This is a genomic window from uncultured Massilia sp. (genome assembly GCF_913773735.1).
Taxonomy (GTDB): domain Bacteria; phylum Pseudomonadota; class Gammaproteobacteria; order Burkholderiales; family Burkholderiaceae_D; genus Telluria.
The window spans coordinates 1-57,671 of sequence record NZ_CAJYEB010000008.1; the positions used below are offsets into that span (position 1 = coordinate 1).

General features: G+C 69.2%; 45 protein-coding genes, 1 tRNA gene and 1 pseudogene (1 of these 47 running past the window's edge). 25 read left to right on the plus strand and 22 right to left on the minus strand.

The annotated features are described in order from the left end of the window. Positions 1-32 precede the first annotated feature (32 nt). The 5 genes from QZ749_RS02840 to QZ749_RS02860 form a co-directional block, all read right to left on the minus strand. Positions 33-122 (minus strand) — tRNA-Ser (locus QZ749_RS02840). A gap of 98 nt (positions 123-220) precedes the next feature. Further along, a complete protein-coding gene (gene serS / locus QZ749_RS02845; protein WP_296943049.1) occupies positions 221-1,516 on the minus strand; it encodes a serine--tRNA ligase in 1,296 nt (431 codons plus the stop codon). Between the two features lie 87 nt (positions 1,517-1,603). Further along, positions 1,604-2,920, minus strand: a complete 1,317-nt coding sequence (locus tag QZ749_RS02850; protein WP_296943051.1) for a replication-associated recombination protein A — start codon at positions 2,918-2,920, stop codon at positions 1,604-1,606. A 107-nt stretch (positions 2,921-3,027) separates the two neighbouring features. Then, on the minus strand, positions 3,028-3,660 hold the full coding sequence (gene lolA, locus QZ749_RS02855) for an outer membrane lipoprotein chaperone LolA (protein ID WP_373896771.1): 633 nt from the start codon (positions 3,658-3,660) through the stop codon (positions 3,028-3,030). A 108-nt stretch (positions 3,661-3,768) separates the two neighbouring features. Next, a complete protein-coding gene (locus QZ749_RS02860; RefSeq protein ID WP_296943053.1) occupies positions 3,769-6,423 on the minus strand; it encodes a DNA translocase FtsK in 2,655 nt (884 codons plus the stop codon). 189 nt (positions 6,424-6,612) lie between these two features. On the opposite strand from QZ749_RS02860, the gene trxB reads away from it, so the two are divergent. From trxB to QZ749_RS02880, 4 genes are all read left to right on the plus strand, one after another. Beyond that, entirely contained in the window at positions 6,613-7,566 is a 954-nt protein-coding gene (trxB, locus tag QZ749_RS02865) for a thioredoxin-disulfide reductase (protein WP_296943055.1), read from the plus strand. Between the two features lie 58 nt (positions 7,567-7,624). Next, a complete protein-coding gene (locus QZ749_RS02870) occupies positions 7,625-8,293 on the plus strand; it encodes a Smr/MutS family protein (protein ID WP_307726646.1) in 669 nt (222 codons plus the stop codon). A gap of 177 nt (positions 8,294-8,470) precedes the next feature. Further along, complete coding sequence (locus QZ749_RS02875; protein ID WP_296943059.1) at positions 8,471-10,684, plus strand: ATP-binding protein; 2,214 nt, start codon at positions 8,471-8,473, stop codon at positions 10,682-10,684. Between the two features lie 85 nt (positions 10,685-10,769). Then, positions 10,770-11,375, plus strand: coding sequence for a trimeric intracellular cation channel family protein (locus QZ749_RS02880; RefSeq protein ID WP_296943061.1), 606 nt, complete (start codon positions 10,770-10,772; stop codon positions 11,373-11,375). 118 nt (positions 11,376-11,493) lie between these two features. Here QZ749_RS02880 and QZ749_RS02885 read toward each other — a convergent pair whose 3' ends face one another. Together QZ749_RS02885 and QZ749_RS02890 are read right to left on the minus strand one after the other, a co-directional pair. After that, entirely contained in the window at positions 11,494-11,832 is a 339-nt protein-coding gene (locus tag QZ749_RS02885; RefSeq protein ID WP_296943063.1) for a P-II family nitrogen regulator, read from the minus strand. Positions 11,833-11,861: 29 nt separating this feature from the next. Further along, complete coding sequence (locus QZ749_RS02890; RefSeq protein WP_296943065.1) at positions 11,862-13,928, minus strand: NAD(+) synthase; 2,067 nt, start codon at positions 13,926-13,928, stop codon at positions 11,862-11,864. A 77-nt stretch (positions 13,929-14,005) separates the two neighbouring features. Between QZ749_RS02890 and QZ749_RS02895 the strand changes: the two genes are divergently transcribed. After that, on the plus strand, positions 14,006-15,154 hold the full coding sequence (locus QZ749_RS02895; protein ID WP_296943067.1) for a GNAT family N-acetyltransferase: 1,149 nt from the start codon (positions 14,006-14,008) through the stop codon (positions 15,152-15,154). 58 nt (positions 15,155-15,212) lie between these two features. Here the strand turns inward: QZ749_RS02895 and QZ749_RS02900 are convergent, their stop codons facing one another. Next, positions 15,213-16,124 (minus strand): LysR family transcriptional regulator, encoded by a 912-nt coding sequence (locus QZ749_RS02900; RefSeq protein ID WP_296943069.1) that lies wholly within the window; start codon positions 16,122-16,124, stop codon positions 15,213-15,215. Between the two features lie 324 nt (positions 16,125-16,448). Between QZ749_RS02900 and QZ749_RS02905 the strand changes: the two genes are divergently transcribed. From QZ749_RS02905 to QZ749_RS02950, 10 genes are all read left to right on the plus strand, one after another. Beyond that, positions 16,449-18,743 carry a TonB-dependent receptor gene (locus tag QZ749_RS02905; RefSeq protein WP_296943071.1) on the plus strand — a complete coding sequence of 765 codons (2,295 nt, stop codon included), beginning with the start codon at positions 16,449-16,451 and terminating at the stop codon, positions 18,741-18,743. A gap of 95 nt (positions 18,744-18,838) precedes the next feature. Further along, complete coding sequence (locus QZ749_RS02910; protein ID WP_296943073.1) at positions 18,839-19,735, plus strand: alpha/beta fold hydrolase; 897 nt, start codon at positions 18,839-18,841, stop codon at positions 19,733-19,735. Positions 19,736-19,783: 48 nt separating this feature from the next. Further along, on the plus strand, positions 19,784-20,977 hold the full coding sequence (locus QZ749_RS02915) for a substrate-binding domain-containing protein (protein WP_296943075.1): 1,194 nt from the start codon (positions 19,784-19,786) through the stop codon (positions 20,975-20,977). A gap of 7 nt (positions 20,978-20,984) precedes the next feature. Further along, positions 20,985-21,770, plus strand: coding sequence for an ABC transporter ATP-binding protein (locus tag QZ749_RS02920; RefSeq protein ID WP_296943077.1), 786 nt, complete (start codon positions 20,985-20,987; stop codon positions 21,768-21,770). Next, positions 21,763-22,488 carry an ABC transporter ATP-binding protein gene (locus QZ749_RS02925; RefSeq protein ID WP_296943078.1) on the plus strand — a complete coding sequence of 242 codons (726 nt, stop codon included), beginning with the start codon at positions 21,763-21,765 and terminating at the stop codon, positions 22,486-22,488. The genes QZ749_RS02920 and QZ749_RS02925 overlap by 8 nt, the downstream gene beginning before the upstream one ends. Before the next feature lie 142 nt (positions 22,489-22,630). Beyond that, the gene (locus tag QZ749_RS02930) at positions 22,631-23,650 is read left to right on the plus strand and encodes a branched-chain amino acid ABC transporter permease (protein WP_296943080.1); all 1,020 of its coding nucleotides are present in this window, start codon (positions 22,631-22,633) and stop codon (positions 23,648-23,650) included. Between the two features lies 1 nt (position 23,651). After that, positions 23,652-24,725 carry a branched-chain amino acid ABC transporter permease gene (locus tag QZ749_RS02935; RefSeq protein WP_296943082.1) on the plus strand — a complete coding sequence of 358 codons (1,074 nt, stop codon included), beginning with the start codon at positions 23,652-23,654 and terminating at the stop codon, positions 24,723-24,725. 280 nt (positions 24,726-25,005) lie between these two features. Then, entirely contained in the window at positions 25,006-25,665 is a 660-nt protein-coding gene (locus QZ749_RS02940) for a choice-of-anchor J family PEP-CTERM protein (RefSeq protein WP_296943084.1), read from the plus strand. A 17-nt stretch (positions 25,666-25,682) separates the two neighbouring features. Continuing rightward, complete coding sequence (locus QZ749_RS02945) at positions 25,683-26,132, plus strand: post-PEP-CTERM-1 domain-containing protein (protein ID WP_296943086.1); 450 nt, start codon at positions 25,683-25,685, stop codon at positions 26,130-26,132. Further along, positions 26,119-27,579, plus strand: coding sequence for a PA domain-containing protein (locus QZ749_RS02950; protein ID WP_296943087.1), 1,461 nt, complete (start codon positions 26,119-26,121; stop codon positions 27,577-27,579). Before QZ749_RS02945 ends, QZ749_RS02950 begins: the two co-directional genes overlap by 14 nt. Before the next feature lie 272 nt (positions 27,580-27,851). Here QZ749_RS02950 and ppa read toward each other — a convergent pair whose 3' ends face one another. Beyond that, positions 27,852-28,388 (minus strand): inorganic diphosphatase, encoded by a 537-nt coding sequence (gene ppa, locus QZ749_RS02955; RefSeq protein WP_296943089.1) that lies wholly within the window; start codon positions 28,386-28,388, stop codon positions 27,852-27,854. Between the two features lie 172 nt (positions 28,389-28,560). Then, a complete protein-coding gene (locus QZ749_RS02960; protein WP_296943091.1) occupies positions 28,561-28,794 on the minus strand; it encodes a hypothetical protein in 234 nt (77 codons plus the stop codon). A gap of 143 nt (positions 28,795-28,937) precedes the next feature. On the opposite strand from QZ749_RS02960, the gene QZ749_RS02965 reads away from it, so the two are divergent. Beyond that, entirely contained in the window at positions 28,938-30,335 is a 1,398-nt protein-coding gene (locus QZ749_RS02965; protein ID WP_296943093.1) for a PLP-dependent aminotransferase family protein, read from the plus strand. Positions 30,336-30,478: 143 nt separating this feature from the next. Here QZ749_RS02965 and QZ749_RS02970 read toward each other — a convergent pair whose 3' ends face one another. The 6 genes from QZ749_RS02970 to hemC form a co-directional block, all read right to left on the minus strand. Continuing rightward, the gene (locus tag QZ749_RS02970; protein WP_296943095.1) at positions 30,479-31,522 is read right to left on the minus strand and encodes a S41 family peptidase; all 1,044 of its coding nucleotides are present in this window, start codon (positions 31,520-31,522) and stop codon (positions 30,479-30,481) included. 30 nt (positions 31,523-31,552) lie between these two features. Further along, positions 31,553-32,641: a S41 family peptidase gene (locus QZ749_RS02975; RefSeq protein ID WP_296943096.1), complete on the minus strand. Its 1,089-nt coding sequence runs from the start codon at positions 32,639-32,641 to the stop codon at positions 31,553-31,555. Positions 32,642-32,913: 272 nt separating this feature from the next. Then, positions 32,914-34,110 (minus strand): heme biosynthesis protein HemY, encoded by a 1,197-nt coding sequence (locus QZ749_RS02980; RefSeq protein WP_296943097.1) that lies wholly within the window; start codon positions 34,108-34,110, stop codon positions 32,914-32,916. A 4-nt stretch (positions 34,111-34,114) separates the two neighbouring features. Beyond that, positions 34,115-35,278, minus strand: coding sequence for a uroporphyrinogen-III C-methyltransferase (locus tag QZ749_RS02985; protein ID WP_296943099.1), 1,164 nt, complete (start codon positions 35,276-35,278; stop codon positions 34,115-34,117). After that, a complete protein-coding gene (locus QZ749_RS02990) occupies positions 35,275-36,045 on the minus strand; it encodes a uroporphyrinogen-III synthase (protein ID WP_296943101.1) in 771 nt (256 codons plus the stop codon). The genes QZ749_RS02985 and QZ749_RS02990 overlap by 4 nt, the downstream gene beginning before the upstream one ends. Continuing rightward, a complete protein-coding gene (gene hemC / locus QZ749_RS02995; RefSeq protein WP_296943102.1) occupies positions 36,038-37,051 on the minus strand; it encodes a hydroxymethylbilane synthase in 1,014 nt (337 codons plus the stop codon). Before hemC ends, QZ749_RS02990 begins: the two co-directional genes overlap by 8 nt. 222 nt (positions 37,052-37,273) lie before the next feature. On the opposite strand from hemC, the gene ppc reads away from it, so the two are divergent. Continuing rightward, the gene (gene ppc / locus QZ749_RS03000; RefSeq protein ID WP_296943105.1) at positions 37,274-40,114 is read left to right on the plus strand and encodes a phosphoenolpyruvate carboxylase; all 2,841 of its coding nucleotides are present in this window, start codon (positions 37,274-37,276) and stop codon (positions 40,112-40,114) included. A 136-nt stretch (positions 40,115-40,250) separates the two neighbouring features. Here ppc and QZ749_RS03005 read toward each other — a convergent pair whose 3' ends face one another. From QZ749_RS03005 to QZ749_RS03030, 6 genes and pseudogenes are all read right to left on the minus strand, one after another. Then, positions 40,251-41,051 carry a transporter gene (locus QZ749_RS03005; protein ID WP_296943107.1) on the minus strand — a complete coding sequence of 267 codons (801 nt, stop codon included), beginning with the start codon at positions 41,049-41,051 and terminating at the stop codon, positions 40,251-40,253. A gap of 49 nt (positions 41,052-41,100) precedes the next feature. Continuing rightward, complete coding sequence (locus tag QZ749_RS03010) at positions 41,101-42,945, minus strand: methyl-accepting chemotaxis protein (protein ID WP_296943119.1); 1,845 nt, start codon at positions 42,943-42,945, stop codon at positions 41,101-41,103. A gap of 368 nt (positions 42,946-43,313) precedes the next feature. Continuing rightward, positions 43,314-44,684: a c-type cytochrome gene (locus QZ749_RS03015; protein ID WP_373896773.1), complete on the minus strand. Its 1,371-nt coding sequence runs from the start codon at positions 44,682-44,684 to the stop codon at positions 43,314-43,316. Positions 44,685-44,697: 13 nt separating this feature from the next. Beyond that, on the minus strand, positions 44,698-46,473 hold the full coding sequence (locus tag QZ749_RS03020) for a GMC family oxidoreductase (protein WP_296943111.1): 1,776 nt from the start codon (positions 46,471-46,473) through the stop codon (positions 44,698-44,700). A 5-nt stretch (positions 46,474-46,478) separates the two neighbouring features. Then, positions 46,479-47,207 carry a gluconate 2-dehydrogenase subunit 3 family protein gene (locus QZ749_RS03025; RefSeq protein ID WP_296943113.1) on the minus strand — a complete coding sequence of 243 codons (729 nt, stop codon included), beginning with the start codon at positions 47,205-47,207 and terminating at the stop codon, positions 46,479-46,481. Between the two features lie 223 nt (positions 47,208-47,430). Next, a pseudogene (locus QZ749_RS03030) lies at positions 47,431-47,964 on the minus strand (IS1595 family transposase); the annotation flags it as partial. Positions 47,965-48,041: 77 nt separating this feature from the next. On the opposite strand from QZ749_RS03030, the gene kdpE reads away from it, so the two are divergent. The 8 genes from kdpE to QZ749_RS03070 form a co-directional block, all read left to right on the plus strand. Beyond that, positions 48,042-48,737, plus strand: a complete 696-nt coding sequence (gene kdpE / locus QZ749_RS03035) for a two-component system response regulator KdpE (protein WP_295968576.1) — start codon at positions 48,042-48,044, stop codon at positions 48,735-48,737. Positions 48,738-48,980: 243 nt separating this feature from the next. After that, positions 48,981-50,240 carry an ABC transporter substrate-binding protein gene (locus QZ749_RS03040; RefSeq protein ID WP_295968579.1) on the plus strand — a complete coding sequence of 420 codons (1,260 nt, stop codon included), beginning with the start codon at positions 48,981-48,983 and terminating at the stop codon, positions 50,238-50,240. Positions 50,241-50,251: 11 nt separating this feature from the next. Next, positions 50,252-51,151 carry a carbohydrate ABC transporter permease gene (locus QZ749_RS03045; protein ID WP_373896772.1) on the plus strand — a complete coding sequence of 300 codons (900 nt, stop codon included), beginning with the start codon at positions 50,252-50,254 and terminating at the stop codon, positions 51,149-51,151. After that, positions 51,148-52,104: a carbohydrate ABC transporter permease gene (locus tag QZ749_RS03050; protein ID WP_295968585.1), complete on the plus strand. Its 957-nt coding sequence runs from the start codon at positions 51,148-51,150 to the stop codon at positions 52,102-52,104. The genes QZ749_RS03045 and QZ749_RS03050 overlap by 4 nt, the downstream gene beginning before the upstream one ends. Positions 52,105-52,109: 5 nt before the next feature. After that, positions 52,110-53,213, plus strand: a complete 1,104-nt coding sequence (locus tag QZ749_RS03055) for an ABC transporter ATP-binding protein (RefSeq protein WP_295968588.1) — start codon at positions 52,110-52,112, stop codon at positions 53,211-53,213. Positions 53,214-53,303: 90 nt separating this feature from the next. Beyond that, a complete protein-coding gene (locus QZ749_RS03060; RefSeq protein WP_295968590.1) occupies positions 53,304-54,332 on the plus strand; it encodes a LacI family DNA-binding transcriptional regulator in 1,029 nt (342 codons plus the stop codon). Between the two features lie 116 nt (positions 54,333-54,448). Beyond that, positions 54,449-55,831, plus strand: coding sequence for a GH1 family beta-glucosidase (locus tag QZ749_RS03065; protein ID WP_295968593.1), 1,383 nt, complete (start codon positions 54,449-54,451; stop codon positions 55,829-55,831). Positions 55,832-55,947: 116 nt separating this feature from the next. After that, a protein-coding gene (locus QZ749_RS03070) for a glycoside hydrolase family 3 protein (protein ID WP_295968595.1) crosses the window boundary here: on the plus strand, positions 55,948-57,671 show its 5' portion. It continues 874 nt past the right edge of the window; the window shows 1,724 of its 2,598 coding nt (coding positions 1-1,724); its start codon is at positions 55,948-55,950; the stop codon falls past the right edge of the window.

The following is a 57,671-nucleotide window of genomic DNA, read 5'->3' on the forward strand; positions in this document are numbered from 1 at the left end:
AAGGCTCCCGATGGGAGCCTGTTTTTATTACTTGGCGGAGAGGGTGGGATTCGAACCCACGGTACGGTCACCCGTACGCCTGATTTCGAGTCAGGTACATTCGACCACTCTGCCACCTCTCCGTGTCGCTGGTCGTTTCGTGCGAGGCCGAATTATAGACGGCCTCGCGGAAAAACGGAAGAGCTGATTTATATCAAATCGATACTCTTCCTTTTCTGTTTCAAACAGCCGGGACCAGGCGCTCCAGCCCGCCCATGTACGGACGCAGCACGTCCGGCACGATCACGCTGCCATCAAGCTGCTGGTAGTTCTCCAGCACGGCGACCAGGGTGCGACCCACGGCCAGGCCCGAGCCGTTCAGCGTGTGCAGCAGTTCCGGCTTGCCCTGGGCGTTGCGGAAGCGCGCCTGCATGCGGCGGGCCTGGAAGGCTTCCATGTTCGACAGCGACGAGATCTCGCGGTAAGTGTTCTGCGCCGGCAGCCACACTTCCAGGTCGAAGGTCTTGGCGGCGCCGAACCCCATGTCGCCCGTGCACAGCGCCATCACGCGGTATGGCAGGCCCAGGTTCTTGAGGATCGTCTCGGCCTGGCCGACCATCTCGTCCAGCGCGGCATACGACTGGTCCGGCTGCACGATCTGCACGAGCTCGACCTTGTCGAACTGGTGCTGGCGGATCATCCCGCGGGTGTCGCGGCCGTAGCTGCCCGCTTCCGAGCGGAAGCACGGGGTGTGGGCCGTGATCTTGATCGGCAGGCTGTCCAGCGGCACGATCTCGTCGCGCACCGTGTTGGTCAGCGTCACTTCCGACGTCGGGATCAGGTAGAAGTTCTCGCCCTCGCCTTCGATGCCGCCCTTCTTGACGGCGAACAGGTCTTCGCCGAACTTCGGCAGCTGGCCGGTGCCGTACAGCGAATCGGCATTGACCATGTACGGGGTGTAGCACTCCGTGTAGCCGTGCTGGTCGGTGTGGGTGTCCAGCATGTACTGGGCCAGCGCGCGGTGCAGGCGGGCGATGGGCCCCTTCATGACGGAGAAGCGCGAACCGGTCAGCTTGGTGGCCGTGTCGAAGTCCAGGCCCAGCGGGGCGCCGACGTCAACGTGGTCCTTGACCTCGAAGTCGAACTGGCGCGGCGTGCCGACCTTGCGCACCTCGACGTTGCCCGACTCGTCGGTGCCGACGGGAACCGACTCGTGCGGCAGGTTCGGGATCACCTGCATGAACGCGGCCATCTTGTCCTGGACGGCCGCCAGCGCGGCCTCGTTGGCCTTGAGCTCGTCGCCGATGCCGGCCACTTCCGCCATCACGGCGCTCGTGTCTTCACCCTTGCCCTTGAGCATGCCGATCTGCTTGGACAGCGAATTGCGCTTGCCCTGCAGCTCCTCGGTGCGGGTCTGGATCTGCTTGCGCTCGGCTTCGAGGGCGTTGAAACCGGCCACGTCGAGCTGGTACTTGCGGCCGGCGAGGCGCGCTGCGACGGTGTCGATGTCCTTGCGGAGGAGTTGGATGTCTATCATTGTCGGGCCAGTGCCATGTTATGGATATCGAAAGCGCAATTGTACCAAGCCGACAGCGGTTTTCGGGCATTCGCCCCGCCCGTCGCTTCACTCCCCGGCGCCGCCTTCGCCCGCCTCCGCATCCAGGCTGCGCAGCCATGCCAGCTTCTCGGCGATCTTGCTTTCCACGCCGCGCGGCACCGGCTGGTACCAGCGCGGCTCCGGCATCCCGTCCGGCAGGTAGGTCTCGCCGGCCGCATACGCGTTCGGCTCGTCGTGCGCATAGCGGTAGGCGTGGCCGTAGCCCAGTTCCTTCATCAGCTTGGTCGGCGCATTGCGCAGGTGGACCGGCACCTCGCGCGACTTGTCCTTGCGCACGAAGGCCATGGCCGCGTTGAAGGCGTTGTAGCCCGCATTGCTCTTGGCCGCGATGGCCAGGTAGATGACGGCCTGGCCCAGCGCCAGCTCGCCTTCCGGCGAACCGAGACGCTCGTAGGTCGCGACGGCGTCGTTCGCCACCGTCAGCGCGCGCGGGTCGGCCAGGCCGATGTCTTCCCAGGCCATGCGCACGATGCGCCGGCCCAGGTACTTCGGATCGGCGCCGCCGTCGAGCATGCGGCAGAACCAGTACAGCGCGGCGTCCGGATGCGAGCCGCGCACCGACTTGTGCAGGGCCGAGATCTGGTCGTAGAAATTGTCGCCGCCCTTGTCGAAGCGGCGCGCGTTCAGCGTCAGCGCGTTCTCGACGAATTCGCCGGTGATGCGCGTCACGCCCGCGGTATCGGCCGAGGTCTTGGTCTGTTCCAGCAGGTTGAGGAAGCGGCGCGCGTCGCCGTCGGCATAGCCGACCAGCGTCTGCACCGCGACCTCGTCGAACTGCAGGTGCTGCAGCACGCGCCCGCGCGCGCGCTCGAGCAGCTGGCGCATCTCGTCGTCGTCCAGCGCCTTGAGCACGTAGACCTGGGAACGCGACAGCAGCGCCGAATTGACCTCGAACGACGGGTTCTCGGTGGTCGCGCCGATCAGCGTGACGAGGCCCGACTCGACGAAGGGCAGCAGGGCGTCCTGCTGCGACTTGTTGAAGCGGTGGATCTCGTCGATGAACAGGATCGTGTGCTTGCCGCCGGCCAGGTAGTGCTCGGCCTGCTCGATGGCGGCGCGGATGTCCTTCACGCCGGACAGCACGGCGGACAGCGCGATGAACTCGCAGTCGAAGGCGTTCGCCGTCAGGCGCGCCAGCGTGGTCTTGCCCACGCCCGGCGGGCCCCACAGGATCATCGAATGGGGCCGCCCGGACTTGAAGACCAGGTTCAGCGGCTTGCCCTCGCCCAGCAGGTGGCTCTGGCCGATCACCTCGCCGATGGTCTTCGGGCGCAGCGCCTCGGCCAGCGGGGCGGCGGGTTCGGTCTTGAACAGGTCATCCACGGGCGGCTCCGTGATCGCGGGGGATCGTGTCGTTCTTCATCTGGCTCATATGGCGCCCTTGCGTCGAAAGCGCAAGTGTAGCCGATGAGCGCGCGCCGCCGCGTGGCTTACTGCGCGACGACCTCGGCGCCCTTGGGCACCTCGAACCTGAACTGCTGCGCGCCCAGCGACGGATTGCGCTGGAAGCTGGTGAACTTCAGCACCGTGGTCTGGCCGAAGTTGTCCTTCAGCTCCATCGCCTGCGGCACGCCGTCCTTCAGGCCGATGGCGATCTGCTCGAAGGTCGTGTCCTTCGCCTTCGGCGTGGCGTTCAGCCATTCGAGGCCGTCGCGCGCGCCCGCCTCGGACAGCGTGAAGTTCTTTTCCAGGTCGTTGGAGCCGAACAGGATCGCGGCCGGCGAGCTGCCCAGCGCATTGCCCAGCTTGCGCGAGGTGACCTGGTTCAGGTCCTTGTCGTAGATGTACATCGTCTCGCCGTCGGCCTGGAGCAGCTGCTCGAACGGTTTCTGGTAGGTCCAGATGAACTTGCCCGGACGAGCGAACACGAAGGTGCCGCTCGAGATCGCGGTGGCCTTGGCCGTGTTGGACTTGCGGATCTGCGTCTGGGTGAATTCGCCGCGGGCGGACTTGGTGCCGGCGACGAAGGCCTTGAACTGGTCGAGGGCGGCGGCGGACGCGCTGCCGCACAGGGCCAGGGTGGATGCGGCGATCAGGGTGGCGAATGCAAACTTCATCTTCATCGATCATTTCCTTGTAGGGTGGACGGCTTTGCCGTCCACGCGTTCAACACACGGCGCCGTTCGCGTGCGCGACGGATCCACCGGCGCGTATCGCCTGCCGTGCGGGCGTCACTCGGCGCTCGCGGTCGGCACGAGGATGTCGCGGTTGCCGTTCGACTGCATCGGCGACACCAGGCCACTCTGTTCCATCTGCTCGATCAGGCGCGCCGCGCGGTTGTAGCCGATGCGCAGGTGGCGCTGCACCAGCGAGATCGAGGCCTTGCGGTTCTTGAGCACGACCTGCACCGCCTGGTCGTACATGGCGTCGGACTCGCCGCCGCCCTCGCCCGCCGCGGCCGCGCCGTCGGCGCCGCCCTCCTCGGCCACGCCGCCTTCGAGGATGCCCTCAATATAATTCGGCTCGCCGGTTTCCTGCAGGTGTTTTACAACCCGATGCACTTCGTCGTCCGACACGAACGCGCCGTGCACGCGCACCGGCAGGCCGGTGCCCGGCGGCATGTACAGCATGTCGCCCATGCCCAGCAGGGTTTCCGCGCCCATCTGGTCGAGGATGGTGCGCGAGTCGATCTTGCTCGACACCTGGAACGCGATGCGGGTCGGGATGTTGGCCTTGATCAGGCCCGTGATCACGTCCACGGACGGGCGCTGCGTCGCCAGGATCAGGTGGATGCCGGCCGCGCGCGCCTTCTGCGCGATGCGGGCGATCAGTTCCTCGACCTTCTTGCCGACCACCATCATCAGGTCGGCCAGCTCGTCGATGATGATGACGATCGTCGGCAGCTTTTCCAGCGGCTCGGGGTTGTCCGGCACGATCGAGAAGGGATTCGGGATGTGCTCCTCGCGCTTGGCCGCCTCCGCGATCTTGCCGTTGTAGCCGGCCAGGTTGCGCACGCCCAGCTTCGACATCAGCTTGTAGCGGCGCTCCATCTCGTTCACCGCCCAGTTCAGCGCGTGGCCGGCCTGGCGCATGTCGGTGACCACCGGCGCCAGCAGGTGCGGGATGCCCTCGTACACCGACATCTCCAGCATCTTCGGGTCGATCAGGATCAGGCGCACGTCGGCCGGGTCGGCCTTGTACAGCAGCGACAGGATGGTGGCGTTGATGCCCACCGATTTACCGGAACCGGTGGTGCCCGCGACCAGCAGGTGCGGCATCTTGGCCAGGTCGGCCACCACCGGCTTGCCGGCGATGTCCTTGCCCAGCGCGACCGTCAGGCTCGACGCGCTGTCGGCATACACCTTCGAGCCGACGATCTCGGTCAGGCGCACGATCTGGCGCTTCGGGTTGGGCAGCTCCAGCGCCATGTAGTTCTTGCCCGGGATGGTCTCGACCACCCGGATCGACGTCAGCGACAGCGAACGGGCCAGGTCGCGCGCCAGGTTGACGATCTGGCTGCCCTTCACGCCCGTCGCCGGCTCGATCTCGTAGCGGGTGACCACCGGGCCCGGGTACGCGGCCACGACCTTGGCTTCGACGCCGAAGTCGGACAGCTTCTTCTCGATCAGGCGGCTGGTGAATTCGAGCGTGTCGATGGCCACCGACTCCTGGACCGGCGGCGCGTCGTCCAGCAGCCCCAGCGGCGGCAGCGTGGAATCGCCGTGCACCTCGAACAGGTGCGACTGGCGCTCCTTCTCGGCGCGCTCGGAGCGCGGCACGCTGACCATCTGCGGTTCGATCTTGATCGCGGGCGGCGCCGTGGCGGCCGCGGACGCCGGCGGCCTGGCCGCGGGTGCCGTCTGCGCCATCGTGGCGACGCCGGCCGGCAGGTCGTCGTCCTCGTCCGGCACCGGGGCCGACGCGAACGCCGGCGCGTCGGCGCCGGACGCCGGCTCCAGGCGCGGCGCCTCGTCCTTCGGCTCGGCCTTGCCCTTGACCCTGGCCTTCACCTTGGCCAGGAAACCGGCCCGGGCGGGTTGCGGTTCCGCGAAGGCGTCGCCGCCGTCCTCGTCCCCGGCCATGCGCGGCTCGTGCTTGAGGATCGGGGCCGTGCCGTGCTTTTCCACGTACTTGGCGCGCTCGTGCACGACCACCTCGTCGCGCTGGTGCGCGGCAGCCTCGCCCTGGCGGCGGTCCTCGCGGTCCTCGTAGCGCAGGCGGAACCAGCCGGCGGTCGTCTCGACCGATTCGCCGATGCGCTCGGCCACGGCCAGCCAGGACACCTGGAAGTACCAGGAAAAGCCCAGGCCGAACAGCAGCAGCAGCAACAGGGTGGCGCCGGTGAAGCCGAAGGCGGTGTGGGCCGAATGGCCGATCAGCTGGCCCAGCACCCCGCCGGCCGAGCGCGGCAACTCGACCTTCAGCGACCACATGCGCAGGAATTCGAGGCCGACGCTACCGGCCAGCATCAGGGCGAAGCCGATCCAGCGGATCACGATCTCTCCCTCGTGCTCCGGTTCCTGGACGGGCTCCTCGCCCTTCATGAAGCGGCTGTGCAGGCGCCGGTACCCCTTCCAGACGGCGCGCGAGAAGCACACGCACAGCCACCAGGCGGAAAAGCCGAAGATGAACAGCAGCAGGTCGGCCAGCCAGGCGCCGGCGCGGCCGCCCAGGTTGGCGACGTGCGCCACGGCGTTCTCGTGCGACCAGCCCGGATCGGCCTTGTTATAGCTGAGCAGGATGAGGACGAAATACAACAATGCGACGGCCGTGACCAGCCAGCGCGCCTCCGACAACAGGCGCACGAGCCGGTTCGGCATCGGCTGGCGCGGCGGACGCGGCTTGTGGGTATAGGTCGAACCGGTCGTTGAACTATTCTTGCTCATTGCGGATTGAAACACGTACTGCCGGGGTGGGATCCCCCAAAGATGCCCATTCTAAGCGATATACGGCCGGGGCGGCCCACGATTCATGCTTGGCTGCATCATCGACTATAATCCTCCGTTCGTCTCCCCTTGATTCCCGTGCTGCCCGGCCCCACTTTCCGGGCATCATTCCATAGAAGAAGTGCATACATGACTACTCGCAAACACGCCAAAGTCCTGATCCTCGGCTCGGGCCCCGCCGGCTACAGCGCCGCCGTCTACGCCGCGCGCGCCAATCTCCAGCCGATGCTGGTGACCGGCGTCGAACAGGGCGGCCAGCTGATGACCACGACCGACGTCGAGAACTGGCCGGGCGACCCGCTGGGCGTCCAGGGTCCGGAGCTGATGCAGCGCCTGCTGCAGCACGCCGAGCGTTTCAATACCGAGATCGTGTTCGACCACATCCACACCACCTACCTGAACGAAAAGCCGATCCGCCTGGTGGGCGATTCGCACGAATTCACCTGCGACGCCCTGATCATCGCCACCGGCGCCTCGGCCCAGTACCTGGGCCTGCCGACCGAGCAGGAGTTCATGGGCCGTGGCGTGTCGGCCTGCGCGACCTGCGACGGCTTCTTCTACCGCAACCAGGAAGTGGCGGTCATCGGCGGCGGCAATACCGCGGTCGAGGAAGCGCTGTACCTGTCCAACATCGCCACCAAGGTGACGCTGATCCACCGCCGCGACAAGTTCCGCGCCGAGCCGATCCTGGTCGACCGCCTGATGGGCAAGGTCGCCGAAGGCAAGATCGTGCTGGAGCTGAACCGCACGCTGGACGAGGTCGTCGGCGACCAGAGCGGCGTGACCGGCCTGCGCCTGAAGGCGACCGAAGGCGACGACGTCAAGGAGATCAAGGTGCACGGCCTGTTCGTGGCGATCGGCCACAAGCCGAACACCGGCATCTTCGAGGGCCAGCTGGAAATGCACAACGGCTACATCAAGACCCGCAGCGGCACCGAAGGCATGGCCACGGCCACCAGCGTGGCGGGCGTGTTCGCGGCCGGCGACGTGCAGGACCACGTGTATCGCCAGGCGATCACGTCCTCGGGCTCGGGCTGCATGGCGGCGCTGGATGCGCAGCGCTATCTCGAGGCGCTGGAGTAATCCCGGCATCCGGTGCGCACGGGGTGCGCACCCTACCGAATCGACGACCGCGATGGCGATGAAAGAGTTTTCGGATCTGAAGTCCTTGCGCGACCGGCTCAAGGAAGAGGAACGGCTGCGCGCCATCGAGAAGGCCGAGCGCGAGCAGCGCGAGCGCATCGCGCGCGAGCACGCGGTCGAGTTCCGCGGCGCCGTCAAGGACGTCGTCAAGATGAAGGAGTCGGACCGCTACGTCTGGCGTCCGGCGCAGGAAGCCGAACTGCGCGCGGCGAAGGCCGCGCCGGCGCGGCCGCGCACGGCCGCGGAGGAAACCGCGGCGGTGCTGCGCGAATCGATGCTGTCCGACCAGTTCGACGTCGACGGCCTGCTCGACGAGGAGCCGACGCTGAGCTGGTCGGCGCCGGGCGTGGGCCCGGACGTCGTCAAGCGCCTGCGCAAGCGCTACTGGCCGGTCGAGGACGAACTCGACCTGCACGGCCTCAAGCGCGACGATGCGCGCCGCCACGTCGACGCCTACCTGCGCAAGTCGAGCAAGCGCGGCGTGCGCTGCGTGCGCATCATCCACGGCGTCGGCCATGGCTCGGCGGGCGGCGAGCCGGTGCTGCGCGGCATGCTGCACAGCTGGCTGGTGCAGACGGCGGACGTGATCGCGTTTTGCGTGGCCGGCCGGACCGATGGCGGGCATGGCGCGCTGATCGTTCTCCTGCGTCCCGCGCTGGAGGATTGAATTCATCATTTCATCGCTGGCGTGAGAAGGGCTGTACCAAATCAACACAGCAATTCATGCATAGTTGACAAAATATTTCCCATGATTTGACGAAAGCGGTAAGATGCGAACATCATGGTGCCAGGGACACGTGTCAAATAGGGGAACGATCGAGTGAAGTCCAGCATGCCAGTGCAAATGGCGAAGCCGCCACAGGTTGACCTCGACAATTGCGCGGATGAACCGATCCACATTCCGGGCGCCGTGCAGCCGCATGGCGCGCTCGTGTTCCTGGGCGCCGACGGCCGCACCCAGGGCTGGAGCGCCAACATCGCGCGCATCCTCGAACGCCCGCCGCAGCTGGGCGTGCCCTTCGCCGAACTCGGCCTGCCCGACGGCGTCAACGACCTGGTGACCGAATGCATCGACGCCATCGAAGGCGGCGAGGCGCCGGCCATGTTCGGCGCGATCGACCTGCTCGGCGCCGAATACGATTGCGTCGTGCATGCCCACCTGGGCCGCGTGCTGGTCGAGTTCGAGGCACGCGACGTCAGCACCGACGAGGTCGCCCTGTTCGCCATCAAGGCCCACAATTCCATCGACCGCCTGCGCCGCCAGAAAGGCATCGAGGCGCTGCTCGACGCCGCCGTGCGCCAGGTGCGCGAATTCACCGGCTTCGACCGCGTGATGGCCTACCGCTTCCGCAGCGACGACAGCGGCGACGTGGTAGCGGAAGCGGTGCGCGAGGACCTGGTGCCCTACCGCGGCCAGCGCTACCCGGCCGGCGACATCCCGGCGCAGGCGCGCCGCCTGTACACGATCAACACGCTGCGCATGATCGTCGACATGACCTACGACGCCGTGCCGCTGCTGGGCGCACCGGACGCCGCGCCGCTCGACATGAGCTTCGCCGTGCTGCGCAGCGTCTCGCCGATCCACGTCGAATACCTGCAGAACATGGGCGTGGCCGCCTCGATGAGCGTGTCCATCGTCATCAACGGCCGCCTGTGGGGCCTGATCGCCTGCCACCACATGACGCCCAAGCGGGTGCCCTACTCGGTGCGCCTGGCGGCCGACGTGCTGGCCCAGGTGCTGGCCTCGACCGTGCAGAGCATCGAGTCGCGCAACGAGGCGCGCCTGGTCGAACGCGCCGCCAAGATGCGCACCAGCCTGGTCGAATCGCTGCTGCTGGAAGAGGATCCGCTCGAAGCGCTGGTCGAGCACGGCGACGCCCTGCTCGACTCGACCAATGCCCAGGGCCTGATCGTGACCCAGTTCGGGCGCGTGGTGTGCCGCGGCGTCGACCAGGCGACGGGCGAAGCCATCGTGGCGGCGCTGCCGCAGGCCGCCAGCGACCTGCTGGAATACGATTGCGTGCGCGCCTGGCCGCAGGACGTCCAGCCCTCGCTGGGCAAGTGGGCCGGCATGCTCGGCCTGCCGTTCGACATGCCCAGCAGCGGCTGGTGCCTGCTGCTGCGCACCGAGCAGATCGAGCACGTGGCCTGGGGCGGCAAGCCCGACAAGCTCGAGCGGGTCGGCCCGCTGGGCGAGCGCCTGACCCCGCGCGGCTCCTTCGAGGCCTGGCACGAGACCGTGCGCGGCTGCAGCCATCCGTGGGAAGACGGCATCCTGACCCATGCCCGCATGCTGCTGGGCGAACTGGCGCGCGTGTCGAACGCGCGCCGCGCCCAGACCGAGACCATGCGCGCCCAGCTGCTGGCGATGCTGGGCCACGACCTGCGCGATCCGCTCCATTCGATCAACATGGCGGGCATGGTGCTGGAAAAGACGTCCGGCACCGACAACAAGGGCACGCTGGGCCGGCGCATCCAGTCGTCCAGCAACCGCATGCAGCGCATGATCGGCCAGGTGCTCGACATGAGCCGCATCGAGCGCGGCCTGCACCTGGGCGTCGGCGCCGAGCGCGTCGACCTGGCCGCGCTGACCGAGGACATGGTCGAGGAAGCGCGCCTGGCCTACCCCACCATCGTGTACGACCTGCACACGATCGGCCCGGCCTTCGTGATGGGCGACGGCGGCCGCCTGGGCCAGGTGGTCTCGAACCTGCTGTCGAACGCGCGCCACCACGGCCAGCCCAACCAGCCGATCCTGATCCGCGTGATGCTGGCCCCGGACCAGGCGGTGCTGGAAATCGCGAACGCCGGCGCGCCGATCCCGCCCGACACCGAGGCCGCGCTGTTCAACCCGTTCAAGCGCAGTTCGATGAACAACCCGCGCAACCGCACCGGCATGGGCCTGGGCCTGTACATCGCGCAGCAGATCGTGCGCGAACACAGCGGCGAGATCGCCTACCGCCACGTGCCCGATCCGGACCAGGAATGCGGACGCGTGGTGTTCGCCGTGCACCTGCCGCTGGCGGACGCCCAGCCGGCGCTGCCGCCGCAATCCTGACCGTTCGGCCGGGGCGCCCCCAGGCCCCCTTACGCTGCCGGGTCCGCCATGTTAGGCTTATGGCATCGCGACAACCGGCAGCCGCATGCATCTCATCACCTTCATCGAAGTCATGGCGATCCTGGTGGGCGCGTTCTCGGGATTCATCGAAGCGCGGCGCAAGCGCATGGACCTGGTGGGCGTGTTCACCGTCGCCTTCATCGCGGCCTTCGGCGGCGGCACGCTGCGCGACATCCTGCTCGACAAGCGGCCGCTGTTCTGGGTGATCCACCAGGAGTACGCGATCCTGATCTTCGTGCTGGCCCTGGTGGCCGCGCCCCTGATCCGCACGCTGCGCCACGTGGTGTCGGAGCGCCTGATCGTGATCGCCGACGCCGTCGGCCTGGGGCTGTTCTCGGTGGCCGGCGTGTCGTCGGCGCTGGATGCGCACATGCCCCTGTTCATCGCCTCGATGATGGGCGTCATCACCGGCATCTTCGGCGGCGTGCTGCGCGACATCGTCTGCAACGAGGTGCCGATGGTGTTCAGGGACGGCAAGCCGTACGCGATCTGCGCGTTCGTCGGCAACTGGATCTTCCTGCTGCTGGGGATCTACGGCGCCCCGCACGATTTCGCGCTGTGGTCGAGCGCGCTGTTCATCACGGTGTCGCGCCTGCTGGCGTGGAAGTTCGACTTGCGGATGGGGCGCTGACGGCGCCCCGGAAATGCCCTCGTCGCCCCGGCGCAGGCCGGGGCCCGAGTTGCACGCACATCGACTGCGCCGGCAAGAATTGGGTCCCGGCCTGCGCCGGGACGACGCAGGGGTACGCTCAGACCGCGTCCGGTCCCGTCTCCCCGGTGCGGATGCGGATCACCTGCTCCACGTCCTGCACGAAGATCTTGCCGTCGCCGATCTTGCCGGTGCGCGCCGCCTTGATGATGGCGTCCACCACCTGCTCGGCCATGCCGTCGTCGACCACCACCTCGATCTTCACCTTGGGCAGGAAGTCGACCACGTACTCGGCGCCGCGGTACAGCTCCGTATGGCCCTTCTGGCGGCCGAAGCCCTTGACTTCGGTGACCGTCAGGCCGGTCACGTTGACTTCGGCGAGCGCCTCGCGCACTTCGTCCAGCTTGAACGGCTTGATCACGCAGGTAATCTGTTTCATGTCGTTTCTCCTTCAGGTTGTTGTCGTGTTCAGTCGGGGATCCGGGCCAGCGCGTCCATCCAGACCACGGCTTCCGAATCGCTCGGCGCGCGCCAGTCGCCGCGCGGCGACAGCGAGCCGCCGTTGCCGACCTTCGGGCCGTTCGGCACGCAGGAGCGCTTGAACTGGCTGGTCTTGAAGAAGCGCCACAGGAAGGTGCCCAGGTGCTTCTTGATCGTGGCCAGGTCGTATTCGTTGCGCGCCGGGCTGCCGCCTTCCGGCCAGGGCCCCACGGCGCGGTCGCGCCAGGCCGAATACGCCAGGAAGGCGATCTTCGGCGGCGCGAAGCCGTAGCGCAGCGTGTAATACAGGTTGAAGTCCTGCAGCTCGTAGGGACCGATGAAATGCTCGGTCACCTGGGCCGGCTTGCCCTCCTCCTTGCCGGTGCCGGTCTTGCCCGGCACCAGTTCCGGGCTGATCTCGGTTTCCAGCACCGCGATCAGGACGCTCGACCCGCCGTCGTCGCCCAGCTGCTTCGTGTCCGCGACCCAGCGCACCAGGTGCGAGATCAGCGTCTTGGGCACGCTGGCGTTGACGTTGTAGTGCGACATGTGGTCGCCCACGCCATAGGTGCACCAGCCGAGCGCCAGTTCCGAGAGATCCCCGGTGCCGATCACGATGGCATGGTGGTGGTTGGCCAGGCGGAACAGGTGGCTGGTGCGCTCGCCCGCCTGCACGTTCTCGAACGTGACGTCGTACTGTTCCTGCCCGTCGGCGTACGGGTGGCCGAGGTCCTTGAGCATCTGGATGCAGCTCGGGCGGATGTCGATCTCGTGGGCCGTGCAGCCGACCACCCGCATCAGCTGGCGCGCCTGTTCCAGCGTGCGCTCGCTGGTGGCGAAGCCGGGCATCGTGTAGGCCAGGATGTTCGTGCGCGGCAGGCCCAGGCGGTCCATCGCCTTGGCGCAGACCAGCAGCGCGTGCGTGGAATCGAGGCCGCCCGAGATACCGATCACGACCTTCTGGTGGCCCGACGCCTGCAGGCGCTGCAGCAGCGCCTGCACCTGGATGTTGTAGACCTCGGTGCAGCGCTCGTCGCGGCGGCGGCCGTCGGCGGGCACGTAGGGGAAGCGCTCGACGGTGCGCGCGAGCGGCAGGTCGCGCGCCAAGGGCAGCGGCACGGCGCAGCGCTGGACCCGGAACCGCGCCACCTCGTCGGCATGGCGGCGCACCGACTGCGCGAACGTGGTCGCGTGCATGCGCTCGGTGGACAGGCGCTCCAGGTCGACGTCGCCGTAGATGATGTGGGAATCGTCGCGGAAGCGTTCCGACTGCGCCAGCAGGTCGCCCTTCTCGTAGATCAGCGACTGGCCGTCCCAGGCCATGTCGGTGGTCGACTCGCCCAGGCCGGCCGACGTGTACAGGTAGGCCGCCAGGCAGCGCGCCGACTGCTGGCCGACGAGCTGGTGGCGGTAGCCGCTCTTGCCCACCACGACGTTCGAGGCCGACAGGTTCACCAGCACGGTGGCGCCGGCCAGCGCGGCGAACGAGGACGGCGGCACCGGCACCCAGACGTCCTCGCAGATCTCGACGTGGAAGCGCAGCAGCGGCTGGTCTTCCAGCTCGAACAGCTGGTCCGGGCCGAACGGGACGCGCTGGCCCAGCAGGTCGATTTCCGTCGCGGCCGTGTTCTCGGACGGGTTGAACTGCCGCATTTCGTAAAATTCGCCATAATTGGGCAGGAAGCTCTTCGGCACGGCGCCGAGGATGCGTCCGCCCGCGACCACGACGGCGCAGTTGAACAGCACATGGTTCACGCGCAGCGGCAGGCCGACGACGAGCGCCAGCGGCAGCGTGCGCGACGCCTCGACCACCTCGCCCAGCGCGGCCACGACGGCGTCGAGCAGGGCGCGCTGGTGGAACAGGTCGTCGCAGGTGTAGGCCGACAGCCCCAGTTCCGGGAAGGCGGCCAGCACGGCGCCGGCGTCGGCGGCCTGGCGCGCCAGGCGGATCGTCTCGCGCGCGTTGAAGGCCGGGTCGGCCACGCGGCAGCGCGGGCTGGCCACGGCCACGCGGGCGAAATCGTGAGAATAGAGGTTGAAGAATTGCTTATCCATCGTGGCTCTTTCGCCGGCAAGCGCAGCATGTCCGTCCGGAACCGCCCCGCTCACCAAGTCATTGTACGGAAGTCATCTTGAATTATCGCACGCATATCGCTTCTTCCTTGTCCGATATCGGGCCGGAAGCCTGGGACGGCCTGGTCGCGCTGCAGGACGATCCGACCCCCTTCCTGTCGTACGCCTTCCTGCACGCGCTGCACGCCTCCGGCAGCGCCGCGCCCGAGACCGGCTGGCAGCCGCAATTCATCGTCCTGTACGAGGACGATGGCGGCGGCGAGCGGCTGGCCGCCGCCCTGCCCCTGTACGTCAAGGGGCACTCCTACGGCGAATACGTGTTCGACTGGGCCTGGGCCGACGCCTATGCGCGCAACGGGCTGGCGTACTACCCCAAGCTGCTCTGCGCGATCCCGTTCACGCCCGTCAGCGGCGCGCGCCTGCTGGCCCGCGACGACGCGGCGCGCGCCGCGCTGCTGGACGTGCTGCTGTCGGTGCAGCAGGCCAGCGAGGTCTCGTCGACCCACGTGCTGTTCCCGCCCGAGGCCGAGGCGCGCCGGCTGGCCGGCGCCGGCTTCCTGCTGCGCAGCGGCGTGCAGTTCCACTGGGAGAATCCCGGCTACGCCAGCTTCGAGGACTTCCTCGCCACGCTGGAGCAGAAAAAACGCAAGAACATCCGCGCCGAGCGGCGCAAGGTGCGCGAGGCCGGCGTGGCGCTGCGCCGGGTGCGCGGTCGCGATGCGACCGACGACGACTGGCGCTTCTTCACGCGCTGCTACCGCCGCACCTATGCCGAGCACCATTCCAGCCCCTACCTGAACCTGGACTTCTTCCGCCGCATCGGGCGCGCCATGCCGGACAACCTGCTGCTGGTGCTGGCCGAGCGCGACGGCGCGCCGATCGCGGCCGCGCTGGTCGTGTACGACGCCACGACGCTGTACGGCCGCTACTGGGGCGCGCTGGAACACGTCCCCTGCCTGCACTTCGAGACCGCCTACTACCAGCCGCTCGAGTTCTGCATCGAGCAGGGCATCCGGACCTTCGAGGGCGGCGCCCAGGGCGAGCACAAGATGGCGCGCGGCTTCCTGCCGACGCGCACGTGGTCGGCGCACTGGCTCAGGCACCCGTCGTTCGCCGACGCGGTCGAGCGCTTCCTCGAACGCGAGGCGGGCGGGATCGACGACTACATCGACGAGTTGAACGACCGCAGCCCGTTCAAGTCGGCGTAGGCGGCGACCGCCGGATGCCGCGCCATCCCGGGTCGCGTAACCGGCGAAGCCGTCCGCCCTACGGCGCCTCGCCGGCGTGCCACCACAGCCGCGGATTGTTGTCCGCCAGCTCGCGCAGCAGGTTCCACACCAGCTTCACGCGCCGCAGGCGGTACAGGTCGGTCGGCGCCGCCAGCCAGAACGAGCGCTCGGCATAAAAGCCCGGCAGCACCGGCACCAGGCGGCCGTCGTCCGGCACCGCGTACGGCGGCGCCATCATCAGGCCCATGCCCAGCGCCGCCGCCTCGATCTGGCCGGTCATGCCGGAACAGCACAGGCGGCGCCGCGGCGTGAAGCCGAGTTCCTTCATGTAGGACAGCTCGCGGCTGGCCAGCCGGTCCTGCACGTAGTCGACGAAGTCGTGTCCCTCGAGGTCGGCCTGGCTGCGGATCGGCGCATGCCTGGCCAGGTACGTCGGGGAGGCGTACAGGTAGAAGCGGAACGAGGCCAGGCGCGTGACCATGTAGCGCCCGGTCGACGGCGGGTCCAGCATCACGCCGAGGTCGGCCTCGCGGTTGGCCAGGTTGGCGAAACTGGGCAGCGCCAGCAGGTCGATCGACAGGTCCGGGTGGTCCTCGAACAGCCGGACCAGCAGCGGCGCCACCACGCGCACCCCGAACACTTCGGGCACGCCCAGCCGCACCACCCCGTGCGCGGCCACCTCGGCGCCGCCCAGCTGCTCGGCGGCGGCCAGCGCCGCGCCTTCCATCGCCTCGGCATGGGGCAGCAGGGCCTGGCCCATTTCCGTCAGTTCGTAGCCTTCGCGCGAGCGGTCGAACAGGGTGGCGCCGAGCTGCTGCTCGAGGCGGTCGATGCGGCGCGCCACCGTGGTGTGCTCGACGTCCAGGCGGCGCGAGGCGCCGGACAGCGTGCCGGCGCGCGCCAGCTCCAGGAAGAAACGCAGGTCGGTCCATTCGGGCAGGCTGTTCATCCGGTATCCCGTTGTTCGATATCAAGATGACATATTGTGCACTAGTGCACAGTGCGGCTGCAACGTTTTCGGGACGACGCGCGCCGGTCCGCGGCACATGCACCGCGGATGCACCACGGACGCACGCAGGCACTGCGCCGCCCCGTCAGGTCACCCCGTCCGCAGCGCCGCCGCCGGCACCGTCGCGGTGCGTATTGATGTGCATTTTTGCACACCGTGTGGGCGCGGTGTTGTCTATTCAGTCAAATTCATCCGAGGCACACTGCGATGCGTGCGAAAAAAACACCCCAACGCATAACACCACAACAATATCTGGAGACACCCATGCGCGTTAGCAAGAACAAACTTGCGCTGCTGAACCATTCCGCAGTCGCCCTCCTCGCCCTGTCCGGCGCCGCCCCCGCAGTGCACGCCCAGGAAGTCGCCGGCGCGCCGGCCGCGCCGGCCGCCACGACGGCGACGGCGGCCGACGACAACCTCGAGCGCGTCGTCGTGACGGCGCGCCGGCGCCAGGAGTCGCTGCAGGACGTGCCGGTGTCGGTGACGGCGTTCAGCGCCGACCAGCTCTCCAAGCAGGGCATCCCGGACGTGGTGGCGCTCACCAACACGCTGCCGAACACCACGCTGAAGGCGTCGCGCGCCACCAACACCACGCTGACCGCCTTCATCCGCGGCGTCGGCCAGGCCGACCCGCTGGCCGGCTTCGAGTCCGGCGTCGGCATCTACCTCGACGACATCTACCTGGCCCGCCCGCAGGGCGCGGTGGCCGACATCTACGACGTCGAGCGCATCGAGGTATTGCGCGGGCCGCAAGGCACGCTGTACGGCCGCAACACCATCGGCGGCGCCGTCAAGTACGTGACCCGCAAGCTGGCCCCGCAGACCGACGTGCGCCTCAAGGGCACGCTGGGCAACTACAAGGAACGCAACGGCGTCATCACCGCCAGCACCCCGGTCAACGACCAGCTGCGCGTCGGCGCCACGCTGGCCCGCTTCAAGCACGACGGCTACGGCCGCAACCTGTTCAACGGCGCCCCCAACTACGACAAGGACCTGAGCGCCGCGCGCGTCTCGGCCGAATGGCAGCCCACGCCCGACCTGTGGGTGCGCGTGGCCGGCGACATCACCCAGGACGACTCGCATCCCAAGAACGGCCACCGCCTGATCGTCGGCCGCACCAGCGGCGCGCCGATCCTCGACAACGTCTACGACACCCAGGCCGAGATGATGACGGCCCTCGGCCACGAGCAGGACGTGCGCCAGCACGGCGTCTCGGCCACGGTCGAGTGGACCATCGACCCGACGCTGACCTTCAAGTCGATCACCGCCCAGCGCCGCGACCGCTCGTGGGCGCCGATCGACTTCGACGCGCTGCCGGTGGTCGACATGGAGGTGCCCGCGCTGTACACCAACAAGCAGTTCAGCCAGGAATTCAACCTCACCTACACCGGGCCGAAGATCCAGGGCGTGGCCGGCGTCTACTACATCGACGCCAACGCCTACAACAAGTTCGACACCATCCTGGCCGGTGCCGTCGCCACCAGCACCTTCACCAGCGGCGACATCGACACGAAAGCCTGGGCCGTGTACGCCGACGGCAGCTACAACCTGACCGACGCCTGGCAGCTCTCGGTGGGCGGCCGCTACACCTCGGACGAACGCAAGGCCGACATCTACCGCCAGATCTACCTGGGCGCGGCCGGCTCGCCCGAGATGGGCAATCCGGGCGCGATCCTGTTCCGCACCGACACCGACCTGCGCGACCTGGAACGCACCGACAAGAAATTCACCCCGCGCATCGCCCTCAACTGGAAGGCCAGCGCCGACCAGAACGTGTACGCGTCGTGGTCCAAGGGCTTCAAGGGCGGCGGCTTCGACCCGCGCCTGAACGTGGTCGGCACCAGGATCTCGCAGGCCCAGGCGCGCGCCGGCTACAAGCCCGAGACCATCGCCACCACCGAGCTGGGCCTGAAGTCCTCGTTCAACGGCGGCCGCATCACCACCAATACCGCGATCTTCCACAGCGACTACAAGGACGTGCAGATCCCGGGCTCGGTGGCGATCGACACCAACGGCGACGGCCGCGACGACAGCTTCGCCGGCCTGACCACCAACGCCGGCAAGGCCACCATCAAGGGCTTCGAGTTCGAGGCCGTGGCCCACGTCACCAGCAACTTCAGCCTGGCCGGCATGTACAGCTACATCGACGCCAAGTACGACGAATACATCGTCGCCGGCGTCAACGTGGCGAGCCAGCGCGTGTTCCAGAACACCCCGCGCAACTCGGGCAACCTGCGCGCCACCTACGAATGGCCGCTGCCGCTGGGCGGCTACAACGGCCGCCTGGCGCTGATCGGCTCGGCCACCTACCGCGGCGCCACCAACCAGTTCGAGACGGTGTCGGTGCTGGACCAGGAATCGTACAAGCTGTACGACGCCAGCGTCGTCTGGACCCGCGCCGACGGCAGGATCCGCGCCGGCATCCACGGCAAGAACCTCTCGGACAAGCACTACAAGACCGCCGGCTACCTGTTCCCGACCCTCGGCAACGAGGGCACGCTGACCGCCTTCTACGGCGCGCCGCGCACGGTGCAGGCGACGGTGGAATACCGCTTCTGACGCCCGGCGCGTCATCGCACGGCGGACCGCGCGGCGTTCACGCACCGCGCCGGTCCGCCCTACCCCAGCCCCCAGATCGACAGGATATCGCCAGCGTGTCCCCATTCACCTCCATCCGTTATACCGGCAGCGACGGCCTGGCGCTGCAGGCGCGCGACTACGCGCCCACCGCGGCCGCGCCTGCCGGCATGGCCGCCGCCCCCGGGCGCCTGCCGGTCGTCTGTATCCACGGCCTGACCCGCAACGCGGCCGACTTCGACGAGTTCGCGCCGATCGTCGCCGGCCTCGGACGGCGCGTGCTGGCCCCGGACGTGCGCGGCCGCGGCGACTCGGCGCGCGACGCCAACCCGGACAACTACAACACGCAGGTCTACGCCGACGACGTCGAGCGCCTGCTGGCGCAGCTCGGCATCGGCCGCGCCATCTTCGTCGGCACCTCGATGGGCGGCCTGATCACGATGACGCTGGCCGGCCGCAACCTCGACCTGATCGCCGCCGCCGTCCTGAACGACATCGGCCCCGTGATCTCGCACAAGGGCCTGGCGCGCATCGCCGGCTACGTGGGCCGCCAGGCCGCGCCCGCGTCCTGGGACGAGGCGGCCGCCCACATGCAGGCCCTGAACGCATGCGCGTTTCCGGACAACGATCCGGCCGAGTGGGCCAAGTGGGCGCGCCGCGCCTTCGCCCCGGACGCGGCCGGCCGGCTGGCGCCGCGCTACGACCCGGGCATTGCCAAGGCCATGCAAACCGGTAAACTCAGGACCACCTCGCCGGCCCTGCGCAAGGCGTTTCGCCGCCTGGCGCACGAACGCCCCGTGCTGCTGGTGCGCGGCGCGCTGTCCGACCTGGTCGAACCGCGCCAGGCCGCCTGGATGCGGCGCGCGGCGCCCGCCATGCAGTACGCCGAGGTACCGGGCGTCGGCCACGCGCCGATGCTGACCGAGCCGGCCGCGCTGGAGGCGGTCGTCCGCTTCCTGGCCGAACAACCCTGACGCCAGCAGTACAGCGCAGGACACAGAACACAGCGTAAAGGAGACACCATGCACACCATCAAACCCATCGCCGCGGTCCTGCTGGCCGCCTTCGCCGCCGGCGCCGGCGGCAGCGCCTTCGCCGCGCCCGACATCAAGGTCGCCCTCATCGCCGGCAAGACCGGCCAGCTCGAAGCCTATGCCAAGGAGACCGAGGTCGGCTTCATGATGGGCCTGGAATACCTCACCGGCGGCAAGATGGAAATCAACGGCCGCAAGATCAAGGTGATCGTCAAGGACGACCAGGGCAAGCCGGACCTGGGCCGCACGCTGCTGGCCGAGGCCTACGGCGACGACAAGGTCGACCTGGCGGTCGGCACGACGTCGTCCGGCTCGGCGCTGGCGATGCTGCCGGTCGCCAAGGAATACAAGAAGGTGCTGATCGTCGAGCCGGCCGTGGCCGACGAGATCACCGGCGCCAAGTGGAACAAGTACATCTTCCGCACCGCGCGCAGCTCGATGCAGGACGCGCTGGCCGCGGCGTCCACGCTCAAGAGCGGCAGCGTGGCCTTCCTGGCGCAGGACTACGCCTTCGGGCGCGACGCCATCAAGGCCGGCAAGGAAGCGCTGGCCGCCACCGGCAGCAAGGTCAAGGTCGTGCACGAGGAATACGCGCCGGCCGCGTCGACCGACTTCACCGCCCCGACCCAGCGCCTGTTCGACGCCCTGAAGGACAAGCCGCAGCCGCGCATCCTGTCGATCGTCTGGGCCGGCCCGAACCCGATGAACAAGATCGCCGACATGCAGCCGGGCCGCTACGGCATCGCGCTGGCGCCGGGCGGCAACCTGCTGCCGGTCATGAAGACCTGGAAGGCCTACGCCGGCACCGAGGGCACCATCTTCTATTACTACGGCTTCCCGAAGAACAAGATGAACGACTGGTTCGTGGCCGAGCACATGAAGCGCTACAAGGCCCCGCCCGACATGTTCACGGCCGGCGGCATGGCGGCCGCGGGCGCCGTCGTGGCGGCGCTGACCAAGGTCCCGTCGGCCAACAGCGAGCAGCTGGTCGCGGCGATGGAAGGCATGAACTTCGAGACGCCCAAGGGAGTGATGACGTTCCGCAAGGAAGACCACCAGGCGCTGCAGCCGATGTACCACTTCCGCATCAAGAAGGACCAGAAGAACGAATGGGACCTGCTGGAACTGGTGCGCGAGATTCCGGCGTCGGAACTGCCGCTGCCGGTGAAGAACAAGCGCTGACCGCACGATGCACGCATCTTCGCATCGCACCCCGGCGCAGCCGTCGCTGTCCACCCGCGACCTGACGATCCGCTTCGGCGGCCACGTCGCGGTGAACGCGGTGACGGCCGACTTCTACCCGGGCACGCTGACGGTCATCGTCGGCCCGAACGGCGCCGGCAAGACCACCTACTTCAACCTGGTGTCGGGCCAGCTCGCGGCCACGTCCGGCCAGGTGTTCCTGGACGGCCGCGACGTGACCCGCCACGGCCCGGCGCGCCGCACCCGCATGGGCGTCGGCCGCGCCTTCCAGCTCACCAACCTGTTCCCGCACCTGAGCGTGATGGAAAACGTGCGCCTGGCCGTGCAGAGCCGCGCCGGCATCGGCATGCGCATGCTGTCGGTCTGGTCGGCGCACCGCGACGTCATCGCGCGCGCCGAGCACTACCTGGAGCGCGTGGCCATGATGGACAAGCGCGACGCCTGGGTCGGCACCCTGTCGCACGGCGACCAGCGCAAGCTGGAAGTGGCGATCCTGCTGGCGCTCGAACCCGCGATCCTGATGTTCGACGAACCCACCGCCGGCATGAGCGTGGACGAGGTGCCGGTGGTGCTCGACCTGATCCACCAGGTCAAGGCCGAGCGCCAGCGCACGGTGCTGCTGGTCGAGCACAAGACGGACGTGGTGCGCGCGCTGGCCGACCGCATCGTCGTGCTGCACAACGGCACGCTGGTGGCCGACGGCGAGCCGGCCGCGGTCATGCAGTCGAAGATCGTGCAGGAAGCCTATCTCGGGGTACCGGAACATGCATGAACCCATCCTGACCCTGTCCGGCGTGCACACGCACATCGGCCAGTACCACATCCTGCAGGGCGTCGACCTGGCCGTGCCGCGCGGCGGCCTGGCCGTCCTGCTGGGCCGCAACGGCGCCGGCAAGACCACCACGCTGCGCACCATCATGGGCCTGTGGAAGGCCAGCGCCGGCAGCATCGTGTTCGACGGCCGCGACATCACCAACCTGTCCACGCCCGACATCGCGCGCGCCGGCATCGCCTACGTCCCGGAGAGCATGGCCGTGTTCTCGGAACTGACGGTGCGCGAGAACCTGTATCTCGCGGCGCGCGACGGCCCGCTCGACCAGGCGCGCGTCGACTGGATCTGCGGCTTCTTCCCCGCCCTGAAGAAATTCTGGAACACCCCGGCGGGGAACCTGTCCGGCGGCCAGAAGCAGATGGTGGCGATCGCCCGCGCGATCGTCGCGCCGCGCAAGCTGCTGCTGGTGGACGAGCCGACCAAGGGCCTGGCCCCGGCCATCGTGCAGAGCCTGATGATGGCGTTCCGCGAACTCAAGGACACCAGCACGACGATCCTGCTGGTCGAGCAGAACTTCAACTTCGTGCGCACGCTGGGCGACGGCGTGGCGGTGATGGACGACGGCCGCGTCGTGCACGCGGGTACGATGCGCGACCTGGCCGACGACGCCGCGCTGCAGCAGCGCCTGCTGGGGCTGTCGCTCGATGCGCACCAATGACGAGGACGTCCGCGTCATGCCGGCATGCGATGCGCACCCCACGGGCTCCGGCAAACACCGGGGTCAGAGCCCTCGGAAATCAACACCGGGCTCCGACCCCTACGCAGGAACCCAGCGGACCCTAGATACAAGGAATGAAAGAATGAGTGCCACTTTACCCATCACCCAGGCCGACGCGCCCCTGCCGGCGGCCCGGCGCGACGTCGCGCCGCTGCTGCTGGTGCCGGCGGTCGCGCTGGCCGTACTGCCCTTCGTCAGCCTGCCCACCTGGGTCACGCTGACCGTCGCCGGCCTGGCCATGGGCATGATGATCTTCATCATGGCCAGCGGCCTGACCCTCGTGTTCGGCCTGATGAGCGTGCTGAACTTCGGCCACGGCGCCTTCATCTCGGTCGGGGCCTTTTCCGCCACCCTGGTGCTGCTGCCGATGCGCGGCTGGCTCGAGATGGATTCGCTGGCCGCCAACCTCGGCGTGCTGGGCCTGGCCATGACGGTCGCGATGGTCGTCACCGCGCTGCTCGGCTGGGCGTTCGAGCGCATCGTCATCATGCCGGTCTACGGCCAGCACCTCAAGCAGATCCTGATCACGATGGGCGGCATGATCGTGTCGGAACAGCTGATCAACGTGATCTGGGGCGCCGAGCAGATCGCGCTGCCGATGCCGACGGCGCTGCGCGGCGCCATCTTCCTGGGCGACGCCGCCGTCGAGAAATACCGGCTGCTCGCCGTCGTCGTCGGGCTGGTGGTGTTCGCCGCCATGTTCCTCACGCTGAACCGCACCCGCATCGGCCTCCTGATCCGCGCCGGCGTCGAGAACGGCGAGATGGTCGAGGCGATGGGCTACCGCATCCGCCGCCTGTTCGTCGGCGTGTTCGCGGCCGGCTCGGCGCTGGCCGGCCTGGGCGGCGCCATGTGGGGCCTGTACAAGGAAAACCTGGTGGCGCACATGGGCAGCGAGGTGACGGTGATGGTGTTCATCGTCATCATCATCGGCGGCCTGGGGTCGGTCGGCGGCTGCTTCATCGGCGCGCTGCTGATGGCGCTGATCGCCAACTACGCCGGCTTCCTGGCGCCGAAGTTCGCGCTGGTGTCGAACATCGTGCTGATGATCGCCATCCTGCTGTGGCGCCCGGCCGGCCTGTACGTGAAAGGACGCAACTAGCATGCTGATCAAGTTCCTGTCCGGCGACCTGCCGCGCAGCCGCATCCTGGCGGCGCTGCTCGCCGTCATCGTGCTGGGCCTGCTGCTGGCGCCCTTCCTGTTTTCCGGCGCGCGGCCGCTCAACACGGCGGCTACCATCTGCATCTACATCGTGCTGGTGGCGTCCTACGACCTGCTGCTGGGCTATACCGGCATCGTCTCCTTCGCCCACACCATGTTCTACGGCATCGGCGCCTACGGCATCGGCATCGGGCTGGCCAGCGTCGACGAACCCACCTGGGGCGTCATGCTGGCCGGCCTGGCGATCGCGCTGGCGCTGACGGTGGCGCTGGCCCTCGTCATCGGCCTGTTCGCGCTGCGCGTGCGCGCCATCTTCTACTCGATGATCACGCTGGCCGTGTCGGCCTCGTTCGCGGTGCTGGCCTCGCAGCTGTCCGACTTCACCGGCGGCGAGGACGGGCGCACGTTCGGCGTGCCGGAAGTGCTGACGCCCGGCTTCACGCTGCTCGACGGCGAGGTGTTCGGACGCGCGCTCGACGGCCGCCTGGTCACGTACTACGTGGTGTTCCTCGGCTGCGCGCTGCTGTTCCTGTTCCTGCTGCGCCTCGTGAACTCGCCGTTCGGCCGCGTGCTGCAGGCGATCCGCGAGAACGAGTTCCGCGCCGAGGCGCTGGGCTACCGCACGGTGGTCTACCGCATCTGGGCCAACGTGCTGGCGGCCGTGGTGGCGGCGCTGGCCGGCGCGCTGATGGCGCTGTGGCTGCGCTACGTCGGCCCCAAGACGATGCTCGGCTTCGAGGTCATGACCGACATCCTGCTGATCGTCGTGATCGGCGGCATGGGGACGATGTACGGCGCGGTGGTGGGCGCCACGCTGTTCATCCTGGCGCAGAACTACCTGAAGGCGCTGATGGGGCACGCTTCCGACGCCCTGGCCGGCGTGCCGCTGCTGGCGGCCGCCCTGCACCCCGACCGCTGGCTGCTGTGGCTGGGCGTGCTGTTCATCCTGTCGGTCTACTTCTTCCCGGTCGGGATCGTGGGCAAGCTGCGCCTGCGGCGGTTCCGCCGGCCTTGATGCGTCGCGTGGACGGGTTCCCCGTCCACGCGTCCAACCGGCATTCGAACCTTCGCGCGCCGTGCATGCCCGCGCCTCCGTACGGTGCGCACCCCGTGCGCACCGTACGCCACCGCAAGTACTACCTCACACGACTTCCTTCATCCAGCCCATCCATTAGCCAAAGATCAAGCCGCTCGCCCACGCGATTCCTATGATGGGCGGGTAGGGCTCGGCGACCGGCCAGCGCGAGCGCCCCACCCGCGTCCCCCTCTTTACTGGCTCCAATGAAAGGGCTCCCATGAAACCCGTGAAAACCTTAGGTGCGGCAGCGGCGCTTTCGCTGTCCGTGCTGGGCGCCACGGCCGCGCAGGCGGCCGGGGTCGAGATACTCAACGAAGGCTTCGCCAGCGTCGCCGGCCTGGACGGATGGGTACAGGTCAATGCCAGCGTGCCGCCGGGCAGCGGATGGTTCCAGGGCAACGCGCAACTGTTCCCGGCCCAGGCCGGCCCAAGCGATTCCTACGCCGCCGCCAACTTCCTCGGCGCCGGCAACGGCATCGGCACCGTCGACAACTGGCTGATCACCCCCGCGCTGGACCTCTCCGGCACCACCCTGCTGAGCTTCTACACGCGCCACGACGCCACGCCCGGCTTCAACGACGTGCTGGAGGTGCGCTTCTCGTCCGGCGCGGGCACCGACCCGAGCGGCTTCGACACCGTGCTGGCCACGCTCGGCGGCACGGCCGGCTATCCCGAAGACTGGCAGCAATTTACCGCCAGCATCACCGAAAACGGCAGCGGCCGCTTCGCCTTCCGCTACCTGGGACCGGCCGACACCCTGAACTATGTGGGCCTGGACACGGTCAGCGTCGTGACGGCCGTCCCCGAGCCGTCCGCCTGGCTGATGCTGGCGCTGGGCGCGGGCCTGCTGCCGGCGCTGCGCCGCCGCGCATCCTGACGATCACGGAGGAAACCATGTCCAAGCCAATGATGTTGCGCGCCGGCGCCCTCGCCGCGCTGTGCCTGCTGGCCACCTGCGCGCTGCAGGCCCGGGCCGCCGGCCTGCAGGACGGCCAAGTCGGTGGAGACGATCCCGGCCAGGATCGCGGCCAGGAAGGGATGGTGGTCGTGCGCGACCCGCAGACCGGCAAGCTGCGCGCGCCCACGGCCGAGGAGGCGCGCGCCCTGCGGGCGAAGACGCCGCGCGATGCCGCCATCGGCGCGGCGCGCGCGCCGCAGGTGGTGGCCGGCCGCGCCGGCGCGCGCGGCGTGCGCCTCGGCGAGAAGTCGATGGTCTACGACGTCGTCACGCGCGACGCCGACGGCAAGCTCTCCAGCCAGTGCGTGCACGGCGCACAGGCCGCGCAGGACGCCCTGCACCGCCCCTCCCCCGACGCCAAGGAGCACGACCATGCAACCCGCTGAACGCCTGCCGTCCCTGCAGTCCCTGCGCCGGCCGCTCGCCGCCCTGGCCGCCGCGCTGGCGCTGGCCTGCTGCGCCGGCGCCGCCCGCGCCGCGGCCACCATCGTCATCGTCAACCTGAACGAGGCGGGCGTCGGCTTCAACGACCCGACGCCGGTCGCCCCGGTGGGCGGCAATCCCGGCACCACGCTGGGCCAGCAGCGCCTGAACGCCTTCCAGCGCGCCGCCGACCTCTGGGGCGCCACGCTCACGAGCGACGTCACGATCCGCATCGGCGCCTCCTTCGAACCGCTGTCGTGCACGGCCACCAGCGCCGTGCTGGGCGCGGCCGGCGCCAACGAGATCTGGTCCGACTTCCCCAACGCCCCGCGCGCCGAGACCTGGTATCCGGCCGCGCTGGCCAGCAAGCTGGCGGGCGAGGACGTCGCCACGCCGGGCCAGCCGCACATCATCGCGCGCTTCAATTCGCGCCTGGGCCTGTCCGCCGACTGCCTGCCTGGCGAAGGCTTCTACCTGGGCCTGGACCGCAACTTCGGCAACGGCATCGACCTCGTCACCGTCCTGCTGCACGAGTTCGCCCACGGCCTCGGCTTCCAGACCTTCACCGACGACGAGACGGGCGAGGAAATCCTCGGCATCCCATCGATCTGGGACTACTACCTGCTCGACAACCGCAACAACCGCACCTGGGTCGAGAGCACGCCGGCCCAGCGCGCCGCCTCCGCGGTCACCTGGCGCGGCCTGTCCTGGAACGGCCCCATCGTCACGGCGGCCGTGCCGCAGGTGCTGGGACCGGCCTCGAACCTGGGCATCGCGGGTCCGGCGGCGGGCACGGCGGCCGGCAACTACGGCGTGGGCGACGCCACGTTCGGCCCGGCGTTGTCGAATCCGCCCGTGCGCGGCCAGCTGATGCCGGTGGTCGACCAGCCGGACGGCAACGGGTATGCCTGCCAGCCGCTGGGCACGCTGAACGCGCTGGCGGTGCGCGGCAACATCGCCCTGGTCGACCGCGGCGGCGGCTGCGACTTCACGGTCAAGGCGCGTAACGTGCAGGCGGCCGGCGCGCTCGGCATGGTGGTGGCCGACAACCAGCCCGGCGACGTCGCCGGCCTGGGCGGCAGCGACCCGACCATCGCCATCCCGTCGGTGCGCGTCACCCAGGCCGACGGCGCCACCATCAAGGCGGCGCTGCAGCGGCGCGCGCGCACGCAGTCGGGCGTGGTCGCCAGCCTGGGCCTGGACAGCGCGCGCCTGGCCGGGACCGATGCCGCCGGACGCATCCTGCTGTACACGCCGGGCGCCTATTCGCCGGGCTCGTCGGTATCGCACTACACGACGGAAGCGCGCCCGAACCAGCTGATGGAGCCGGCCATCAACACCGACCTGACGCACGACGTCACGCCGCCGCGCGACCTGACGTTCCCGCTGCTGCGCGACATCGGCTGGTGAACGTGGCGATCGCGGGTGGGCGGCGGCGCGCTGCCGACGTGCTGCCCATGCGCTGCCCACCCGCTACCTACCCGTTGCCCAAGCGCGGTGCCCACCCGGATGCCAACACGGGATGCCAACGCGGGAGGTCCACGCGGGAGGGCCACGCGGAATGCCTGCATCATGCCGGCCCCGCGGACCACCGACAAAAAAGGCCGGTCACCCGAAGGTGCCGGCCTTGTTCCTGCCGCCGCGGCGCCCCGTCCCGGACGCCGCGCCGCGCGAGGCTGCGCTTACTGCTGCTTGGCTTCGAATGCCTTCACGCCGTTCACGATTTCTTCCTTGGCGGCGTCCGGGCCTTCCCAGCCGTCGACCTTGACCCACTTGCCCTTCTCGAGGTCCTTGTAGTGCTCGAAGAAGTGCTGGATCTGGCGCAGGGTCAGTTCGGGCACGTCGTCCACCGTCTTCAGGTTGGCGTACAGCGGCAGCAGCTTCTCGACCGGAACGGCCAGGATCTTGGCGTCGCCGCCGGCTTCGTCGGTCATCTTCAGCACGCCCAGCACGCGGCAGCGCACCACCACGCCCGGCAGCAGCGGGAACGGGGTGATGACCAGCACGTCGCACGGGTCGCCGTCGTCGGCGATGGTGTTCGGGATGTAGCCGTAGTTGCACGGGTAGTGCATGGCGGTGCCCATGAAGCGGTCGACGAAGATCGCGCCGGATTCCTTGTCCACTTCGTACTTGATCGGATCGCCGTTCATCGGGATCTCGATGACGACGTTGAAATCGTTCGGCACATCGCGGCCGGCGTTGACGTTGTTCAGGCTCATGGGTTTTCCTTGATTACGGGCTTGGTTTCGAATCCGTCGTTTCTTCGCTTGATGAAGAAACAATAAAGGGAGCCATTATAACGAATCGCTTCATCCTTGTGCGGTGCGCAAGATCCTAATGGAACCCGGAAAGAACGGCCTTCCGGTGCGCCGCCGGATGGACGCGACGTCCCTACAACGACATGCCGAACGTCTTGATCATGACGTAGGCGAGCAGTGCCACGCCCAGGAGCGCCAGCACGAAGAGCGCGGCCACCTTGCCGCTCGCGCGCAGCACCGCGCGCCGCTCGATCGCCTTGTCCGGGGACTTCTTCCCCTGGTCGTAGTGCCACTTGACGGCGAAGAACATCCCCGTGCCCAGCACGAGAAACTTGAACGTAACGAAAACTACCGGGATCCATTCCATTTTGCGTATTCCAGTCATGACTCGACACCATCCAGCGCGTGGAGCGCGACCGCGACGGCCCGCCCCCGGCAGCCATCCACGTCGTCGCTGCCCCTCGCGCTAAGGCATACTACGTGAAAGCAATTTCCATACATCGAGACAAAATGTCCCAGTTGAGAACCCGACAAGACGACGACCTGCCCGCCTGGCTGCCGCGCCTGGCCGCGCACGGCGGACCGCGCTTCCTGCAGATTGCGGATGCGTTGCAGGCGGCGGTGGCGGGCGGCGCGCTGAAGCCGGGCGACCGCCTGCCTCCGCAGCGCGCGCTGGCGGCACGGCTCGACGTCGACCTGACGACCGTCACGCGCGCCTACGACGAAGCCAGGCGCCGCAACCTGCTGGAGGGCCGTGGCGCCCGCGGCACCTATGTCGCGGCGCCGAAGGTCGAACTGACCGCGGTCCTCGACCTGAGCATGAACACCCCGCCGCCGCCGGACGGCGTGGACTTCGACGACATGCTGAAACAGGGCCTGTCCCAGGTCCTGATGGGGGCGGATAACCAGGCGCTGATGAATTACCACCTGGGCGGGGGAAGCGACCCCGACCGCAAGGCCGGCGCCCGCTGGCTCGCACCGATGTTCGGCCAGGTGGATGCGCAATGCGTCGTCGTCTGTCCGGGTGCGCAGGCGGCGCTCGCCGCGCTGGTCCTCGCGCTGACGGCGCCCGGCGACGTCATCCTGGCGGAGCCGACCGGGTATCCCGGCCTGGGCGCCGTGGCCACGCAGTGCGGCCGGCGCATCGTCGCGGTGCAAGCCGACGCGCACGGGATGGCGCCCGCCATGCTCGAGGAAGCCTGCCGCCGGCACCGGCCCGCGCTGGTCTACCTCAATCCGACGTTGCAGAACCCGACCACCGTCACCATGCCGGCGCAGCGCCGCCGCGAGCTGGCCGCCATCGCGCAGCGCCACGACGTGCGCATCGTCGAGGACGACCCCTACTGGCTCCTGGCCACCGCCCCGCCCCCGCCCATCGCCACGTTCGCGCCGGAACGGGTGGTGTACATCTCGACGCTGTCGAAATGCCTGACGCCCGGCCTGCGTGTCGCCTTCGCGCTCGTGCCCGACCCGCACGAACGCGAACGCTTCCTGGCCGCGCTGCGGGCCTTCGCCCCGATGTCCACGCCGCTGACCGCCGCGCTGGCCACCCAGTGGATCCTGGACGGTTCGGCCGCGCGCTTGATGGAAGGGGTGCGCCGGGAGGCGCGCCTGCGCCACCGGATGGCGCGCGACATCCTGGCGGGACGGTACGACGGCGTCGGCGACGGCCTGCATGTCTGGCTTCCCCTGCCGGCGTATTGGCGGTCCGCCCAGCTTGCGCGTGCCGCCGCCAGCGAGGGCATCGCCGTCACGCCGGCGGAGGCGTTCGCCACCGGCAGCGGCGCCGAGCATGCGATCCGGATCTCGCTGGGCAGCATCCAGGACCGTGGACGCCTGCGGGCCGGCCTGCAGCGGCTGTCCCAGCTGCTGGCGCGGCGGCCCGCGCCGTCCGACGCCGTGGCCTGACCGGCCGGTGCGGCGACCGGCCGCCGCCGTGGCCGGCGCGAAGGCGGCGCCGACGGCCTGGCGGGCCCGGTGCCCGGGCCACGCCGGACCTGCTGGCGGGCACGACCGCATTGCGCGCCGTCCGCCCGGGCCGCCATCGCCGGTCAGTTCGCGCCACGACGCGCCAGGCCGGCATCACGCTGCCGCCGCAGCCTGTCCAGCGCCACCTCGAGCGCCTCGGCCGGGGCCACCGCGACGTCGGGCGCGACGCCCGTGCCTTCCCAGTTCGTGTGCGTGATCGGGCTGATGCTGCGGCTGTTCGGGATGGCGGCATAAAAATGGTCGCCCAGGCGATACGGGGCGACCGGATGGGCGCCGCCCCAGGTCCGCGCGCCGACCACGGTGGCGCGTTGCAGTGCTTGCATCGTGTAGGTGAAATCCTCGCCGGCCGAGGCGGTGCGGGGGCCTGCCAGGATCATCACGGGTTTCTTGCCGCCATAGCGTTTGCCGTCGAGCCGGTCTTCGGTCCAGAACTGCAGCGTCTGGCCGGAGTCGCGCGACCAGATGTCGTTCAGACGGGTACGCCGGTCGACGAAGTAGCTGATCAAGAGCGCCACCGACTGGGGGGAGCCCCCGCGGTTGTCGCGCACGTCGATGACGAGCGCATCGGTGTCGGCCAATGCGTTCAGCGCGGACGCGTACCTGGCCGCGACAAGGGACGGCGGTGGAAATGCCGAGATCCGCAGATAGCCGATGGCAGGCCCCAGGCGGCGGACCTCCTCGACGCCGCCGTTGCGGACCGGCGCCGCATTCGCCGCCGCATTCGCCGCCACATTCGGCTCGCGCCCGGGGCGCAGCACCTCGGGACTGAACCGCACCTTCATGTGCAGATCGTGGGCCACGGCAGCCATGTCGGCGCTGAGCTGCGCGGCGAATTGCATGCCGTTGGCGATCGCATCGTACTTGCCGTCCCGCAGCCGCTGGCGCAGCAGCGTTTCGATCTGCCTTGCCTTGTCGGGGAACACGTAATGCCGGTGCAGTTCCACAGCCAGCGCATCGATCGTCTGCTGGCGCATGGCGCCGTCGAGCACGACGTCGGCGGGAGGCTTGAGGGCAAACGCGCCGGCCAGCGCCAGCGACGACATGACGAGCAGGACGGCGAGCCTGGTTGTCGCGCCGGCCAGTGCGAATTCGCGGGAAGTGGTCATCGGTTTCGTCGGCGGCCGCTTGTTGTCGAATCAATGGCGCACGGCCACGTGCGCGGACACGTCGATGCGCCGCTGCAACAGTTCCCTTGCCGCCGCCAGCGCCTTGTCCTGCGTTGCCGGAATGTCCGGGATGACGCCTGTCCCCTCCCAGTTGGCATGGGTGATCGGACTGATCGTCCGGCGATCCGGTATCCAGGCAGCAAAATGGTCACCGAGGCGATAGGGCCGGCTGGGGTGGGCGCCGCCCCAGGTCGGTTCGCCCAGCACCGTGGCGCGTTTCATTGCCTGCATCGTGTAGGCGAAGTCTTCGCCCGCCGATTTGGTATCGGGGCCGACGAGGACGACGACGGGTCTGCTGCCGCCATAACGCTTGCCGTCGAGCCGGTCGGTTGTCCACTGCGCCGTGGTGACGCCGGACGTACGATCCCAGAGGTCGTTGAGGCGGGTGCGCTGGTCGACGAAATAGCTGACCAGCAAGGCGACGGTTGCCGGTCCGCCGCCGCGATTGTCGCGCAGGTCCACGATCAGGCCGTCGGTGTCGGCCAGCTCGTCCATCGCCGCGGCGTAGCGTTCGGCCATGAGGAAAGGGGGAGGAAAGTCGGGCAGCTTCAGGTAGCCGATGTTGTGCCCGATGTGATCGACTTTTGCCACGCCAACTTTCCCCAGGCTCAGGCCGACGCCCAGAAGGAAGCGCATGGCGAGCGGGGTGCGTCGTTCCCATTGCGCCTTCGACACCGGCTGGGGCGGGTCTGCACCGTCGTACGGCACTTCCTCGGCACGGGCTTCCACCATCATGTGCTTGTCGTCGGCCACCTTGTGCAGATCGTCCGTCAGCTGCGCCGCGAACCGTTCGCCATCGGTGATCGACGCGTACCGGCCCTCGCGCAGGTGCTGGCGCAAGACCGCTTCCAGCTGCCTGGCTTTTTCGAGAAAGACATAGTGCGCATTCAGTTGCGCGATCAAGCTGTCGATCGCTTCCTTGCGCGTTCCCTTGTCGATCACGATCTCCGTCTTCGGCTTGAGTTCCGCCAACCATGGGAACCAGACATCGATGGTGGCAATCGCCCCGAACAGCGTCAGGACCAGCAATAACGGTACGACGATCCATTGTCTTGTCATGGTTTCCCCTGATGGCGGCACATGCGTGGTAATGCCGGGAAGAGCGGAGGCTTCATTGCCCAGGCAATGAAGTGGATCGATATTAGCACGACAATTACCATTGATTGGCAATATTTCATGCCAACCCTAAACCATGGACATTCAGTGCCATGCCAGCGCGCATTGCGCGCGCATCAACGCACTGGAAGCGCGCCAGTACGATGACATATTCTTTCAATAAAAAAGCCTGGAAGAAATAATCTTCCAGGCTGTCGACGATGACACGGCGCTGCTTACAACACCGTCGCCAACGCACACTGCCGGAAATGGTAATCGGCCTGCTCCCGCTGCCCCAGCGCCTCGTGCAGCTGGGCCAGCTTGAGGTGCGCCTCGCGCACGGCGTCCGGCCCGGTGGCGTCGGACAGCGCCTGCTCCAGGTAACGCTGCGCCTTGCCCCACAGTTTCTGGCGCAGGCACAGCGAACCGAGCGTCAATGCCAGTTCCGCGTCGCCCGGATGCTCGCGCAGCCAGGCTTCGCAGCGCTCGATCTGGGCCAGCAGCGTGGGCGAGCCTTCCGGGCCGGCGGCGTCGCGGTAGGCGCGCACGACACGCTCGTCCCAGCCGGCCTTGAGCGCATCCTCGACGATCACGCGCGCCTCGTCGTGCAGGCCGCGCGCATTGAAGGCGGCGGCGGCGCGCGCCGCGATGGCGGGCTGCAGGCGGTCGGCGGCGGGCACGCCGGCCCAGACGCCGCGGATCGATTCGGCATCGTGGCCGCCCTCGCCCAGCAGCGCCTCGTAGGCCAGTTCGCGCAGGCGGCTGGACAAGGCCGGATGCAGGGCGTTGCGCTTGTCCAGCGTGCGCACCAGGCGCAGCACCTCGGGCCAGTTGCGCGCCTGCTGGTTGGCCTTCATCGCCCACTGCAGCGCGTGGATGTGGCGCTGGCCGCTGGCGTTCAGTTCCGCCACCGCCTCCAGCGCCCCTTCCGGCTTGTGGTCGTCGACCAGCAGTTCGGTCACCGTCATCAGGCGCGCCGTCTTCATGGCGTTGTCGGAGGCGATGCCGGCCAGCCAGGCGTCGCGCCGCGCCGGCTCGCGCATGCGATGCGCGGCGCGGGCGCCGATCAGGGCGGCCAGGCCGGCGTTTTCGGGCAGGTCGGCGGCGCGCATGGCGGCCTTCTCGGCGTGGCCGAAGCGGCCTTCGAACAGCGCCTTGAGCGCGTCGCGCAAGCCCTTGTTCGCTTCGCGCTCGCGCTTGCGCTGGCGGTACGCGGCCACGCGCTCGGGCATGCGCAGCGTGGAGCGCACGGCGCGCGCCAGGCCGTAGAGCAGCAGGAACAGCAGCGCCGCCAGCACCACGAACAGGTTCAGCGACAGGTCGATCCGGTGCGGCGGGTAGAAGAACACCACGTTGCCGGGGTTGAAGCGGGCGGTCACGGCGATCCCGATCGCCGTGGCCATCAGGGCGACTAACCAGAGAAGTAAACGCATGGGCCTAGGGCTTCGATTTGTAGTTGCGCACGGCGTTCAGGCTTTCGGACAGGTCCGGCACGTCGATCGAGACATTGTTGGCCTGGACTTGGCGCAGCAGGCCCTGCACGGTCTGGGTCGAACGCGCCTTGGTGTCGAAATACTTGAGCACCATCTGCTGCGCGGTGGCGAGGTCGTCGCGGAACGTGCCTTCGTTGCGCGACAGCAGCGCCAGGCGCGCGTTCAGCAGGCGCAGTTTCAGGTTCTCGCGCACGAAATACGATTCGCTCGGCGACAGCATCAGCGCTTCCGGCGTGTCCACCGTGCGCACGCGGATCAGCTGGCGCATGTCGTCCCACATCTCCTGGCTCCAGTTGCGCCAGGTCGCGGTGACGCGCTGGCCCAGCGTCAGTGCCGGCGCCGGCGCGGCCGCGACGGCGGGAGCGGCGGCCTTGCCCGCGCCGGCGCGGGCCGGCGGATTCACGCGCGTCGGCGCGATCGGCTCGGCCGGTTTTTCGTCGGACAGCAGCGGTAGCGCATCGATCTGCGAGATGACGTTGTCCAGGCGCAGGGCGATGCCGGCCTGGTCGACGGCCGGCAGCGCCTTCAGCTTGTCGATGTCGCGCGCGATGGCGCGGCGGATCGTGATGAACTGCGGCTTGTCGGAGCGCGACAGCGAGCGGTCGGCGTTCTGCAGGGCGATCAGCGCGCCCTGCACGTTGCCCGCCAGCTGCAGCTGCTGGCTGGCGGTGGACAGCACCTGCTCGATCTCGGACAGCGCCCATTCGTCGCGGTTCTTCGACACGTCCTGGTACATCTGCTCGAGCGCGGCCTGCTGGCTCTGCGACTCGGCCTGGCGGTTTTCCAGCACGCCGACCTTGACCTGCAGTTCCTTGGCCGTCTCCTGGGTGTCGCGCACCAGCTGCGCCGTCTCGGCGTTGGACGCGCTGTCCTTCTGCAGCGTGCGCGCGACGTCCTCGCGCAGCTTGTTGAAGCGGCTGTGGGTCGACCAGGTCTGCAGCGCCAGCAGCACCGCCAGCGCGAGGATGGCGATGTTCTGCGGCTTCTGGAACAGGCCGGGCGCGTCGGGCACGCGCGGCTCGGCGGCCGGCGCGGCCGGGGCCGCGGGTGCCGCGGGTGCCGGCGCGGCCACGTTCGCGTGTTCGGGGTTGTTGGGCAATTCGTTCATGCTCGTGATTGTAACGCGGCAAGCAGGCGCTCGTCGCCGGACCCGGTCAGGGTAATCCGCCCGAAACCCAGCGCCCGTGCGGTTTCCGCGATCCTGGCGTGGGGCACGACCAGGTGGTGTTGTTGCAATATCGCCACACTTGATGGACCGTCAAGCCGTTCCACCATCCCGACCAGGCCGCGCAGCGCCTCGGAGCTGGTGACGATCCAGTCGCAGCGCCGTCCCAGCAGGTCGCGCAGCGCGTCCGCCAGCTCCGGCGTCAGGGCCGGCACGGCGCGGCGGTAGGCGGCCACCGTCTCGACCTCGGCGCCGGCCGCGCGCAACGCGTCCGGCAACAGCTCGCGCCCGCTCTCGCCGCGCACCACCAGCACGCGGCGCCCGCGCAGCCGCGCCAGGTCGAGCGCCTGCAGCAGGTGTTCGGAATCGCTGTGCGCGGGATCGCGCGGGCAGTGGATGGCGACGTCGGCCTCGGTGATGCCGTGGCGCGCCAGCGCGGCGCGGCTGCCCTCGCCCACCACGGCGATCGGGACGCCGGCCGGCCAGCGGCGCACGTGCGCCAGCGCGGCGTCGACCGCGTTGGGCGACACGAAGGCGACCAGCGCATACCCGTCCAGCCCGTCCAGCACCGCCTTCAGGCCGGCCTGGTCGGCGATCGGCGCAATGTCCAGCAGCGGCAGCAGCACCGGCGTGCGGCCGAGGGCGGCCACCGCGCGGGCCAGCGGCTCGGCCTGCTGGCGGGGACGGGTGATGACGACCGCGTCAGGCATTCCCGGCATCGCCGGCGGGGTCAGCCACGGAGTCGGCCACTGCCTCGGCCTTGCATTCGGCCAGGATCCCGGCCGCATCCTGCCGCTCGAGCAGCTGCGAGACCTGGTCGCCCAGCGCTTCCGGCAGCGCTGCCGGGCCGGAGGCGCTGGCGAGCGCGTGGCGGCGGCCGTCCGGCGTGCCGACCATGGCGCGCAGTGCCATCGTGGCGCCGTCGACGGTGGCGTGCGCCGCCAGCGGGATCTGGCAGCTGGCGCCGAAGAAGCGCGACACCTGGCGCTCGGCGCGCACCGCGTGCGCCGTGGGTTCGTGGTTCAGCGGCGACAGCAGCGCCACCAGGTCGACGCCGTCGGCGCGCGGCCCGGCCACGATCTCGATCGCCATCGCGCCCTGGCCGGCGGCCGGCAGGCTGTCGTCGGTCGACAGGTAGGCGCGGATGCGGCGTTCCAGGCCCAGGCGCTTGAGGCCGGCGGCGGCCAGGATGATGGCGGCGTAGTCGCCACGATCGAGCTTGCCGAGGCGGGTGTCGAGGTTGCCGCGCAGCGGCTTGACGACCAGTTGCGGATACCTGGCGGCGATCAGGGCCTGGCGGCGCAGGCTGCTGGTGCCGACGATGCTGCCGGCGGGCAGGCCGGCGAGGCTGTCGAAGTCGTTCGACACGAAGGCGTCGCGCGGGTCCTCGCGCTCGAGCACGGCGGCCAGCGCGAAGCCCTCCGGCAGCTCCATCGGCACGTCCTTGAGCGAGTGCACGGCCAGGTCGGCGCGCCCGTCGGCCATGGCGACCTCGAGTTCCTTGACGAACAGGCCCTTGCCGCCGACCTTGGACAGGGTCTTGTCGAGGATCTGGTCGCCACGCGTCGTCATGCCGAGGATGTCGATCTGGCACTGCGGATATAATGCCGCGAGCCGGTCGCGCACGTGCGTGGCCTGCCACATGGCCAGGCGGCTCTCGCGCGATGCGATGGTCAGTGTCGCGGGGAGCTTCTGGGTCGTGTCGTTGGAGTTCAAAACGGATTCTTTCACTGTCGTTGTGCCTGGATCGGCCGACGTTGGTGGGCGCCTGCCGCTGATCATAAATTCTAGCATGCGCCAACACGAACCCGTCCCGTAGGGTGGACGGGTTCCCCCGTCCACGCGTCCGACACACGCCGCCTGGACGCGTGGACGGGAAACCCGTCCACCCTCAGTACTGCCGATTAGTTGTTCCGAACAATTCAACCAGTGGTCACCATGGACAAACCTGCTGCACAAGATCTCCAGGCGCAAGCCCAAGCCCCGATTGCCCCAGCCGCCGACGCCGACAAGGACGCGCCGCTCAAGGAAGACATCCGCCTGCTCGGCCGCCTGCTCGGCGACGTCGTGCGCGACCAGGAAGGCGAGGAGGTCTTCGACGTCGTCGAAACCATCCGCCAGACCGCCGTGCGCTTCCGCCGCGAGGACGACCCGCAGGCCGGCGTCGAACTCACCACCCTGCTGCACAAGCTCACGCGCGAGCAGACCAATTCGGTCGTGCGCGCCTTCTCCTACTTCTCGCACCTGGCCAACATCGCCGAGGACCGCCACCACATCCGCCGCCGCCGCGCCCACCTGCTGGCCGGCGCGAAGCCGAACCGCTCGTCGGTGGCCTACGCGCTGGAGCAGCTCAAGGGCGCCGGCGTCGCCAAGGACACGGTGGAATCCTTTCTCCACGACGCCCTGGTATCGCCGGTGCTGACCGCGCACCCGACCGAAGTCCAGCGCAAGAGCATCCTGGACGCCGAGCACGACATCGCGCGCCTGCTGGCCGAGCGCGACATGCCGCTCACGCCCAAGGAGCGGGCGCGCAACCTGCAACTGCTGCAGGCGCGCATCGCCACGCTGTGGCAGACCCGCATGCTGCGCTACGAAAAGCTGACGGTGGCCGACGAGATCGAGAACGCCCTGTCCTACTACCGCATCACCTTCCTGCGCGAGCTGCCCGCGCTGTACGACGACATCGAGGAAGAGATCGCCGTGCACTACGGCGGCACGCCCGCCGACGCCGCGGCCGCGCTGGGCGACGCCGCCTACGTGCAGATGGGCAGCTGGATCGGCGGCGACCGCGACGGTAACCCGAACGTCAACGCCGACACGATGCAGCGCGCGCTGGTGCGCCACGCCACCACGATCTTCGACTTCTACCTCGACGAAGTGCACGCGCTGGGCGCCGAGCTGTCGACCTCCACGCTGCTGGTGCCGGCCAGCCCCGCGCTGCTGGCGCTGGCCGACGCCTCGCCTGACCACTCGCCGCACCGCAAGGACGAGCCGTACCGGCGCGCCCTGATCGGCATCTACGCGCGCCTGGCCTCGACCGCGCGCGAACTGGGCGCGACGAATATCCTGCGCAAGGAAGTCGGCCACGGCGAACCCTACGGCGACCCGGCCGAATTCCAGGCCGAGCTGCAGATCGTCGACGATTCGCTGGCCGACAACCACGGCGCCATCCTGGCCCTGCCGCGCCTGCACGGCCTGGTGCGCGCCGCGCGCGTGTTCGGCTTCCACCTGGCCTCGCTCGACATGCGTCAGAGCTCGGACGTGCACGAGCGCGTGCTGGCCGAGCTGTTCGCGCGCGCCGGCGTGGAAGACGACTACGCCGGGCTGGACGAGGAGGCCAAGGTCAGGCTGCTGCTGGCCGAACTGGACCAGCCGCGCCTCCTGTACACGCCCTACGCCAGCTACGGCGAGGAGACGGAATCCGAGCTGCAGGTGCTGCGCTGCGCGCGCGAGGTGCGCCGGCGCTACGGCACGCGCGCGATCCGCAACTACATCATCTCGCATACCGAGACCGTGTCCGACCTGCTCGAAGTCCTGCTGCTGCAGAAGGAAACCGGCCTGCTGCGGCCGGCCGCGCAACAGAGCGAGGTGATGGTGATCCCGCTGTTCGAGACCATTCCCGACCTGCAGCGCGCCGCCGGCATCATGGCCGAGTGGATGGCGCTGCCGATCGTCGCCAAGGTCATCGAGCAGCAGGGCCGCCTGCAGGAAGTCATGCTGGGCTACTCGGACTCGAACAAGGACGGCGGCTTCCTGACCTCGAACTGGGAGCTGTACCAGGCCGAGCTCAAGCTGGTGCAGGTGTTCGCCGACGCCAGCGTCAAGCTGCGCCTGTTCCACGGCCGCGGCGGCACGGTCGGCCGCGGCGGCGGCCCGAGCTACGACGCCATCCTGGCCCAGCCGCCGGGCACGGTGAACGGCCAGATCCGCCTGACCGAACAGGGCGAGATCATTTCCTCGAAGTTCAGCAATCCCGAGATCGGCCGGCGCAACCTGGAACTGCTGGTGGCGGCGACGCTCGAAGCGGGCCTGATGCCGCACGGCGCCGACGCCGCCCGCGTCGAGCGCCTGCAGCGCTTCGAGGCCGTGATGGCGGACCTGTCGCAGCGCGCCTACACGGCCTACCGCGACCTGGTGTACGAAACCCCCGGCTTCACCGACTACTTCTTCGCCGCCACGCCGATCGCCGAGATCGCCGAGCTGAACCTCGGTTCGCGCCCGGCCTCGCGCAAGTCGACGCGCCGCATCGAGGACCTGCGCGCCATTCCCTGGGGCTTTTCCTGGGGCCAGTGCCGCCTGCTGCTGACGGGCTGGTACGGCGTCGGCACGGCCCTCGCCGGCTGGCTGGACGACGGCGGCGAGCTGTCCCTGCTGCAGGAAATGGGCCGGGAATGGCCGTTCTTCGCCACGCTGCTGTCGAACATGGACATGGTGATGGCCAAGACCGACCTGCCGATCGCCTCGCGCTATGCCGAGCTGGTGCCGGACGCCGAACTGCGCGAGCGCATCTTCAAGCGCATCGCGGCCGAGCACGCGCAGACGCTGCGCTGCCTGGAGCAGATCACGGGCCACACCGAGCGCCTGGTGAACAACCCGCTGCTGGCGCGCTCGATCCAGAACCGCGTGGCGTACATCGACCCGCTGAACCACCTGCAGGTGGAACTGATCCAGCGCCACCGCGCGCTGTCCGGCGACCCCGACAAGGTCGACGAACGGGTACACCGCGGGATCCACCTGTCGATCAACGGGGTGGCGGCAGGCTTGCGCAATACCGGCTGAAACGCTTCCATAAAGCCGTCGTCCCGGCGCAGGCCGGGACCCAATGCTTCAAGCGCAGCCGCGCAGCATGCAAGCTTGGGCCCCGGCCTGCGCCGGGGCGACGGTGAGGCTGCGCCGGGGCGACGGCGGGCGGCGCTCAACGGCGGATCGACACGCCGAATGCGACGCTCAGGTCCGGCGTCCGCTTGTTCAGTCCATGCGCGACCGACGCGTCGAGCTGGCAATCCTTCGACAACCGGTAGGTGACGCCGCCGTCGACCGCCGCCTGCGTCCCGCCATGTTCCGCGCGCGCCACCTGCGGCGCCGCGACTTCCACGAACCCCTGCCAGCGTTGCGACAATTCCTTGCCGAGCGACAGCGCCAAAAAGCCGTAGCGGTAGCGCGCCCCGCGCTCGTCGTTGTCGGTGCCCACGCCGGGCATCGCCTGCAGGCTCCAGCCGGCGTCGAGGTCCCAGCTCGCCGGCAGGTAGACGGCCGGACGCGCGCCGCGCCCGCGCAGTTCCCGGGTGCCGCTGGGCAGGTCGACCTCGCCCAGCAGCGCCAGCGCCGGCCGCAGGCCCTGCTGCTGCGCCAGGCGCCACTTGACGCCCAGCGCCGTGTCGGCGTAGCCGGTCGTGGTCGTGCGCGCGCCGCTGGCCGGGTCGACGTCGTGGATCACGTCGCGGCCGTCGGTCTCCAGGCGCAGTTCGAGCGCGTCGCCCACGCCGATGCGCAGCAGCGTGGGCGTGGAGACGGCGCGTTCGTGGAGGTCGTCGGCGCGCCGGCGGTCCCATTGCACGCTGGCTTCGAGCTGCAGGCGGCCCTTGCCGACGACGTCGGGCGGATTGGCGAAACCCGGGCGGTCCGGGCTGATGGCGTCGTCGTCAGGCGCCGCCTGGACGGGGGCCGCCGCGCACAGGTGCAGGGCGGCGGCAAGGGAAAGGATCGGGATGCGCATGGCGCCAGTATGCCAAAGGACGGGCATGCCGGTCCACGCGCGCCGCAGCTCAGCGCACGCCGTCCTCGAGGCGGAACGCCGACACCACGTGCGCCAGGCGCGCCGACTGTTCCTGCAGCGCGGTGGCGGCGGCGGCGGCCTGCTCGACCAGCGCGGCGTTCTGGCGCGTGCTGTCGTCCATGTCGCCGACGGCGCGGTTGACGCGCGCGATGCCTTCGCTCTGCGCGCTGCTCGCGGCGGCGATCTCCCCCATCAGGTCGGCCACGCGGCGCACCGAGGCGACGATGTCGGCCATGGTGGCGCCGGCGCCGCCGACCAGGCGGCTGCCCGCCTCGACCTGGCCGACCGAGTCCGAGATCAGTTCCTTGATTTCCTTGGCCGCGGCGGCCGAGCGCTGCGCCAGGTTGCGCACCTCGCTCGCCACCACCGCGAAGCCGCGTCCCTGCTCGCCGGCGCGCGCCGCCTCGACGGCGGCGTTCAGCGCCAGGATATTGGTCTGGAAGGCGATGCCGTCGATCACGCCGATGATGTCGGCGATGCGGTGCGCGGAGGCGTCGATCGCGCCCATCGTCGCCACCACCTCGGCCACCACCTCGCCGCCCTTCTCCGCCTGGCCGCGCGCCGCCAGCGCGAACTGGTTGGCGGTGCGCGCATTGTCGGCGTTCTGGCGCACGGTGCCGGTGAGCTGGGCGATGGTGCCGACGGTCTGCTCCAGGCTGATCGACTGCTGCTCGGTGCGCATCGACAGGTCGTTGTTGCCGGCCGCGATTTCGCCGGACGCGCCGGCGATGGCTTCGGTGCTGCCGCGCACCTCGTGCATGGTACGGTTCAGCGACGACACGAAGCGGTTGAAGGCGTCGGCCAGCGCGCCGACCTCGTCGCGGGTCTCGACCGGCATGCGGCGCGTCAGGTCGCCCTTGCCGTTGGCGATCTCGCCGAGCAGCGCGGCGGCGCGCGCCACCGGGGCGGCGACCGCGCCGCCGACCACCCAGACGATGGCCAGGCCGACGGCGCCGCCGATCAGGGCGGCGACCAGCGCGGCCAGCGTGGCGTCGCGCGCGACGCCGCCCAGGGCCTCGGCCTCCGGCACCTCGGCCACCACGTACAGGTTCAGTTCGGGCACGAAGGACGAGGCCACCAGGCGCTTGCCGTCCGGCGCGGCGTAGCTGGCGTGCACGAAGCGTTCGCCGCCGGACAGCAGCTGCTGCGCCAGCGCCGGCGAAAAGCCCGGCAGGTCCTTGATGAAGTGCTTGCCGTCCGCCAGCGCGGCGTCGCGGTGCACGACGATGCCGCCGTCGCTGCCCACCAGGTAGACATAGCCGGACTGGCCGATCTTGTAGGCGCGCACGCGCTGCGCCATCGACTCGACCGACAGGCCGATGCCGGCCACGCCCGCCTTGCCGGCGGCCGTGTCGAAGCGGGCGTTAATGTAGAGCATGGTGGCGTCGTGGGCGATGTTGTTGGCCACGCGCATGCTGTACGGCTTGCCGCTGGCGAGGAAGCCCCAGAACCAGCCATGGTCGGGCACGTCCTTCTTCATCTCGAGGTTGAAGCCCTTGTCGGTGTAGTACTTGCCGGTGGCGGCCGAGATCCAGAACACGGCGTCGGCCTTGTTCTTGGCCTTGACCTGGTTCGCATAGGTCAGCCAGGCCGGCACGCCGTCGTCCTGGATGCCGGCGTCTTCCCAGGCGTGCAGGAAGGTGTTGTCGGCCACGCCGAGCGAGGCGGCCAGCGGCGCGGCGATCTGGTAGCGGATCTCGTTGCGGATCTCGCCGACGATGGACGGCAGTTCCTGGTCGACGACGCGCTGGCGCAGGCCGCGCCCGGCCAGCACGATGCTGAGCACGACGGACACGGCGAGGAATACCAGCAGGCAGGCGGCCATGCCGGCCATCAGTTTGGTCTTGATCGACGAGTGGCGGAAGGTCTGGAGGAGCACGGTGGAAATCCCGGATAGAGGGCACGGATGACCCGCTCATCATGGATTGATGGTTGCCGGCAGTCAAGCAAATAACAGCTATAACTGCACGCATATAGTCGCTAAAATGCGATTACTGCCGTCATGTAACGGACTTGAAACAAACTTTGTTTTTGAACTGACAAGTTGGATGGGAGGGTGGGCACGGGGTGCCCACCCTACGGACGCCGATGCGCGTTCTGACACGCAGGATGGGGCGGTAGCGCCCGGGCGGGCAGGCGAGGCCGGGGCCGACATGCAGCCGCAGGGTGGGCACCCCGTGCCCACCGTGCGTGCCCGCGCGGTCAGTGCGTGCTCGCCTGGTCCAGCTCCTTGCCGCCGTCCTTCCCGATGGCCTTGCGCACCCTGGCCACGTCTGCCGCACTGGCGCCCCTGGCATGGTTGCCCCAGCTGTTGCGCACGAAGGTCACCAGCTCGGCCGTCTCGTCATCCGACAGGCGCCAGCCGAAGCCCGGCATCGCCAGGTCGGACGGGCGTTCCTGCGTCGACGGCAGGCGGCTGCCGGCCAGGATCAGGCGGATCAGCGAGGTCGGGTCGTCGGCCAGCACCGTCGGGTTGCCGGGCAGCGCCGGGAACGTGATGGCGTTCGACTTGCCGTCGCTGCGGTGGCAGGCGTTGCAGTTGTCCAGGTAGAGCTGGGCGCCGCGGTTGTCGCGGTCGTTGCCGGCCTTGAGCAGGCGCGCCGTGTCGTCGCTGGCCGCGAACGTGGCCTTGCCGCCGCCGTGGGCCGGCAGCCACTTCAGGTAGGTCGCGATCGCCTTCAGGTCGCCGTCGTTCATCCACTGGGTGCTGTGCGCGACGACGTCGTTCATCGGCGCGCCGACCACCGCGTTGCTGCGGTTGCGGCCCGTCCTGAGCGTGTCGACGATGTCCTGCTCGGTCCAGTTGCCCAGGCCGTCGACCTGGTCGCCGCGCAGGTTCGCCGCGCGCCAGCCGTCGATCAGCGGGCCGCCGGCCAGGAATTCCTTGCCGGACTCGTCCAGCGCCAGCTCCTGCTGCGTCGCCGCGCGCGGCGTGTGGCAGGTGCCGCAGTGGCCGGGACCCTGCACCAGGTAGGCGCCGCGCGCCAGCAGTTCTCCCTGGTACTTCGAGACCTGGAACGGCGCCGCGTCGCCTGGCGCGAACTGCTTGCGCCAGATCGCCACCGGCCAGCGGATCGACAGCGGCCAGGCGATCGCGTTGCCGCGGTTGGCCTGATGCACCGGCGCGACGCCGTGCATGAAGTAGGCGTACAGGGCGCGCACGTCCTGGTCGCGCATCTTCGCGTACGACGGGTACGGCATGGCCGGGTACAGCGTGGCGCCATCCTGGCGGATGCCGTGGCGGATCGCGCGGTCGAAGGCGTCGAGCGTGTAGTTGCCGATGCCGGTCGCCTTGTCCGGCGTGATGTTCGTGCTGAACATATTGCCGATCGGGGACTGGATCGCGCGGCCGCCGGCGAAGGACTTGCCGCCCGGCGCCGTGTGGCAGGCCACGCAATCGGCGGTGATCGCGACGTAGCGGCCGGCCTCGACCAGCTGCGCCCGGTCGACGGCGGCGTCGGCCGGGGCGATGGCGCGGGTGGCGGTCGGGGTCAGCGCATAGGCCAGCGCACCGGCGAACACGACGGCGCCGATGGCGACGACGGCGGCGATGGCTTTCTTGGTTGGGGTCATCGTCATGCCGTCCTCATGCTTGCACCAGCGGGCCCGGGGCCTTCAGGTAGCGCTCGCGGATGGCCTTGGCGCACCAGTACGCGAGGCCGCCGACGAGGCCGGTGGGGTTGTAGCCATTGTTCTGCGGGAAGGCGTTGGCGCCCGGCGCGAACACGTTCGACACGTCCCACGACTGCAGGTACTTGTTCAGGGCCGAGGTCTTCGGGTCGGTCCCCATGATCGCGCCGCCGCAGGTGTGGGTCGACTGGTACTGGGTGATGTTGTAGTGCGAGCCGTCCTTCTTGGCATCGCCCTTCATCGCCAGCGGATTCAGGACCCGGGACATCTGCTGGGCCTTGTCGACCAGGTATTGCGAGGCCTTGATCTCGTTGTCATGCCAGTCGAAGGTCATGCGCAGCAGCGGACGGCCGAACGCATCCTTGTAGTTCGGGTCCAGGCTCAGGTAGGCATCGTCGTAGGACATGCACGAACCCTGCACCTCGTAGTAGAACGAGTGGCGGAACGCTTCCTTGACGCCCTTCTTCCAGGCGCTGCCCCAGTTCGGGACGCCCGGCGCGGTGGCGATGCCGCGCACCGGCCCCGCGCCCGGCTGGCGCGCCCAGACGATGCCGCCGCCGATGAAGCCGGACCTGGTCGGGTCGTTCTGCTTGCCGTTCAGGTCGTCGAAGGTGGCGCCGGCGCCGCCGATGCCGATGAACTGGTTGGCCTGCACCGATTCGTCGAAGAACAGGTTGACGCGGTTCAGGTTCTGGTACGAGTAGTTCTTGCCGATGGTGCCGGTCTTGGTCACCGGATCGTACGGGGTGCCGATGCCCGACAGCAGCATCAGGTGCACGTTGATGTACGAGAAGGCGCACAGCAGCACCAGGTCGGCCGGCTGCTCGCACTCGCGGCCCTGGGCGTCCAGGTAGGTGACGCCGGTGGCGGTCTTCTTGTCCTCGGCCAGGTCGACCTTCAGTACCTGCGCATGGGTGCGCATCTCGAAGTTCTTGCGGCCGCGCACGACCGGCCAGACGTTGGCGTTCGGGCTGGCCTTCGAGTAGTTCAGGCAGCCGTAGTCGGAGCAGAAGCCGCAGGCATTGCACGGCCCCATCTGGCAGCCGTAGGGATTGATGTAGGCACGCGAGGCGTTCGAGGCCGGGATCGGATAGGCGTGGTAGCCCATCTCCCGCGCGGCCTTGTAGAACAGTTCCGCGCCCAGGTAGTTCGGGTTGGGCGGCAGCGGGTAGTCGCGCTTGCGCACGCCCTCGAACGGATTGCCGCCCTCGACGATGGTGCCGTTCAGGTTGCCGGCCTTGCCAGAGGTGCCGCACACGTACTCGAAGTGGTCGAGCGACGCTTCCAGCTCGTCGTAGGTGATCGGGAAATCCTGGATCGTCATGTTGGCCGGGATGAACTTCTTGCCGAAGCGCTGCTCCAGGCTGCTGCGCGCCGTGAAGTCTTCCGGCAGCGGACGGAAGTGCGCGCCCGACCAGTGGCTGCCGGCGCCGCCCACGCCGGTACCCGGCTTGAACGATCCCAGCTGGCGATACGGCACCGCGGTGTCGTTCACGCCGTGGCGGATGGTGATCGTTTCCTGCGCCAGCGATTGCAGGTACTTGCGGTGCACCGAGCCCTCGAGCTCGTCGACCACGCGCGGATACGCGAAATCGGGCACGGTGTCGCGGTCCGGGCCGCGTTCCAGGCAGACCACGTTCAGCCCCTGGTCCGTGAGTTCCTTGGCCAGGATCGCGCCGGTCCATCCGGCGCCGACGATCACGGCGTCGACCTTGTTCTTCACGATTGCCATCGTCGTCAGCCCCTTCGTCCTGCGAGATCCACCGGTCCGATCGGATACGGCCTGTCGCGCACCTCGACCCAGTCGAGGTAGTCCCCGCGCATGCCCGGATAGCCGATCATCTTCCATGCGCCCATGCCCTTGTTGCCGCCGTGCTTGGGATCGGAGAAGTAGCCGTTGCGGGTTTCCGTCAGCAGGTTGGCGAAGAAGATCTTCGACGAGATGTCGTCGAACTTCAGCTTGCCGCCTTCGCAATCCTTCAGCAGGGCTTCCTGCCGGGCCTTGTCCAGGTCGGCGAACTTCTTGCCGCCGAAATTCGCCGCGCAGTAGTTGTCGAAAGCCTTGATACCCACCCGCAAGATGTCCTTCAGTGCCAGCTTGCCCTGGTAGCCGAACTCGGCCGGCGCCTCCATGAACGGCCCCTGCAGGTACCAGATGCTGCCGGCCGCGTACGGCGTCTGCATGTGGCGGTCGAGGAATTCCAGGACGCCCAGCTCGACCGCGCCAGGGCCATGCTCGTCGTGCGGGATCAGGCGATCCACCGCATTGGTCAGGAAGCGCCATTCGTCGGCGGTGAAATAACCGGGGGTATAGGCGTCGGGCTTGCCTTCGGGCGCCGCGGTGGCGGCCGCGTCCGCGGACTTCAGGCCGCCGTGCAGGGCGCCGGCGGCGCCGACGCCCATCGGCACGAACATCAGGCTCTTGATGAGACGCCGGCGCTGCGGGGATTGCTGGTCGTCAGACATGGTATGCGCTTTATGTCAATAAAGAAGGCCCGCAGGAAACGCTGGGCAGCGAACGGGAATTGTAACGTGCAGGGCCGGATGCCTCCGGGGGGTGTCCGGCAGGGATACAAAACCGTAACAAATATGTTTTTCAATTCAGCAACAAATGCGTAGCACGACGCATTGCCGATTCTCGCCGATCCGCACGAACGACAGCACACGCGAAAAAAGGGCGCTATTCGCGTTAATTCGGTTTCCTGTCCAGCTGCTTGCCGAACTGGACCGCTGCCCGCAAGAGCAGCGCCGGCGTCGTCAGCCGTTTGTCGTCCAGCACCCGCTGCCACCCCGAGTAGTCGATCAGGTAGCGGCTGGCCACGCCGCGAAAGCGCAGCAGCCAGGTCTTGAAGCGGCTGTGCCAGCCGTTCACGTTCTGCAGGTGGATCGCGCCGCGCGTGCGGATGCCCGCCCGCAGGTTGACCGCTTCGTGCGTGATGCCCGCCCTGGCGGCAAAGGTCTTGTAGGCTTGCGCCGCATCGCTGACCAGCAGGACGTCGGGCGCCAGCACGGGCCGCAGGCAATGCTCCAGCTGCGCCGCCGTCACGGGCCCGCGCCCGGTATGGAAATCGAGCGTTTGTCCGCTGCGGTCGCGCGCTACCAGCAGGCATGCATGGTCGCGGTTGATGCCGCGGCGCCTGGCGACGCCGCCGCGCTTGCGCGCTGGGCGGTCCAGCGTGCGCGATCCCTTTTGCGATTCGAGCAGGTAGGTTTCGTCCGCCTCGAACAGCGCCTTTTTATACCGCTTTTACGCGCGATGCCTTACCATCGCGCCATGCCCAAGAGAGTCGCGCGTCATCCATGAACATCGAGCCCGCCCCGGTCGCCCTCATCGTCGAGGACGAGCCGCAGATCCGCCGTTTCGTGCGCATGGCGCTGGAAGGCGAGGGCTGGCAGGTGCACCAGTCCGAAAACCTCAGGCGCGGCCTGATCGACGCCGGCACGCGCACGCCCGACCTGATCGTGCTCGACCTCGGCCTGCCGGACGGCGACGGCGTCGACCTGATCCGCCAGGTGCGCACCTGGAGCCAGGTGCCCATCATCGTGCTGTCGGCGCGCGTCGACGAGGGCGACAAGATCCAGGCGCTGGACGCCGGCGCCGACGACTACCTGACCAAGCCCTTCGGCATCGGCGAACTGCTGGCGCGCGTGCGCGCGGCGCTGCGGCGGCGCCACCAGGCGGTCGGGCAGCCGTCGGCACGGATCGCGTTCGGCGACGTCGCCGTCGACCTGCAGCTGCGCCGGGTCGAGCGCGGCGGCAAGCCGGTGCGCCTGACGCCCACCGAATACCGGCTGCTGGCCGTGCTGGCGGCGAACCTGGGGCGCGTGGTGACGGCGCCGCAGCTGCTGCGCGAGGTGTGGGGACCGGCCAACCGCGACAACGGCCACTACGTGCGCATCTACATGGGGCATCTGCGCCAGAAGCTCGAGGACGACCCGGCGCAGCCCCGCCACCTGCTGACCGAGACGGCGGTGGGATACCGCCTGCAGCCGTGAGCCGGCCGGCACGCAAGGGCGGTGTTGTTATATGACCAGCATACGCCCGTCGATGGCGTGCACGAATGAAACATTTCGCCACATGCCGCCCGGTTTATAGGACAATCCACGTCATATTTTCTGTTTGACACTAAATTCGGCCCGGTGCTATAGTCCGGCCAAAAGTCATGGTAACGTTTCCACCGACGTTGCCGCAAATGACGGCCGAAGGACCGCCATCGATGGCGGCCGAATGGAGACACGATGTACGGGATCCGCAAGATTGCGTCCGGCATGCTGCTGGGCGTGGGGCTGTGGGCGTCCGCGATGCCGGGCGCGCACGTCGTGCCCCGAACCGCCAGCGCCCAGGCCGAGGTGGTCCACTGGTGGACGTCGGGCGGGGAGTCGGCCGCCATCAAGCAGGTGGCGCAGGCCTACCGCGACGCCGGCGGCGCCTGGATCGACAGCGCCATCGCGGGCGGCGACCAGTCGCGCGCCGTCACCGTCAACCGCATCATCGGCGGCAAGCCGCCCACCGCCGCCCAGTTCAACACTTCCAAGCAGTTCCTCGACATCATCGAGGAAGACATGCTCAATCCCGTCGACGAGATCGCGCGCCGCGACGACTGGGACCGCGTGCTGCCGCAGCCGATCATCGAGGCCATCAAGGTCGACGGCCATTACTACGCGGTGCCGATGAACATCCACATGCAGACGTGGATCTGGTATTCGCGCGCCGCCTTCGCCCGCGCCGGCATCGAGCGCGAGCCGGCCACGATGGACGAGCTGTTCGCGGCGCTGGATCGCCTGAAGGCCGCCGGCATCGTGCCGCTGGCCCACGGCGGCCAGGCCTGGCAGGAAACCATCCTGTTCTCGATGGTGCTGGCGAACATGGGCGGGCGCGACCTCTACCTGCGGGTGCTGCGCGACCGCGACCAGCGCGCGATCCGTTCGCCCGCGTTCCTTGACGTGCTGCAGGCCTACAAGCGCCTGCGCGGCTACGTCGACGCGGCCGCGCCGGGCCGCAACTGGAACGACGCCACCGCGATGGTGATCGCCGGGCGCGCCGGCATCCAGATCATGGGCGACTGGGCCAAGGGCGAGTTCACGGCCGCCGGCCAGCGCCCGGGGCACGAGTTCGGCTGCCTGCCGGGCCTGGGCCCGGACAGTCCCTACCTGATCCAGGGCGACGTGTTCGTGTTCCCCAAGACCGACCGGCCGGAGGCGCTGCGCGCCCAGAAGCTGATGGCCGACGTGGTCGAGCGCCCGGCCGTGCAGGTGGCCTTCAACCGGCTGAAAGGCTCGATCCCGGTGCGCGTGGATGCCGACGAAAGCGCGTTCGACGCCTGCGCGCGAAAGGGCATGGCGATCCTGCGCGACCGCGCGCGCCCGGTGGGCGTGGCCGAGGTCTACCTGACGCCGGACCAGAACGGCGCCCTGCAGGACGTGCTGACCGCCTACTGGAACACGGCCATGCCCGTGGAGCGCGCGCGCGACAGCATCGCCTCGGCGCTGAAGTACTGAACGGCCCGCCGATGACGACCCGCACCCATCCCCGGCCGGCGCCACGCTTGACGCCCGGCCTCATGCCCCGGCTTGCGCTGCTGCCGATGGCGCTGGTGGCGCTGGGCGGCTACGTCGGTGCGGCGTGCTGGACGCTGTGGATCTCGCTGACCGGTTCGCGCACCTTCCCCAGCGGCAGCTTCATCGGCCTGGCGCAGTACCAGCGCCTGTTCGACAACGAGCGCTGGATGCTCTCGCTGCACAACCTCGCCGTGTACGGCGTGCTGTTCGTGCTGGCCTGCGTGGTGCTCGGCTCCCTGCTCGCCGTCTTCATCGACCAGGACGTGCGCGGCGAGGGCGCGCTGCGCACCATCTTCCTGTATCCGTACGCGATGTCCTTCGTGGCCACGGGACTGGTCTGGCAATGGCTGCTGACGCCGGGCGACGGCATCGACGGCGTCCTGCGCGCGCTCGGCGGGGACGGCCTGCGGCTCGACTGGATCGTGTCGCAGGACTTGGCGATCGTCGCCGTCGTGCTGGCCACCGTCTGGCAGGCATCGGGCCTGGTGATGGCGCTGGTGCTGGCCGGCCTGCGCGGCATCGACACGGAGATCTGGAAGGCGGCGCGCCTGGACGGCATTCCGCCCTGGCGCGTCTACCTGCAGATCGTCGCGCCGATGCTGTGGCCCACGTTCGCGACCGTGCTGCTGCTGCTCGCCACCGCGGTGGCCAAGCTGTACGACGCCGTCGTCGCCATGACCCAGGGCGGCCCGGGCATCGCCAGCGAGGTGCCGGCCAAGTTCATCATGGACCACCTGTTCCTGCGCTCGAACGTGGGCCTGGCCTCGGCCGGCGCCGTCGTGCTGCTGCTGCCGGTGCTGGCGCTGCTGGCGCCGTATGCCTATGCGCGCGGCCGCAAGGAGGGCGCATGACCCGCCCGAGTATCGCCCGGCGCGCGTCGCCGCTGCCGCCCGTGCCGCCGCTCCAGGCCAGCCGGGGGGCGCGGCGCGCGCGCGGTAGGGGCGCCGCGCCGCGCCGGTGGAACCCGGCGCGCATCGGCATCTATGCCTTCCTGTTGTGCGCGGCGCTGTTCTTCCTGCTGCCGCTGTACGTGATGATCGTCACCTCGCTCAAGCCCATGGACGAGATCCGCCAGGGCGGGATCTTCGCGCTGCCGCTGGCGCCGACCTTCGCGCCGTGGCGCCAGGCCTGGAGCGGCGCCTGCACGGGCGCGGCCTGCGAGGGCATCCGCACCGGCTTCGCCAATTCCATCGCCATCGCGGTCCCGTCGACGATCCTGCCGATCCTGCTGGGCGCGATCAACGGCTACGCGCTCTCGTTCTGGCGCCCGCGCGGCGCCGACGCGCTGTTCGCGATCCTGCTGGCCGGCGCCTTCGTGCCGGTGCAGGTGATGATCTATCCGCTGGTGCGCGTGCTGGCGCTGGCCGGCATCTTCGGCTCGCTGCCCGCCATCGTGCTGGTGCACGTGGTGTTCGGCCTGCCGGTGATGACGCTGCTGTTCCGCAACTACTACCGCAACGTGCCGCAGGAACTGTTCCACGCCGCGCGCATCGACGGCGGCGGCTTCTGGCGCATCTTCCTGCACGTGATGTTGCCGATGTCGCTGCCGGTCGTGGTGGTCGCCGCGATCATGCAGGTGACCGGCGTGTGGAACGACTACATCCTGGGCCTGGTGTTCGCCGGGCGCGACAACCTGCCGATGACGGTCCAGTTGAACAACGTGATCAATACTACCACCGGCACGCGCCTGTACAACGTCAACATGGCGGCGACGATCCTGACCGCGCTGCTGCCGCTGGCGCTGTACTTCGCGTCGGGCCGCTGGTTCGTGCGCGGCATCGCCGCCGGCGCCGTGAAAGGATGAGCCGGATGGCCAACGTGACCCTGCGCGGACTGCACATCGCCCTGGGCGGCAGGTCGATCATCCGCGACCTCGACCTGCACGTCGAGCCGGGCGAGTTCCTGGTGCTGCTGGGGCCTTCGGGCTGCGGCAAGTCGACGCTGCTGCACAGCATCGCCGGCCTGGTCGAGACCAGCGCCGGCAGCGTCGAGATCGGCGGGCGCGACATGACCGGGGCCGACCCCAGCGAACGCGGGATCGGCATGGTGTTCCAGTCGTACGCGCTGTATCCGACCATGACGGTGGAGGCGAACATGTCGTTCGGCCTGCGCATCGCCGGCATGCCGAAGGACGAGATCCGCCGGCGCGTGCGCGCGACCGCCGACATGCTGCAGCTCGATGCGCTGCTGGGGCGCAAGCCCGGCCAGCTGTCCGGCGGCCAGCGCCAGCGCGTGGCGATCGGCCGCGCCCTGGTGCGCGAGGCCGACGTGCTGCTGTTCGACGAGCCGCTGTCGAACCTGGACGCCAAGCTGCGCGCCGAGCTGCGGCGCGAACTGAAGCTGCTGCACCACCGCCTGGGCGCGACCATGATCTACGTGACCCACGACCAGGTCGAGGCGATGACGCTGGCCACCCGCATCGTCGTCATGCGCGGCGGCGAGATCCAGCAGGTCGGCGCGCCGCTGGACGTGTACGAGCGGCCCGCGAACCGCTTCGTCGCCGGCTTCCTGGGCGCGCCCGCGATGAGCTTCGTCGACGGCGCGCTGGACGAGCGCGGCGGCTTCGCGGCGCACGGGCTGGCCGTGCCGCCGCCGGACGGCGCGCCGGCCCGCCGTCCGGGCGCCGCCGTGCTGGGCGTGCGCGCCGAGCACGTGCGCCTGGCGTCCATCGACGAGGAGGGCGCCCAGCGCGGCACGGTGGCGCTGGTCGAGCCGATGGGCAGCCACCAGGTGGTGTGGATACGCTGCGGCGCCGCGGCCGAAGGTGCCGCGGCAGAAGGCGCGGCAACGCTGGCGGCGCTGGTGCACGATCCGCGCGCGGCGGCAGGGCTGGCGCCGGGCGCGCCGGTCGGCTTCGCGGTCGACGCGGCGCGTGCGTCGCTGTTCGATCCGCAGTCGGGCGAACGCTTGTAAGTCGGTGCAAAGAATGGTGCGGAGGGCGGCATGCCTGCGGTATGCTTCGGTTGGGCGGCGCGGCCGCAAGGATGAAATGAGGATCGATCAGTGGCAACCATCAAGGACGTAGCGAAGCTGGCCGGCGTCGGCCTGGGAACCGCATCGCGCGTGGTCAGCGGCAAGGGCTCGGTGTCGCCGGCCACGCTGGCGCGCGTGCGCAAGGCGATCGACGAGCTGGGCTTCCGGCCGTCGCACGCCGCGCGCGCGCTGCTGTCCGGCAGCAGCCGCATGGTCGGGGTCTACATCCCGGTCCTGTCCGGCACCTTCTACACGCCGATCCTGCAGATCATCGACACCGAGCTGCGCGCCGCCGGCGTGCACATGGTGCTGGCGTTCGGCGTGGGCCTGGGTGACGAGCGGCGCCAGGCCATCGAGGGCGTCGAGTTCCTGATCGAGCGCGGCTGCGACGGCCTGGTGGTCATGACCAGCGCGCTGCTCGAGGAAGACGTGGCCGCGCTGGGCATGAAGGCCGGGCAGCTGGTCGCGCTGAACCACAGCTTCGCCTCGATCCCCGACCAGTGCTTCACGGTCGACCATGCGCTCGGCGGCCGCCTGGCGGCGCGCGCGCTGCTCGACCACAAGCACCGCAAGATCGCCGTCATCGAGGGGCCGCGCCGCCTCGCCGACAACGTCGCGCGCGTCGACGGCTTCATGGCCGAGATGGCCGAGCAGGGCATCGACACGGCCAGGGTCTGGCGCATGGAAAGCGATTTCTCGCCGGCCGGCGGCTGGGCCGCGGCCAAGCAGATGCTCGATTCGGGCCAGGGCTGCACCGCGCTGTTCTGCGCCAACGACGAGATGGCGGTGGGCGCGCTGTCGTATTTCCAGGAAGCGGGCATCCGCGTGCCGCACGACCTGTCCGTGATCGGCTACGACGACACCCCCAGCGCGGCGTTCTCGGCGCCGCGCCTGACGTCCGTGCACATGCCCTGGCGCGAGATGACGCAGAACGGCGTGAACGCGCTGCTCAACCTGTGCTACGACCTGCGCCGCACGGTCACGCGCGAATTCCCGGTGAGCGTGACGCTGCGCGCCTCGCTCGCCACCGCGACCGGAGGCCGACGCAAGGCCGCCTGAGCGCACGCGCGCCGCCGGCCGCACGGGCGTGCAGCGATGCGCGCTTTTTTTGGATTTTGAACTGGAAAGCTTTCCAATCCTGCCGATCCCTTTTTACCGATAGCGACGACAACACCATGAGCCTACCCGCCGCCATTCCGATGCCCCCGGCCGCCGACGATCCGGCGCCGCGCCGCAGCGACTTCGCCGCCGACTTCCTGTGGGGCTGCGCCACCTCGTCCTACCAGATCGAGGGCGCCGGCGCCGTCGACGGCCGGGTCGAATCGATCTGGGACCGCTTCGCCGCCACGCCGGGACGCATCCGCGACGGCTCCAGCGGCGCGGTCGCCTGCGACCATTACCACCGCTGGCCGCAGGACCTCGACCTCGGCCGGGACATGGGCCTGAACGCCTACCGCTTCTCGATCGCCTGGCCGCGCATCTTTGCCGGCGTCGGCGCCAGGCCCAACGAGAAGGGCCTGGATTTCTATTCACGCCTGGTGGATGGCATGCTGGAACGCGGCCTGCAGCCCTGGGCCACGCTGTACCACTGGGACCTGCCGCAGTACCTGCAGGACCGCGGCGGCTGGAACGAGCGCGCCACCGTCGACGCCTTCGTCGAACTGGCCGACGCCGTCACGCGCCGCCTGGGCGACCGCGTCAAGCACTGGATCACCCACAACGAGCCGTGGTGCACGGCGATCATCGGCAACTACGAGGGCTGGCACGCCCCGGGCCTGACCGACCTGAAGACCGCGCTGCAGGTATGCCACCACGTGCTGCTCTCGCACGGCCGCGCGGTGCCGGTCATCCGCGCCAACGTGCCGGACGCCCAGGTCGGCCTGGCGCTGAGCCTGCACCCGCTGCGCGCCGCCAGCGAACGCCCGGAAGACCACGCCGCCATGCAGCGCCACGACGGCCTGCGCTACCGCTGGTTCCTCGACCCGCTGTACGGCCGCGGCTACCCGCAGGCGACCTGGGACCTGGTGGGGCACAGCGCGCCGCACGTCGAGGCGGGCGACCTGGAGGCCATCGCCGCGCCGACCGACTTCCTCGGCGTGAACTACTATTTTCCCGAGGTGGTCGCCGACGACCCGGCGCACCAGCCGTTCCGCACCCGCGTGCTGGCGCCGACCTCCGGCGAGATCACGGCGATGGGCTGGCCGGTCGAGCCGCGCGGCCTGGCCGAACTGCTCGAACGGGTGCACCGCGACTACGCGCCCGGGCCGATGTACGTGACCGAGAACGGTTCCAGCTACGAGGACACGGTGGCGCCGGACGGCGCCGTCCACGACGCGGCGCGCAAGCGCTACCTGCAGCGCCACCTGGCGGCGCTGCGCGCGGCGGCCGCCGCCGGCGTGCCGCTCAAGGGCTACTTCGCCTGGAGCCTGCTCGACAACTTCGAATGGGCCGAGGGCTACCAGCGCCGCTTCGGCCTGGTCCACATCGACTATGCGACCCAGGAACGGCGCCTGAAGGACAGCGGCAGGTGGTACGGCGCCTTCCTGCACGGCGACTGAGCCGCGGTGCGCCGGCGCATGGTGACGATTGACAGCGCGGCGCTTTCCCGTCACTATGCCGGGGATGGATTGGAATCGTTTCCAATGCCGCTAAAAACAAGATTGGAGACACGCGAATGACTGATACCCGCATCGCCACGCGCCGCCGCACGCTGGCGCTGGCCGTGGCCCTGAGCCTGCCGCTGGCCGCGCAGCTCGCCGCCGCACCCGCGCTGGCGCAGGGCGCCGCCGTCGGCATCCCCGGCAGCGCGCCGAAGATCGACGCCTGGCCGCGCATCGCCAGCGCCATCGCCAGGGACCCGGCGCTGGAAGCGCGCGTCGCCGCCATCGTCCAGGGCATGACGCTGGAGCAGAAGGTCGGCCAGATGACCCAGGCCGAGATCAAGGCCGTCACGCCGGACGAGGTGCGCAAGTACTACCTGGGCTCCGTGCTCAACGGCGGCGGCAGCTGGCCGGACAACGACAAGCACGCGCCGGCGGCCGCCTGGCTGGCCGTCGCGCAGGCCTTCCACGACGCCTCGATGTCGACCGACATGAAGGTGCGCATCCCGGTGATCTGGGGCACCGACGCCGTCCACGGCCACAACAACGTGTACGGCGCCACCATGTTCCCGCACAATATCGGCCTGGGCGCAGCGCGCGACCCGCAGCTGGTCGAGGCGATCGCCGCGGCGACCGGCAAGGCCGTGCGCGCGACCGGCATCGCCTGGGCGTTCGGCCCGACGGTGGCGGTGGTGCGCGACGACCGCTGGGGCCGCACCTACGAGAGCTTCTCGGAAGACCCGCAGCTGGTGCACGACTACGCCGGCGTCTACGTGCGCGGCATGCAGGGCGCGTTCAAGGACCAGGCCAACGTGGTCGCCAGCATCAAGCACCTGATGGCCGACGGCGGCACCGAGAACGGCGTGAACACGGGCGTGTCCAAGGCCACCGAGCGCGAAATGATGAACATCCACGCGCCCGGCTACTTCAGCGGCCTGCAGGCGGGCGCGCAGACGGTCATGGTGTCCTTCAACAGCTGGGTCGACCCGGAGACCGGCCGCGACCACGGCAAGCTGCACGGCAGCCATCGCCTGATGACGGAAATCCTCAAGGAGCGGATGGGCTTCGACGGCTTCGTCGTGACCGACTACAACGGCATCGGCGAGGTCAAGGGCTGCACCAACGACCACTGCCCGCAGGCGATCAACGCCGGCGTCGACATGGTGATGGTGCCGAACGACTGGAAGGCGTTCATCGCCAACACGATCGACGACGTCAAGGCGGGCCGCATCCCGATGGCGCGCATCGACGACGCGGTGGCGCGCATCGTGCGCGTGAAGCTGCGCGCCGGCCTGTTCGAGCAGTCGCCGTCGCGCAATGCCTACGCCGGCAAGGACGAGGCGCTGCAGGCGCGCGAGCTGGGACGGCGCGCCGTGCGCGAATCGCTGGTGCTGCTGAAGAACGAGGGGCCGGCGCTGCCGCTGGCGCCGGGCAAGCGCATCCTGCTGGTGGGACGCGGCGCCGACAGCATGTCGCTGCAGACCGGCGGCTGGTCGCTGACCTGGCAGGGCACCGCCAACACCAATGCCGATTTCCCGCAGGCCGACACCATCCTGGCCGGCCTGAAGGCGGCCGGCGCCGACGTCACCTACAGCATCGACGGCAAGGGCGTGGACCCGGCGAAATTCGACGCCGTGGTCGCCGTGGTCGGCGAGGCGCCGTATGCGGAGGGCGACGGCGACATCGGCCCGTCCGGCACGCTGCGCCACTCGAGCCGCTATCCGGACGACCTGACCGTGCTGCAGGCCGTGCACGGCAAGGGCAGGCCGGTCGTCACCGTGTTCCTGTCGGGCCGTCC

What these genes read in the sequence shown, in the direction of transcription:
- QZ749_RS02970 (WP_296943095.1), bottom strand. Translation starts at nt 31,522, where the DNA reads ATGACCACTTCCCGCGAATTCGCACTGGCCGGCGCGACAACCAGGCTC.
- QZ749_RS03010 (WP_296943119.1), bottom strand. Translation starts at nt 42,945, where the DNA reads ATGGCCGGCATGGCCGCCTGCCTGCTGGTATTCCTCGCCGTGTCCGTC.
- lolA (WP_373896771.1), bottom strand. Translation starts at nt 3,660, where the DNA reads ATGAAGATGAAGTTTGCATTCGCCACCCTGATCGCCGCATCCACCCTG.
- QZ749_RS03065 (WP_295968593.1), top strand. Translation starts at nt 54,449, where the DNA reads ATGAGCCTACCCGCCGCCATTCCGATGCCCCCGGCCGCCGACGATCCG.
- QZ749_RS02920 (WP_296943077.1), top strand. Translation starts at nt 20,985, where the DNA reads ATGCACGCATCTTCGCATCGCACCCCGGCGCAGCCGTCGCTGTCCACC.
- QZ749_RS03055 (WP_295968588.1), top strand. Translation starts at nt 52,110, where the DNA reads ATGGCCAACGTGACCCTGCGCGGACTGCACATCGCCCTGGGCGGCAGG.
- QZ749_RS02985 (WP_296943099.1), bottom strand. Translation starts at nt 35,278, where the DNA reads ATGAACGAATTGCCCAACAACCCCGAACACGCGAACGTGGCCGCGCCG.
- QZ749_RS02960 (WP_296943091.1), bottom strand. Translation starts at nt 28,794, where the DNA reads ATGGAATGGATCCCGGTAGTTTTCGTTACGTTCAAGTTTCTCGTGCTG.
- QZ749_RS02980 (WP_296943097.1), bottom strand. Translation starts at nt 34,110, where the DNA reads ATGCGTTTACTTCTCTGGTTAGTCGCCCTGATGGCCACGGCGATCGGG.
- serS (WP_296943049.1), bottom strand. Translation starts at nt 1,516, where the DNA reads ATGATAGACATCCAACTCCTCCGCAAGGACATCGACACCGTCGCAGCG.
- QZ749_RS03045 (WP_373896772.1), top strand. Translation starts at nt 50,252, where the DNA reads ATGACGACCCGCACCCATCCCCGGCCGGCGCCACGCTTGACGCCCGGC.
- QZ749_RS02860 (WP_296943053.1), bottom strand. Translation starts at nt 6,423, where the DNA reads ATGAGCAAGAATAGTTCAACGACCGGTTCGACCTATACCCACAAGCCG.
- QZ749_RS03050 (WP_295968585.1), top strand. Translation starts at nt 51,148, where the DNA reads ATGACCCGCCCGAGTATCGCCCGGCGCGCGTCGCCGCTGCCGCCCGTG.
- QZ749_RS02915 (WP_296943075.1), top strand. Translation starts at nt 19,784, where the DNA reads ATGCACACCATCAAACCCATCGCCGCGGTCCTGCTGGCCGCCTTCGCC.
- QZ749_RS03015 (WP_373896773.1), bottom strand. Translation starts at nt 44,684, where the DNA reads ATGACCCCAACCAAGAAAGCCATCGCCGCCGTCGTCGCCATCGGCGCC.
- QZ749_RS03025 (WP_296943113.1), bottom strand. Translation starts at nt 47,207, where the DNA reads ATGTCTGACGACCAGCAATCCCCGCAGCGCCGGCGTCTCATCAAGAGC.
- QZ749_RS02945 (WP_296943086.1), top strand. Translation starts at nt 25,683, where the DNA reads ATGTCCAAGCCAATGATGTTGCGCGCCGGCGCCCTCGCCGCGCTGTGC.
- QZ749_RS02880 (WP_296943061.1), top strand. Translation starts at nt 10,770, where the DNA reads ATGCATCTCATCACCTTCATCGAAGTCATGGCGATCCTGGTGGGCGCG.
- QZ749_RS02875 (WP_296943059.1), top strand. Translation starts at nt 8,471, where the DNA reads ATGGCGAAGCCGCCACAGGTTGACCTCGACAATTGCGCGGATGAACCG.
- QZ749_RS03020 (WP_296943111.1), bottom strand. Translation starts at nt 46,473, where the DNA reads ATGGCAATCGTGAAGAACAAGGTCGACGCCGTGATCGTCGGCGCCGGA.
- QZ749_RS03040 (WP_295968579.1), top strand. Translation starts at nt 48,981, where the DNA reads ATGTACGGGATCCGCAAGATTGCGTCCGGCATGCTGCTGGGCGTGGGG.
- kdpE (WP_295968576.1), top strand. Translation starts at nt 48,042, where the DNA reads ATGAACATCGAGCCCGCCCCGGTCGCCCTCATCGTCGAGGACGAGCCG.
- QZ749_RS02925 (WP_296943078.1), top strand. Translation starts at nt 21,763, where the DNA reads ATGCATGAACCCATCCTGACCCTGTCCGGCGTGCACACGCACATCGGC.
- ppa (WP_296943089.1), bottom strand. Translation starts at nt 28,388, where the DNA reads ATGAGCCTGAACAACGTCAACGCCGGCCGCGATGTGCCGAACGATTTC.
- QZ749_RS02870 (WP_307726646.1), top strand. Translation starts at nt 7,625, where the DNA reads ATGAAAGAGTTTTCGGATCTGAAGTCCTTGCGCGACCGGCTCAAGGAA.
- QZ749_RS02975 (WP_296943096.1), bottom strand. Translation starts at nt 32,641, where the DNA reads ATGACAAGACAATGGATCGTCGTACCGTTATTGCTGGTCCTGACGCTG.
- QZ749_RS02965 (WP_296943093.1), top strand. Translation starts at nt 28,938, where the DNA reads ATGTCCCAGTTGAGAACCCGACAAGACGACGACCTGCCCGCCTGGCTG.
- QZ749_RS02930 (WP_296943080.1), top strand. Translation starts at nt 22,631, where the DNA reads ATGAGTGCCACTTTACCCATCACCCAGGCCGACGCGCCCCTGCCGGCG.
- QZ749_RS02905 (WP_296943071.1), top strand. Translation starts at nt 16,449, where the DNA reads ATGCGCGTTAGCAAGAACAAACTTGCGCTGCTGAACCATTCCGCAGTC.
- QZ749_RS02885 (WP_296943063.1), bottom strand. Translation starts at nt 11,832, where the DNA reads ATGAAACAGATTACCTGCGTGATCAAGCCGTTCAAGCTGGACGAAGTG.
- QZ749_RS02990 (WP_296943101.1), bottom strand. Translation starts at nt 36,045, where the DNA reads ATGCCTGACGCGGTCGTCATCACCCGTCCCCGCCAGCAGGCCGAGCCG.
- QZ749_RS02900 (WP_296943069.1), bottom strand. Translation starts at nt 16,124, where the DNA reads ATGAACAGCCTGCCCGAATGGACCGACCTGCGTTTCTTCCTGGAGCTG.
- QZ749_RS02890 (WP_296943065.1), bottom strand. Translation starts at nt 13,928, where the DNA reads ATGGATAAGCAATTCTTCAACCTCTATTCTCACGATTTCGCCCGCGTG.
- ppc (WP_296943105.1), top strand. Translation starts at nt 37,274, where the DNA reads ATGGACAAACCTGCTGCACAAGATCTCCAGGCGCAAGCCCAAGCCCCG.
- QZ749_RS02935 (WP_296943082.1), top strand. Translation starts at nt 23,652, where the DNA reads ATGCTGATCAAGTTCCTGTCCGGCGACCTGCCGCGCAGCCGCATCCTG.
- QZ749_RS02940 (WP_296943084.1), top strand. Translation starts at nt 25,006, where the DNA reads ATGAAACCCGTGAAAACCTTAGGTGCGGCAGCGGCGCTTTCGCTGTCC.
- trxB (WP_296943055.1), top strand. Translation starts at nt 6,613, where the DNA reads ATGACTACTCGCAAACACGCCAAAGTCCTGATCCTCGGCTCGGGCCCC.
- QZ749_RS03005 (WP_296943107.1), bottom strand. Translation starts at nt 41,051, where the DNA reads ATGCGCATCCCGATCCTTTCCCTTGCCGCCGCCCTGCACCTGTGCGCG.
- QZ749_RS02950 (WP_296943087.1), top strand. Translation starts at nt 26,119, where the DNA reads ATGCAACCCGCTGAACGCCTGCCGTCCCTGCAGTCCCTGCGCCGGCCG.